We start from the raw sequence: 57,671 nt of genomic DNA, 5'->3' as shown, positions 1-57,671 counted from the left end.
AATCATCATTCCTGAAGCAATTAATCCCTTATACAACGCTTTTTCTAACGTCTTATCCCGTCCCATAACTTCCCCTGTTGATTTCATCTCAGGTCCTAATGTAATGTCGACGCGACGTAATTTTGCAAAAGAGAAGACAGGCACCTTCACTGATACTTCACTTGGTTCTGGATGATAACCTGTTTCATAGCCTAATTCCTTCAATGGCGTACCAAGCATCGCTTTTGTTGCAACATTTGCCATCGCCACACCTGTAATTTTACTTAAGAACGGAACCGTCCGGCTTGAACGAGGATTCACTTCTAACACGTACACCTCATCTTGATGCCAAACGAATTGGATATTCAAAAGGCCGATAATATTTAGTCCTCTTGCAATGGCCGCAGTCCGATCAATGACTTTTTGCTTAAGGTGCTCAGGTAGCGTTTGTGGAGGATAGACAGCAATCGAGTCACCTGAATGGACACCAGCGCGTTCAATATGCTCCATAATTCCAGGGATAAATACGTCCTTGCCGTCAGAAATGGCATCCACTTCTAATTCTTTCCCTGTCATGTAGCGATCGATTAAGACAGGGTGCTTCGGATTAATTTTAACAGCATTCGCCATGTAATTTAGCAATTCTTTTTCATGGTAGACAATTTCCATTGCACGTCCACCAAGAACATAGGAAGGACGAACAAGGACTGGATAGCCAATTTCAGCTGCGATCTTCACCGCTTCATCCACCGAGGTTGCCGTTTTCCCGAGAGGCTGAGGGATGGATAATTCCATTAAGGTTTGTTCGAATTTATCACGATCCTCAGCCCGGTCCATGTTTTCTAGAGACGTTCCAATAATCTTAACCCCACGAGCGACTAATTCTGATGCTAGATTAATCGCTGTTTGTCCGCCAAATTGGACGATGACGCCTTCTGGCTGCTCCAAATCAACGATGTGCATAACATCTTCAATTGTGAGCGGTTCAAAGTAAAGCTTATCAGATGTACTAAAGTCTGTAGACACTGTTTCAGGATTGTTGTTAATAATGATCGCTTCATACCCTGCTTCTTTTATCGCCCAAACGGTATGAACCGTTGCGTAATCAAACTCAATCCCTTGACCGATACGTATTGGTCCAGAGCCAAGGACGAGAATGCTCTTCTTATCGGAACACGTCGATTCATTTTCTTCCTCATAGGTTCCGTAGTAATATGGGGTCGCTGAAGCAAATTCAGCTGCACATGTATCGACCATCTTATAGACCGGAACAATTTGCTGCTCTTGGCGGAGCTCATAGACCTCTCGCTCTTCCATCTCCCACAGCTGCGCAATTTTTATATCAGAAAACCCTCGTTCCTTTGCTTCTCTTAACCATTCGAGGCTTTTGGGGTTACTTTCTAGTTGTTTTTCAAGCTCAACAATGCGCGCAAAAGAGTGTAAGAAAAAACGGTCGATTTTGCAGAGCTTCCAAAGCTGCTCAATCGTGTAGCCACGACGCAGCGCCTCACCAATCGCGAAAAGTCGTTCATCATCAGGCTTGATAATCTTTTTCTCTAGCTCTTCATTTTCAAGCTTCGAAACATCCTCTTGCTCTAAATGATAGACACCCGCCTCAAGGGAACGAATAGCTTTTAAAAGTGATTCTTCTAAATTGCGTCCAATCGCCATCACTTCACCGGTTGCCTTCATTTGTGTCCCAAGAGAACGATTCGCTGCTTCAAATTTATCAAACGGCCAGCGTGGAATCTTCGTTACGACATAATCAAGTGCTGGTTCAAAGCTTGCATAGGTCGTTTGCGTAATTGGGTTTAAAATTTCATCTAGTCCATAACCAACGGCAATCTTTGCCGCAATTTTTGCAATTGGGTAGCCTGTTGCTTTTGAAGCAAGGGCAGAAGAACGGCTTACCCTCGGATTTACCTCGATAATATAATATTGGAAGCTATTCGGGTCAAGGGCGAATTGAACGTTACATCCCCCTTCAATTCCAAGGGCACGAATAATTTTTAACGAGGAATTTCGTAGCATTTGGTATTCTCGATCCGAAAGTGTCTGGCTTGGCGCAACCACGATAGAGTCACCCGTATGGACACCGACAGGATCGATGTTTTCCATGTTACATACGACAATCGCTTGATCTTTGCCATCGCGCATCACTTCGTATTCGACCTCTTTAAAGCCTGCGATGCTTTTTTCCACTAGACATTGGGTCACGGGGCTATATTTCAAGCCACTTGAGACAATCTCAATGAGATCCTCTTCATTGTAGACAAGGCCTCCTCCTGTACCACCAAGGGTGTAGGCAGGACGAACAATAATCGGGTAGCCAACTTCCTCAACAAACGTATACGCCTCTTCTAAGGTGTGAATAATCGCACTATCAGGCACTGGTTCATTAAGCTCATGCATCAGTGAACGGAATAAGTCACGGTCTTCCGCTTTCTTTATCGCTTCAAGGTCTGTCCCAAGGAGCTCAACATGGTATTGAGCTAGAATTCCAGATGCCTCTAACTCTACAGCCATATTCAACCCCGTTTGTCCCCCGAGCGTTGCAAGCAATCCGTCTGGACGTTCCTTTCGAATAATGCGGCTAACAAATTCGTACGTTAGTGGCTCAATGTATACTTTGTCTGCCATCGTTGTATCCGTCATGATCGTTGCAGGGTTGGAATTGACGAGAATGACCTCATAGCCTTCCTCTTTTAGCGCTTGACAAGCTTGCGTTCCAGCATAATCAAACTCTGCCGCCTGCCCGATGACAATTGGCCCTGACCCGATAACGAGTATCTTTTTTACATTTGTTCGTTTTCCCATCTCTTTGTCTCTCCCCTTCTTTAAGCCAAAATATCTGTTTTTAAATTTGTGGCCATCATTGTCATAAAACGGTCAAATAGCTCGTTAGCATCTTCTGGTCCGGGCGATGCCTCTGGATGGTATTGGACGCTAAATGCTGGATAGGTTTTATGCTCCAGCCCTTCCACCGTACCATCATTTACAGCTTCATGCGTCACGTTTAGTTCTGTGTTCATGAGTGACTCTCGGTCAACTGTAAAGCCATGATTTTGGGCTGTAATATCAATTTTATTTGTCGCAATTTCTCGTACTGGGTGGTTTGATCCACGATGACCAAACGTTAATTTGCTTGTCGTTGCCCCACATGCTAGGGCGAAAAGCTGATGGCCTAGGCAAATTCCAAAAAGAGGGACACGACCTAGAAGGCCACGAATCATTTCAATTCCTTCTGGCACGTCTTCTGGATTACCTGGTCCATTGCTTAACAGAACACCATCAGGCCCTAGGCGAAGAACTTCCTCAGCTGTCGTGTTGTATGGAACGACAATCACATCACAGTTACGATGAATCAACTCCTGTAAAATCCCGTGCTTTGCTCCGTAATCGACGAGAACAACGCGCTTTCCTCTACCTGGTGCATGATACGGGTCCTTTGTCGATACCATAGCGACTTGATTTTTTGGTAGTTCACTCTGCTGAAGCTCTTGAACCGTTTGATTTACGTCTACTTCCATGCCGCAAAGTCTTCCCTTTAACGTTCCGTGCGTCCGAATCAGTCGTGTTAATTTTCGTGTATCAATCCCTGACATGCCAGGGATTCCTTTCGCTTCTAGTAAATCATGAAGGGACTCTTCACTTCTCCAGTTGCTTGCCACCTCCGCAAGCTCTTTAACGATCAGGCCGTGAATGGCGGGTGAAATCGATTCAAAATCATCACGATTAATCCCGTAATTCCCAATAAGAGGGTACGTTAATGTGACAATTTGTCCACAGTAGGATGGGTCTGAAAGAATTTCCTGATATCCTGTCATCCCTGTATTAAAGACGACTTCTCCTGTCGTTTCAGCTGCCGCTCCAAATGCTTTGCCTACAAATACTGTTCCGTCTTCTAAAATCAGTTGTCGTTTCATCAATTATCCCTCTTTTCTTTCCCATACGAGATTCCCACCCACAAAGGTTAGCGTTGGCCAACCTTGGCATTCCCAATTTGTGAATGGCGTGTTCTTTCCCTTTGATACAAAGCTTGTTGGGTCAATCTTTTCTTTTCTTTCAAGGTCAATGACTGTTACATCTGCTACTTGCCCTTCTTTTAATACTCCGTATGGAAGGCCAAATGCCTTTGCTGGTGCAGTTGTTAGCCAATCCAGTAACTGTGCGAGTGTGGCTGTGCCAGTTTGTACAAGGTGAGTATAAAGAAGAGGAAAAGCTGTTTCGAGTCCAACAATCCCGAACGGTGCTCGCTCCAATGATTGCTGCTTTTCTTCGTTCGTATGAGGTGCATGGTCCGTCGCAATAAAATCTATCGTTCCGTCGAGTAGCCCTTCAATTAAGGCTTTTTGGTCATCTTTGCCTCTGAGTGGCGGATTCATTTTATAATTTGGATCAAGGGACGGAATGTCTTCATCACAAAGTAGCAAGTGGTGAGGTGAAACTTCTGCTGTTACACGTATTCCAGCACGCTTTGCATCTCGGACGACACGAACCGATTCCTTCGTACTAATGTGGCAAACATGGTAATGTACGCCTGTAGCTTCCGCTAATAAGACGTCCCGCGCAATATGTACAGATTCACAAACCGAGGGGATACCAGCAATACCATGGCGTTCAGAAAAAACGCCTTCGTGAACCGTTCCGTTTTGAATCAATGTGTTGTCTTCACAATGGGCAACAATGGCCATATTCGCAGCTTTTGCTTTCTTCATCGCCGCAAGCATCATTCCAGCTGATTGAACGCCTACTCCATCATCCGTAAAGGCGAATGCACCTGCTTCTTTCAAGCCTTTAAAATCAGTAAGTTCTTCGCCAAGCTGTCTTGTCGTTATCGCTGCATATGGGAGTACACGTACCTGAGCTGTTTCAGCAATTCGATTCATCAACCATTTCATTTGCTCGACTGTATCTGGAACAGGTCTCGTATTCGGCATCGCTGCAACGGTCGTAAAACCACCCTTTGCCGCTGCCTTTGTACCTGTTTCGATTGTTTCTTTCTTCTCCCCACCTGGCTCACGTAGATGGATGTGTAGATCGACAAGCCCGGCACTAACAAGCTGTCCCTTTACGTCATAGGTTGTAGCCGCTTCGTCGTCAATCTTGTCTGCCATTTTCTCAATCAACCCATCATTGATTAAAAGATCTTGCTGGATTTTTACCCCTTCAGCTGTGATCATCGTTCCGTTTTTAAGCAATGTTTTCATGGTATTGCTCCTCTCGTTGGTTGGTTTATTTTTCCAATGACCTTTTTAAAACAGCCATTCTTACAGCTACACCATTTGCCATTTGTTTAAAAATTCTTGAGCGTTCACATTCAACAAGCTCGCTTGCAATTTCGACCCCTCGATTGACAGGAGCTGGATGCATGATGATGCTTCCTCGTCTCATGCTTCTCTCTCGCTCAATCGTTAACCCATGCTCCTTGTGATACGCTTCAACGGATGTTTTTTTCGATCCGTCATGTCGTTCATGCTGAATACGTAAGAGCATCATCACATCTGCCTTTCGAACTGCTTCATCCATAGGGACATACGGATACAACTCTTCATATCCATTCATCCAATCAAGCGGGCCAGAAATCATGACTTGGGCCCCTAGCCGCCTTAATGCTTCAGCATTTGAACGTGCGACACGGCTATGTCTTAAATCACCGACAATGGCAACCTGTAGGCCTGCAAACTGACCAAACTCCTGTTTCATCGTTAATAGGTCAAGTAATGATTGCGTTGGATGATGTCCGCATCCATCTCCAGCATTAATGACAGGAATGGAAAGCTTCCCCTTTAACTCATTAAAGTAATTGTCGAGTGAATGTCGAATCACTAATGCATTTGCACCGATAGACTCTAGCGTTTTGGCTGTATCGTAAAGGGTTTCACCTTTTTGAACACTTGACTTCTCGCCATCAAAGTTTAACACTTGCAATCCCAATTTTTTTTCTGCCACCTCGAAGCTGAAGCGAGTCCGTGTACTTGGTTCAAAAAATAGATTAGCGACAAAAGTGTCTCGATGCGGAAACCACTGTTCTCCTTCAATAAATCGTTCGGCTTGCTTGAGTATTTCTTTAATATCCTCAATCGATAGTGAAGGCATTGTCAGCAAGTCCCGTGCAACCATCGGTCCGTCTGCTAGTTGTGCTCCCATTTCATTCACCTCTTCATCTTTATTAAAAACGAGATTTTATTAGAAAAGCTTGGCTTCTCGCCAAGTCCTTAATGGCGAAAGCCCTAGTCTTTTTTTATTTGTTCAGAAAGTTATCATGATTTTTACACTTTCTGATTAGTCAAAAAAATCCCTGAGAGAGGCTCTCAGGGCATGGGAAAGTAAGAGGGGTCAATCATCACATCATGCCTCTTACTTTTATACAGCCTTTGAAGTCTCTCTGTCCTTCGTTAAAGGATGTTGCAAGTATGAATTTATGCAGCGGCGTCATTACCGTCTGAACTAGCCTTTTCTTCAAACAAGGAATGTTTTCCGTAGCTCACTTCTTTGTTTGGTAAAATCGCGTGCAACACGATACCTATTATTGTTGCTAGGGCCATTCCTGCAATTTGAACCGTATCTGACACTTGAATAAATGCTCCACCGATTCCAATGACAAGGATAACGGACGAAATGATTAAGTTGCGCTTTTCACCTAAGTTGATTTCATTATCAATCATCATCCGCAATCCTGAAGAAGCAATGATTCCGAATAAGAGAATGGAAACACCACCCATGACAGCTGTCGGAATTGTCGAAATGAGTGCGGAAAATTTCCCAATAAATCCGAAGAATATTGCCAACACTGCAGCTCCACCGATGACGAACACGCTAAATACTCGTGTAATCGCAAGAACTCCGATATTTTCTCCATATGTTGTATTGGGTGGACCTCCAATGAGTGAAGCAACGATTGTCGCGAGTCCATCTCCTAAAATAGAGCGATGCAAGCCTGGTTTTTTAATAAAATTTTTCCCAACAATTTTGCTAAGCACCATTTGGTCACCAATGTGTTCTGCAAGCGTCACGGCCGCCACAGGTACCATGATAAACAAAATCTCCCAAGAAAACTGTGGTGTATAGGAGACAAACGGGACGATAAAACCTGGTACTTCAAACCAGTTCGCTTCTCCGATTGGTGTCGTATCGATAAGTCCAACGGATAGAGCGACAAGATAACCTCCTATAATTCCAAACAAGATAGGTACAAGACCAAGAAATCCTTTTAGAAACATTGAGGCTAGAATTGTAATTCCTAATGTTACAAGGGCTACCATGAAGTGTGTGCTACTGTAAGCCTCAGTTGCTGGGTCATTCATCGCCATGTTAATCGCTACTGCTGCTAGCCCCAAACCGATAACCATAATAACAGGACCGACAACAATCGGTGGTAAAATCGCAAAAATCCATCTGACACCACTTGTTTTAATGAGAAGGGCAACAACCCCATAGACAAGTCCTGCAAAAAAGCTTCCTAACATCGCCCCTTCTGGCCCTCCAAGGGTTGTCGCTGCAATAACTGGTGCGATAAAGGCAAAGGATGAGCCTAAGTAAGCAGGGATTTGACCTTTTGTTACGAGTAAATAAGCAAGTGTTCCAAGTCCACTTGAAACGAGTGCCACCGCAGGACTCAATCCGACGAGAAAAGGAACCAAGATGGTTGCTCCAAACATCGCACATAGATGCTGCAAACTAAGAATGAACCATTTATCCCCTCGTGGAATTTCTTGAACGCCTACGTCTTTTTGTTGTGCTGCCATTTATACTCCTCCTAGCGTTGATTTCATCGTTGTCAAACAAAAAACCTCCTTGCCCTAGACAAAGAGGTTACACGTATTCTGTAGCAAATAGCACAGAAGGAGTGTACCTCTTAGCAGCCTCACGGGACTGGTTTAAAGAGGTAAGCTTATGAGGTTTTTTGCTGAATTGTTACTTCGTCCACATGATCGACTTCTTTTAGCTTTGCAACTATGATTTCACTTTTTGAAGTAGGAACATTTTTTCCTACGTAATCTGGTCGAATTGGTAGTTCCCGGTGTCCTCTGTCTATCAATACAGCCAATTGAATTTGCTCAGGTCGTCCCAAATCGATTAACGCATCCAATGCTGCCCGCACCGTTCTCCCTGTATAAAGGACATCGTCCACAAGAATGACCTTGCGATTTTTCACATCCACAGGTACATCGGTCCCTTGAATAATTGGCTCCTCTGTTTTTGACTTAACAGTTAAGTCATCACGGTAAAGAGTAATATCAATTTCACCGAAAGGAACCTTTTCTCCTTCAATTGCTTCAATTCGTTCCTGTAAGCGTTTGGCGAGATAAACTCCTCTTGTTTTAATGCCCACAAGTAAGCAATTATCGACACCTTTATTTCGTTCAATAATTTCATGGGCGATTCGTGTTGTTGCACGTCGTATAGCTTGTTCATCTAATATAATCCGTGACATGCGGTTTCACCTCCACAAGAAGATTGTCTCCTTTTACTCATTAAAAAACCCTTCTGTTTAGAGGCAGAAGGGTGAACATGCGCATAAGAAACCTACAATCACAAATAGGCGCTTCTATTCCTTCTCAGCCTCTCTGGACTGACGTTAAAGGAGAATCTCATATCTTGTTACTAGCAAGTATGACAAACTTCGCTACTCTTGTCAATCGTTTATTTTTTGAAGAGCCATAAGGAGCCCTTTCATATCTTCAGGCATCTCCACTTGAAACGCTAACTCTTCCCCTGTGCGTGGGTGGGTGAAGCCAAGTTCAGCGGCATGTAGGGCTTGACCACCAATTGGCAATGTTTTTCTCGGACCATATTTTGGATCGCCAGCTAGTGGAAAACCAATGTATTTCATATGCACGCGAATTTGGTGTGTTCGTCCCGTTTCCAAACGACATTCAACAAATGTGTATTCTTGAAAGCGCTCGAGCACAGAAAAGTGAGTAACAGCCTCGCGGCTATTTTCTTCTGTCACCGTCATACTTTGACGATCTTTCTTATCACGGCCAATTGGTGCGTCGATCGTTCCATGATCATGGGGAATGACTCCATGAACAATGGCTTGATAGACACGTTTCGTCGTTTTTGCTTTTAATTGATTGACAAGTGACTCATGGGCACGATCGTTTTTGGCAACCATCAAAAGCCCTGATGTGTCCTTATCAATGCGATGAACGATTCCTGGACGAATGACACCATTTATCCCTGATAAATCCTTACAATGATACATTAAACCATTAACAAGTGTACCTGACGAATGACCTGGTGCGGGATGAACGACCATTCCTCTTGGTTTGTTCACAACAATCACATCTTCATCCTCAAACACAATATCAAGAGGAATATTCTCGGGGACTACCTCGATTGGTTCTGGTTCCGGTATGATCAGCGTCAACAGGTCTCCTTCCTCAACTTTATAGTTGGACTTTACTGGCTTATGATTAACATGAAGATGACCTTCTTTTACCCATTGCTGGACTTGAGTCCGTGACCAGTTTTCATGTAACGATGTGACGAGCTTATCAATTCGTTCCTCTTTTTGGTCACTCGTAACGACCCATTCAAATTGCTGTTCCATTATTTTTTCTCCTTCTTTGCTTTCTCTTTCCGCTCATCAGAAAGAAGCTTCACAAATAATACTCCTACACCGATACAAAGTGCAGAATCCGCAACGTTAAAGATCGGAAAATTGTATGTAAAAATATACGTATTAATAAAATCGACGACTTCACCACGAAACACACGGTCAATAAAGTTCCCGATTGCACCACCCAAAACAAGTCCAAGTGCAGTACCAAAAAGACGATCGTATTTCGCTTCTTTTTCCATATAATAGACAATTCCGATGATCACAATAATGGTGACGATATAGAAAAACCACATTTGACCTTGTAAAATACCAAAAGCTGCCCCTTGATTACGATGGGATGTAATGTAAAGGAAATTTTCAATAATAGGGATTGATTCTGAAAGTTCCATATACGTTACGATGATCCACTTTGTTACTTGGTCAAGGATAATGATGATAACGGCTAAAAGGTAATACGGCAACGTTCTTCCTCCGATCTAAGCTTCTTTCCATACGTTAGCATTGTAGCATAAAAGTAGGGGGAGTGTCCCCCTACTTCGTGGCTGAATTATAACGAATCGTTTAAATAGTGGTCGTAATGAACATTGCGCTGGAAATCAACATGCTCCGCTCCGCGATATCCTTCAATCCCTGTGGACACAAAAGCTTCAAGTTCCTCAACATACCCTATTAGCTCGTCTTCATCATCAAGCGATGCATCCTCAAACGTCATATCATTTTCATTAAATCGAGCAACTGCTTGATACGCATCTTCGGCATCAAACTCTGTTTCTGCATCGTCATCATCATAGTGAAATTGCTCAAAGCCTGTAAGAACCTCTTCTTCCACAGGCCGGTGCTTCGGAAGGCGGCCATTTCCATATTCAACGATTGTACGCGCTGTCGGATTCGCCTCCAACCGTTCTAGAGGAATCGGCTTACCTGTCACTTCACACATTCCGTACGTTCCTTGCTCTATTTTTTCTAATGCGTAGGATACCTCTTCATACTCCCGCTCCATTTGCTCATACAAGGCAAGATCCTTTTCCCGTTCATATAGGTCTGTCGCTGTATCAGCTGGATGATTATCGTATTGTGAAAGCTCTCCCGTTGAAAAGGAAGCAGATGCTGACGGGGCTCGAACGTTTAATTCCCCCGCTTGCCTCATTCGATGTGCCAGTGCTTCTTTTCGATTTTGCAGCTGTTTTTGAATCTGATCATATTGACGCATCAAATCCCTCCCCCTTGAAAACACTACATTTGTGTAGTCTTTCCTCCTTAGTGTTTCCGAATCTCAAAGGCTTAGACAAAACAACATTTGTTAAATAAACGTAGATTACATTTCATTTCTTACCAAAAAAAAGAGGCCGTCGCATGACAGCCTCATGAAATGCTATGCATAATATTTAGTTACTGTTTCAGCACAATCTGCGCAAAGGGTTGGATGCTGTTCGTTTTTGCCAACCGTCGGGCTTACAACCCAACAGCGCTCACATGTCTCACCTTCTGCTTTTTTAACAACAATTGCAAGCTCATCAAATGTTTCCGCTGGCTCAGGGGCCTCTTGCTTGCTACCAGCAATGGTTACATTAGAGACGATAAATAGCTTTTCTAGACGGTCAACGCTTTCTAACAGCTCCCGAACCTTTCCATCTGGATAAAGAACAATCGCTGCTGTCAAGGATTTCCCAATTATCTTTTCATTCCGAGCATTTTCAAGAGCTTTCAGAACATCGTTACGAACGTTCATAAACGCATCCCATTTCTCTTCAAGAGACGTCACATCACCAAAGTTTTGTGCTTCCGGCATGTCAGTCAATTGGACGCTTTCTACTTCAATCCCAGGAATATAAGCCCATACTTCATCAGCTGTATGAGGGATAATCGGTGACAATAGCTTCGTTAAAGACACTAGCACGTCATACATGACCGTTTGAATTGCCCGACGATCAGGGTGGTCTGCATGCTCAATGTAAAGGGTGTCCTTGGCCAAATCCATATAAAAGGAACTTAATTCAATCGTGCAAAAGTTATGAATGGAGTGATAAACGCTTGAAAATTGATAAAGATTGTACGCTTCTTTTACATCATCAATTAAGCGGTTAAGCTTAACAAGCATGAATTTGTCCACACCAGATAAGGCATCTGTGGAAACACGATGAACACTTGGATCAAAATCATGTAGGTTCCCTAACAAGAAACGGAAGGTATTACGAATTTTACGGTACACTTCAGACACTTGCTTTAAAATTTTATCGGACACACGGACATCTGCTTGATAGTCAACAGAGGCCACCCATAAACGCAGAATATCTGCACCAAGCTGTTTCATCACATCATTTGGAATCACAACATTTCCAAGTGACTTACTCATTTTCCGCCCATCACCATCAAGAGCAAAGCCGTGACTTAACACCGCTTTATAAGGCGCCTTACCAGTCACAGCGACACTTGTTGATAAGGAGGAATTGAACCAGCCGCGATATTGATCTGATCCTTCTAAATACATATCTGCCGGACGCTGGAGCTCCTCTCGTTCCACTAACACAGATTGATGAGATGAACCTGAATCAAACCAGACATCCATAATGTCCATTTCACGGGTAAAAATACCATTAGGACTATGCTCAGATGTGAAGCCTTCAGGAAGCAAATCCTTCGTTTCACGCTCAAACCAGATGTTTGAACCATGCTCACGGAACAATTCAGACACATGATTAATCGTCTCATCCGTAATAATCGGTTCACCGTCTTCACCGTAGAAGACTGGAATCGGCACACCCCAGGCACGTTGACGAGAAATACACCAGTCACCTCGGTCACGAACCATATTGTACAAACGAGTCTCACCCCATGCTGGTAGCCACTCCACACTTTCTATTGCTGCGAGAAGCTCTTGACGGAAGTTTTCAATTGAAGCAAACCATTGAGCAGTAGCACGGTAAATCACTGGCTTTTTTGTCCGCCAATCATGAGCATAGGAGTGTGTAATAAAGGTTAATTTTAAGAGCGCCCCCACTTCATCTAGCTTTTCAGTGATTGGCTTATTAGCCTCATCATAAAACAGACCTTCAAAGCCTGGCGCCTCTTCTGTCATGTACCCTTTATCATCGACCGGACATAAAACATCGAGACCATATTTTTGACCAACAATGTAATCTTCTTCCCCATGACCAGGAGCTGTATGAACACATCCAGTACCAGCATCCAGCGTCACATGATCCCCTAACATCACAAGGGATTCCCGATCATAAAATGGATGCTTCGCCACAACATATTCGAGCTCTGACCCTTTTAACGTTTTGACAACTTCACCATTGTTCCATTCAAGCTCTGATTGTAGCTGTTCAAGCAATCCTGAAGCCACAACAAACGAATCATTATTTACTTTTACAACACTATACTCAAGATCAGGGTGCACCGCAATTCCTAAGTTTGCAGGAATGGTCCATGGGGTCGTTGTCCAAATGACAATTTTCACGCTTTCATCCAATACCCCTTTCCCATCTTTTACAGGAAAAGCAACATAAATGGATGGGGAGCGCTTATCATGATACTCAATTTCAGCTTCAGCTAAGGCAGACTCAGATGATGGAGACCAATAAACAGGCTTTTTCCCTTTGTAAATAAAACCTTTCTTTGCCATTTCTCCAAAGACTTTAATTTGCTGTGCTTCATATTCCTTATCAAGGGTCACATATGGATTCCACCAATCGCCTCGAACCCCTAAGCGCATAAATTGCTCTCGTTGTCTGTCAATTTGTTTACGCGCATACTCCTCACAAAGAACACGAAATTCAGCAACACTCATTGATTTGCGGTTGACTTTTCCAGATTTCGTTAATGCCGTTTCAATCGGCAATCCATGTGTATCCCAACCAGGAACATATGGAGCATGAAAACCGCTCATTGACTTGTAACGAACGATCATGTCTTTTAATACCTTATTCAAAGCATGACCAATATGGATGTCTCCGTTTGCATACGGGGGCCCGTCATGTAAAACAAATAGTGGCCTTCCTTCCGTTCTTTTTTGCACTTTTTCATAAATTTTTGACTCTTCCCATTTTGCTTGTATCTCTGGCTCGCGCTTCGGTAGGTTACCGCGCATTGGAAATTCAGTTTGCGGCATCAATAAGGTTTCTTTAAAGTCCATTTCTCAATATCCTCCTATATTTGTAATAAATGATAAGCACGTAAGTAAATAAAAAAGCCCTCTCTCCCTATAAAATAGGGACGAGAAGACTTACCCGTGGTACCACCCTAATGAATAATCGACATCCTATCGTTTATCCACTCCATCATTCGTTAACGTGAATGACACGTTGCAGTCTACTAGCAAAGCGTTCGGTGCAAAACTTAAGGGTGATCTTCTGCTTTTCGCTTCCAATCAGGCTCTCACCATCCCTGACTCGCTTTTGGAAGAGGTATAAAGCAGACTGTCCCTCTCAACGTCTTCATCATATTCCAAATTGTTTGTTGACATTATATGATAGGGGCAGAAAAAGCGCAAGTGTGTCCGTTTTAAACACGTTCTTCTTCTTGCTCTTCCATATCTTCTGTTACTTGATCCCAATCATCGCTTTGAAGCATTTCAAGCTGTGCTTCAATTAGCATTTTGAACCGCATTTTATAAACAGAGGCTTGTTTTTTTAGTTCCTCCATTTCAATCATGACCTTCCGGGATTTTGACAAGGCATCATTAATAATACGGTCAGCGTTCTTTTCCGCTTCTTTCACGATAAGCTGCGCTTCTTTTTGAGCATTCCGACGAACTTCTTCCGCTGTTTCTTGGGCGACTAAAATCGCTTTATGTAGCGTTTCTTCCATATTTTTGAAGTGTTCAAGCTTTTCATCTTGCTCCGTTACCTGTTCAAATAATTCCTTTTTTTCGCGAAGAACGGCTTCATAGTCTTTGATTACTTGATCAAGAAATTCATTGACCTCATCCTCATCATACCCACGAAAACCACGAGTAAATTCCTTATTATGAATATCTAATGGGGTTAAAGGCAACGCTGACACCTCCGTTATCATACTGTCATTTCCATTTTAATTATTATCGTTGTTTCGACATTGAAACAGAAAATCCTTCTTACACTATGTATCCATCGAAAACTAAAAAACCGCTATTGCATCCGTCCATACCGAATTCTTAGCTTATCTTTCTTCGTTATTCCTTCGATGGCAAGCAGCTTACTACGTCCATAGCCTCGAACAGAAAGATGGTCTCCTTCTTTCAACAAGAAAGAGCTATGTTCAATTAACTTCCAATTTACTTTAACAAGTCCTCTTTCAATGGCAAGCGTAGCTTTTGACCGAGAAAGCCTGTACACCTCGCTCATAACAGCATCTAAGCGAAGTGAAGAAACTGTAGACGTTTGTTCCTCCCAGTGCTCTTTTGACCGAATGATTGTATGAAATGGCTGCTTCATGAGCTTAACCTTCGCACGACCGACGGTATCTAGGTTCCATTCAACATAATCAGCAATTTCGCTAGCAACCACCAATTGAACGATTTCTTCGTCAATCATAATGTCACCAAATTTTTCTCTTTTCACGCCTAAATTCATGAGAGCTCCGAGAACGTCACGATGTTCGACCTTGACAAATTTACTCGGATATTCAAGCTGAAAGAGCGTCAAGCCAAAATCAGATTCTGCCGGTTCTACGTAAGGAGGAAAGAGACAGGCACGCTTTCGTTCGGATTCGGAATGCCCGCCCCAAAGAGAAAGGTGGACATTTTCATCCTCCCCAATCACACTTTGAACAATCTCCTGCTCTCGCGGGTCTAAAAAATCTGAACGCTTTAACTGATACTGTAATGCAACGTCTGCTTTCCATTCAAGCACCTGATCGATAAAGGGCCGTTCTTCTTCCCGAAAATGTTGATAAATACTCATGCAATGCTACCTTCCTCTTAAAAGAAAATGGCTGCTACACCCATCCGCGCAAAATACAGCGTAAAAATTGCCACAATTGGAGAAAGGTCAATCATCCCAAGTGGGGGAATCAATCGTCTGAATGGGGAAAGATAGGGTTCTACAACCGATCCTAAAAATTGACCAAAGCTTGATTCTCTTGCGTTCGGAAACCATGACATCAAAATATATGCGATAATCATGTACGAATAAACTGTAATCGCTAGTAAAATAAGGTTACCAATCATTGCCATAAACATGTCACCACCTTCAACTGAATCCTATGAATCATACGACTCCTGCATCACCACACTAATCGTCCCTGATACATCAACATTGTCAGGAGTACAAAGGAAAATATTAACACCTAGCTTTTGAATATCTCCTCCTATAGCATACACTGTTCCACTTAAAAAATCGACCACACGTTTTGCTTGTTCATTTGAAATCCGTTGCAAATTAATAATCACCGCTTTTCGATTTTTTAAATGGTCAGCAATATCCTGCGCTTCATCATACGTACGCGGTTCAAGCAAAATAACCTTTGCACTCTTTTGTACACTTTGTAAACTAACGATATTTTGGTTTTGCTGCTTAGCATCGCTCCTTGAGCGGCGTTTTGGTTCGTCCGCTCCCTCTACCGTTTGATCATCAACGATTTCTTCAAATTCTTGAACTTCATCCTCTAGTTCAAAAAAACGCTTAAATCTTGATTTCATCCCCATTTTTTCTTACCTCCTTTTAACTAAAAACTACAATTCTCTCCCAACAAGTGAGGAACCGATTCGTACAAACGTTGCACCCTCTTCTACGGCCACAACGAAATCATTTGACATCCCCATTGAAAGCTCATGACATGGGGCATGAGAAAACTGATGTTGTTGAATCTCATCTCGAAGCTCACGAAGCTTTCGAAAAAAAGGTCTCGTTTCTTCAGGATCCTCAACGAAGGGCGCCATCGTCATTAAGCCAACGACTTCAATAGCTGGAAATTTTGCCAACTCCCGAACAAAGGATTCTACTTCAGCCGGCTCCAATCCCGATTTAGACTCCTCCCCTGAAACATTTACTTGAATAAAACAACGAACAGCTTGTCCACCCGCCCGTTTATTCAGTTCCTCTGCTAAGGAAAGGCGGTCGAGAGAATGAATATAATCAAAAGAACCAATCATTTTCTTCACTTTCTTTGATTGCAATGACCCGATAAAATGCCAAATTCCCTCTGTGCCAAAAGCATTTCGCTTTTCTACGCCACCTTCAACACGATTTTCTCCGAAATGCTGAACACCAGCTGCTAATGCTTCCCTTGTTCTTTCTTCTGTTACATATTTCGTTACAGCAACAATGCGAACGTCTTTCGGATCACGCCCTACCCGTTCACACGCTTCTGTAATTTGTTGTTCAATGTTAGCTAAATTCTCTTTCACACTCAAAAAGATTGCCCCTTTCTCGGAACCAGTCCAATAAAACTCATCATTCGACCGGTTTTTCCACCCTCATACCGATGGGAAAAAAATGATTCATGTGAGGCAGTACAATAGCTAGAAACAAGGATATGCTCTTTTCGTACTCCAGCTGCCTCAAGTAACTGAGCATTCAATGTTTTTAAGTCAAGCTGGTAACGACCACGTTCATTTTTTAAATAAGGCTGCTCTCCTAAAGAGCTCGACCATACCTTTTCTACTTCTTCAATCACACGCTCATCAACTTCATATGCTGCCTGACTGATCGAGGGGCCGATTGCCACTCGAACAGATTCAGGGTTCACCTTCTCTTGTTTGTACCAAGTCCTAATAACCGTTCCACCGATGTCAGCGACCGTCCCTTTCCAACCAGCGTGGGCCAATCCGATAAGAGAATGGTCTGGCGCATAAAAATAGAGAGGGACACAATCAGCGTAGAGACTTCCAAGAAGTAGGCCTGTTTCATGAGTATAAATTCCATCCTTCCCTTGGATGGCCGAATCAAGTTCCCTTGCACCTGCTCCTTTATCCTTTTCCGAAACAGATTCAATCTCGCCTCCATGTATTTGTTCTGCAACAATCCAATGGTTTAATGGGATTGTAAGTTCATCAGCAAGACGCTCACGGTTTTTTATGACATCTTCCTTCTTATCCCCGACGTGTAAGCCAAGATTCAGGGAATCAAAAGGTGCATGACTGACGCCACCAAACCTTGTTGAGAACCCAACAACAATGGACGGGTGTAGCTTTTTCCATGGTGAAAGCTCATAATAACGGGTAGAAACTTGCTCAAAAGGCTCCTTCACTTCAATCACGTCCTTCTGTCTACAAAAATCCACTTTAGCCACCGGACATAATTCTTACGGTTTCGTTGGATATCAGCAAGATTTTACTCCATTTTAACATATTTTTCACATCGTAAGAAACGACTTTATTCCCATTACATCCTCCTTCTTCCCATTCCAATTGCCCCCTTATATCTCCAAAGACATTTCACCTTTGTCGTTTTTCTTTAATGGCGGTTATTGTCGTCATTTTGATGAAATGAAGCCCTTCTTGGCTGCATCGTATCGGGAACTTCCACCAGTATGACATCAGAACCAATTTTCACAATGTTTTTCCACGGAATCACCACTTCCTCATCTTTTCCAAATAACCCCATTACTCGTCCGGTCCCGCCAATGACAAGCGCTCCTATTTTTCCGGTTGTTAACTGTATATCTAAATCTGTGATTGTTCCAAGTCGTTTGCCATTCTCCATATTCACAATATCCTTTGCTTGTAAATCAGAAATTTTCATCATTGCACATGCCACCTTCCTCTTAAGGGACTTCCCTTCATTATATGAGCAAGATGGTTCCATTTATGAATCGATTACAAGGACAGGAAACTTGTACGGATGTCAGCTGTGAAAAATCCTTCTTTTTTTATACAGCAAAAAGCTGCCCACAAAGGACAGCTTATCTTTTTATTAATGATGGGCCCGCTTATTCATTTGCTGAATCGCTGCTTTTTCTAAACGTGACACTTGAGCTTGGGAAATCCCGATTTCGTCAGCCACTTCCATTTGTGTTTTTCCTTGAAAAAAACGCATGTTTAAAATTAACTTCTCACGGTCATTTAAACGAATCATCGCTTCTTTGAGCGCAATCTCTTCAACCCAGTGGACGTCTTTATTCCGATCATCGCTAATTTGGTCCATGACATAAATCGGGTCTCCCCCATCGTTATAAATCGGTTCAAAAAGGGAAACAGGATCTTGAATTGCGTCAAGAGCAAACACGACATCCTCTTTTGGAACTTCTAGCACCTTGGCGATCTCCTGAACAGTCGGTTCATGCTCTCGATTTTTCTCTGACATCAGTTGATCCCGTACTTGAAGGGCTTTGTATGCAATGTCTCGCAGGGATCTAGAGACACGGATCGGATTATTATCGCGTAAATACCGACGGATTTCACCGATAATCATTGGCACGGCATATGTGGAAAATTTTACATTTTGACCTAAATCAAAGTTATCAATGGACTTCATTAATCCAATACATCCTACTTGAAATAAATCATCAACGTACTCTCCACGATTATTAAAACGTTGAATGACACTCAATACGAGACGGAGATTCCCATTGACAAGCGTTTCTCTTGCACTTAAATCTCCACTTTGAAGCTTTGTAAACAGCTCACGCATTTCTTGATTTTTTAACACAGGAAGCTTTGATGTATCCACACCGCAAATCTCTACCTTATTTCGTGTCAACGCTTTCCCTCCTAACACCGGAGATAATGTCAAGTAAAGTATCTCCTTAGGTGGGGAAAATATGCACAAGTTAAGAGGTGTGTTATTCCTTTTAATCCTGAACCTTTTCGTGCCAACGTTTCCACAATTAAAGATTAAGTTTTCACGCTTTTTACACCATTTTATTAAATTCTTTCTGGAGACGTTTAATGATTCGCTTTTCCAAGCGTGAAATATACGACTGAGAAATACCAAGGAGATCAGCAACATCCTTTTGAGTTTTCTCTTCGCCTCCAGCAAGTCCAAAACGCAATTCCATGATTTGTTTTTCCCGATCATTTAATGTATGTAGCGCTTTGACGAGTAACTTTCGATCAACTTTTTTCTCAATGCCTTTCGTAATAATGTCTTCCTCTGTCCCTAACACATCTGAAAGAAGCAGCTCGTTCCCATCCCAATCAATGTTTAGTGGCTCGTCAAACGAAACCTCTGAACGAATTTTGTTGTTCCGTCTTAAGTACATTAAAATTTCATTTTCAATGCATCGTGACGCATAGGTTGCCAGTTTTATTTTTTTTTCAGGGTTAAATGTGTTGACTGCTTTTATGAGTCCAATTGTTCCAATACTAATTAAATCTTCAATGTTAATCCCTGTATTTTCAAATTTCCTAGCGATATAGACGACAAGTCGGAGGTTCCGTTCGATCAACATTGAACGGACAGCTTTATCACCACTAGGAAGCTTTTTCAACAGGTGAGCTTCCTCTTCTTTCGAAAGAGGCGGAGGCAAGGCTTCACTTCCCCCTATATAATAAATTTCATCTGCTTTCATGCCTAGTCGATACATGATCCGGTACCAAAATAACGTTGCTTTTAATTTTAACATCGTCTTCCTCCTTACATCTCATAAGATTACGCTAATTTCACTTTTTTCGATTGCAGGAGCATCTTAGGATGGATGATGCAGTCATACACGCCTTCTGGAGAGAGTTCTTTTTCATTTAAACCAACAAGCACCTTCTGTATTTCGTGTACTTCGTCCTTATATGTGATTTTTACATAGTCAGGCTTGATTGCGGATAGGAAACGCTGACTTTGACCTACGACACGATAAGGAACGAGCTTCAAACGATGAAGTAACCTCTCATCAAGCACTTGCTCCATTCCAAATGACTCAACATTAAGAATTTGGATGATATCCTTTTCTGAAAAAATGGGGTTTAACAACTGAACATTCACGATCATCACAGGAGTTTTCGTTAATGGATCTTGAAGTTGATTCCCACTATCTATCAAACCGTTAACTTGAACGGTCATTCCATCAATCCCAATTTCCACCTTGACGATTTGTTCATATTGAATTTGTTTATACTCAATTGTTTCAAATCGTTTTTTTGAAAAATACCATACAAGAGGAAAACCAATCATGACAAAAATCCAGCTAACCCCAGTGCCGAAGCTTACTGAATGTGAAAAAGGGAGCGCATGATAAAAAGGGAGTTCAGTCTGCCAAAAAAAGTGCATCGCGAACAAGCCTCCACCTGTCATAAAGGTAACGAAGTAAAACATGAAGAGACCTTGAAAAAAATACGATGTCCGTTTAAAACCAAAGGCAATCCACACAATGATTGCTGAATAAAGAGCCTTCAACCAAATTTGCGAAAATAAATACGCATACGGAGTGAACATAAAAACAATAATCATCGAAGCGAATAACGCCGCCCCAATGAAGCGAAAATGATGAAATGGCCTTTTTAATACAATAGCTGTCAAGGCAATTAATAAATAGTCAATGCATAGGTTCAAAAACCATATGACGTCAACGTATAATGTCATTCCAACCCTCTCATTTGATTTGATTGAAACAAGTATAGAACAGTTTTTACTAGAAAGTCTGTCAGTTTTTGACGACAATCTAGCAGTTATTTTGAAAGAATTTCACATTTCTTGTCTAGCTAATTGAGCGGGAAATAGGAAGGAAGAATAATAAATTAATTGAGGGAAGCTGTAAAAGACAACAGACAACCGAGCTAGATAAAGCACAAGGCGCTATTTAACAGTAAAAAGTGCTGAAGCCAAACATCATCGAATGGATTATTTTTTATTCTCATAAAATAAAACCTACCAAATAAATGGTAGGTTTAAAGAAACGCTTCTTATGTCCGTCTACGACGGTTACGTAAAAACGTTGGAATATCTAGTGTATCTTCATTGCTTTGCTGAGGCTGCTGCGGAGCAAACCGTGATTCCTTTGCAGGCTCTTCTTTCTCAGGCTGCTGCAGCTTATTTATTTTTGTTGCTGCAGGTCTTTGGGTTTGTTGCTCTCGCGCATTTTCATTATCATCAAAGCCTGTTGCAATGACTGTGACAACAATTTCATCCTTGAAATCCTCGTTAATAACAGAACCAAAAATCATGTTTACTTCAGCATCAGAAGCTGCTGAAACAATTTCTGCTGCTTCATGGACTTCATACAAACTTAAATTTGTCCCACCTGTAATGTTCATTAAGACACCTTGCGCACCATCGACAGACGTTTCAAGCAATGGACTCGAAATTGCTTTTTTTGCCGCTTCCGTTGCACGATTTTCACCAGTGGCAATACCAATTCCCATAAGTGCCGAGCCCTTGTCCTTCATAATCGTTTTTACATCAGCAAAGTCAAGATTAATCAGCCCTGGGACAGCGATTAAATCAGAGATACCTTGAACACCTTGACGTAGTACGTTATCTGCTTCCCGGAACGCTTCTAGCATCGGTGTGTTTTTATCAACAATTTCAAGTAAACGATCGTTTGGAATAACGATTAACGTATCGACTTTCTCTTTTAAAGCGCCAATTCCTGCAATTGCCTGAGTCTGACGCTTACGTCCTTCAAAAGTAAACGGACGTGTCACAACACCTACAGTTAATGCGCCGATTTCCTTAGCTACTTCTGCAATGACTGGAGCGGCACCCGTACCTGTTCCGCCTCCCATTCCTGCTGTGATAAAAACCATGTCAGCGCCACGTAACACCTCTTCAATTTGTTCACGACTTTCTTCTGCCGCCTTCTTACCGATATCAGGATTTGCTCCTGCTCCAAGCCCTCTCGTTAGTTTGCCACCTAGCTGAAGCTTTGCTTCTGCTTTTGAAAGATGCAACGCTTGGGCATCTGTATTAACTGCGATAAAATCGACGCCTTGCAACCCATTTTCAATCATCCGATTTACCGCATTACTTCCGCCACCACCAACACCGATGACTTTAATTTGTGCCAATTGATCCATATCCATTTCGAACTCTAACATGTCAGGTCCCCCTAATCAAACGTATATGCCGAATCTCCATCATTCAAAGAAAACTTTAAACCAATTTTTAACCTTTGATTTCATTCCCGGGCCTTCCTTCGGCTTTGCCGGTGCTTTTTCCTTTTTCTTACTTTGAGCTGTTTGCTCGTGATCCATGGCTCCAACTGACGCAGCAACTTCCTTGCCTTGAATCTTTACATTTTTATAAGCAAATTGGATAAGTCCAATTCCTGTCGTGTACTGCGGTTCACGAACCCCGATATAATCTGGAATTGCGACACGGACATTCGTATTTAGCATTTCTTTCGCAAGCTCTAGTACACCTGGCATCATAGCCGTGCCACCAGTTAGAACAAACCCACCTGGAAAATCCTTAAAGCCAAGACGCTGTGCTTCTTTTGCGATCAATTCAAACATTTCTTCCATGCGGGGCTCAATAATATGGGCAAGCTCAAATTGAGAGAACGAATCTCTTTCATTACTACCGATTGCAGTCACCTCAAATTGTTCTTCTTCAGAAGCTTCATCAATATATGCATGACCATACTTTATTTTCAGCAGTTCCGCTTCTTCCGTTGAAATGCGGAGACCAACTGCAATGTCATTTGAAATGTGATCCCCTCCTACAGGGATGACGGAAGTCGATTGCAATGTGCCTTGTTCAAATGCAGAAAGGGTGATTGAACCGCCTCCAATATCAACGAGACAGACACCTAAACTTTTTTCATCTTTTGACACAGCGACTTCACCAGACGCTAGTGGCTGTAGACAAATATCGGCAATTTGCAGCCCTGCACGCTCCACACAACGAAGTAAGTTATGTAAAATCGTTTTTGAACCAGTGATAATGGTTCCTTCCATTTCTAAACGAACACCGATCATTCCTCTCGGATCGTTAATTTCATCAAGGCCATCCACAATAAATTGCTTTGGTATGACGTCAATGATTTCCCGCTCAGGTGGAATCGAAACGACTTGCGCAGCGTCAATCACACGTGCAATGTCCTCATCTCCAATTTCACGGTCTGGACTTGAAACAGCAACAACTCCATGGCAAGGTTGAAGTTGAACGTGATTTCCATTGACTCCAACAATGACCTGTTTGATCGAAAGACCGACCATTCGCTCAGCTTGCTCCACTGCTCGACGAATCGACTGAACAGTTTCATCAATGTCAACAATCGAGCCTTTTTTGATTCCTCTTGACTTCGCATTTCCCACACCAATGATATTTATCGTTCCATTTGTGATTTCTCCAATGATAATACGAACATTGGATGTACCGATGTCAAGACTAACATAAATTTCACTGCTGTTCATTCTACGGCACCTCCCCCTAGTTTCATTCGCGCTTCGATTTTTTGTCATTTATCCTTGTACGAATTGTGCGATGCTTTCGTGATATCGTTTTTCCTTCTTTTCATTTAACTACTTACACTTATTTCAACAAAAAACACGCTATTCCTCTTCAAAACCGAAGATTCCTCTTTTTTTACACGTTTTATTGCAATTATGCCGGCAACTTCTCTATTAGCTTTGTGCTTTGCTCTCGTCTCTTTTTTCTTGCCACTTAGACAACAACATTCGGCGGATCACTGCTATATTGTTAAAAAGACGAACGCCAAATGCAAAGATTGCTGCTAGGTATAAGTCTACACCAAGATGCACGCCTAGAAAAGCCAAACCTGCTGCTAACAAAATGTTAAAAAAGAAGCCCGATAAAAACACATTTGAGTCAAACGTCTCTTGAAGTTGTGCACGAATCCCACCAAATAGCGTATCAAGCGCTGCTAAAACGGCAATTGATAAGTAGTTTGTATACTCATTTGGTACGCGAAATTCGGTAAATAGACCTAGAATAATCCCGATTAGTAACCCAAGCAACGGCAACCACATAAACGCTTTAGTCCTCCTTTACTTCCTCCATAAAACGCACCCGAGGCGTTTGATCATACGCTGGTAGCGTCAACTCTTCTACTGTTTCAATCGTAAGCTGTAATCCTTCAATTTCAGCATACTCAACTGATTCAGAGACGACCATATAATCACGAAGACGTTCTGGATCATCACTGAGTACTTTCACTTCTATTGGCAGCGGTGGTAGCCTTCGGGTATTGACTTGGGTTCCGCCATTCACTTCACGAAAAGTTGATGTGGCAACAATACGCTCATTCCCTATGGCAATTTCTTTCGCTTTATAAATATTTAATTCATTTATTAACAACCGTAACAAGATTGGCGAAACCACTTGTCTTGATTGTCCAAAAAATTGATCGTTTAAAAGGGGTTTGATGGTAATGATTATCCCTTCCCCTGTCTTTTCAGTTAAACCAGCCTCTTCGCGGAGCTGGTCGATTTGCTGCTCAAGAACATGCTCGACCTCTCTCCGATCTTCAAGAGAAGATTGATATTGATAAAGAAGGGATTTTGTTTTTTCAATTTCATCTGCAAGCTGTTGGGTTCTTTCTTGTTCTTGACGAAGCTCTTGACGAAGCTCTCTAACATCACGCGTATCTCGAATCACCGGCTCGTTCGTTGTTTGAAATTGAATCGCTAGCATAAATCCAATCACAAATGTCACGCAAGTAAAAATCCAAATCCGATTCATCGCCTCACCCTCTCTCTGCTAAATAAGGGGCAAGCTCAATCGATTCCTTCGTATCCAATTTCACAACAATTTCATCGTTAATCAGTTGATCATGGACACCACCAGGAAACGTGATTGATTTTCCTAATATGTCAGGGTCGCCGATAGCAGAGATGGTAAACGGTGCGTAGGATTGATTTCCGTCCACCATAATGACTGGTCCGATACACTGAATATAGGATTGATGCGAAATTCGATAGCCATTAATGGCAATGGCTTCAGCCCCTGCTACTAATAGCTCGTCCACTACTTTTTGAACATGCTGTTCATGTACGATGTAATTGTTTGGATTCTCGCCTTCTGGGATATAGGAACTATCGGATAAAGAAATTTCAATTCCGGGACCTTTTACCTGTACTGCTCCGACGATTTTACGAAGACGTTCCACATCATCTAATAAATTGGTTGTTCGCAATTCTGTCAGTTCATCGACTTCTGCAATTTTCTCTTCCATCTCTCTCACCTGTGTTTGATAGCCACGCAACTCTTCTTCAAGCGACCGATTAACCGTCTGTTCTAAAATGATTTTATTACGAAGCTCATCTTCATAATGCCATTGACGGTCGTCACCAGGCGATGACTGAACAATTTGCTCTCTCGCTAATTCATAGCTTAAGGCAAGTATAAATCCTGTAACTAATAAGACAAGTGATAAGAGAACGTGTTTACTGCTCACCTTCAACGTCCACATCCCCTTCGCTGTCATTTTCCTCAAGTGCCTCGAAGTAAGGCGTCATTTTCAGATGCAATACGCCTTTCACTGTTGGATCCAACTCTCGGACGATTGTTGGATAAGGCGCGATATTTTCAGCAAAATCCCGAATCGTTGACTGTACTTCAAAACCATCATTCATATACAATGTGATCATGAGTGGATCAAAATCCGTTGGTGTATGATAGATTTCTGAAATCCGTTGAATCATCCGATCAGACAGCTTAGTGAGCTCAGCTGCAAGCTCCGCCACAGGTGCTCCTTGCTCCCAATTCATCAAAATCGGTGCATCGGCTGGCACATGGTGTCGTGGGAGCTCCGCTAAAAATTGACCCGTTTCTAAGATAGGAAAATATTTACTATCTTGAAATAAATAAGCGACCCTGCTATGCTCTTCGACATGAATAATGATTGTTGTTGGCAAGCTTCGCTCAATCTCAACGGATGCGATTTCATCCAAATTGAGGATGTTTTCCGCAAATTGCTCCTTTTGAAGGTTCCAGATGCTTGTCCCTTTGTCAATCTGACTCGCTTCGATCACCCGTTCATCTGCAACAAAGTGATTTCCCCTCACTTGGATTTCTTGTATTTGGCTAAAAGGCGATTGAAAGTAAATGACCATAACAAGCAAGATAAAAAAGAATGATAAAAAGAAGATGAGCCTGCGATTTGCCCTCTGTTTCCGTTGTTCCTTCAACGAAGGAATTCGCTCATTTATTGTAACTACTTTCTCATCTCCCATGATCTTTCCTCCACCTTGTATCATTTACATGTAATAGCTCTTGTTTGACCCACTTTATACTGTTCGACGAAAGGGTCAAAATCCTATCTCCGTTTTTACTTTTGCATCATACAAACGTTATCCGTTAATGATTTATCCTTTCATTGCCTACCAATGATCTCAACTTCCGTTTCCATCTGAACGTGAAATGCTTCATAAATCGTTGCCTTTACGTGATTAATTAAAGCTAGAACATCTTGTGCTTTTGCGTTTCCTACGTTAACGATAAAGTTTGCATGCATATCAGAGATTTGCGCTCCTCCAATTCGATGTCCTTTCAATCCCGCTTTCTCAATAAGTTGTCCAGCATAATGAGGGAGCGGATTCCGAAAAACACTTCCACATGTAGGGTAATTCCATGGTTGTGACTGACGTCGATAGTCTTTGTTTTTTTGCAATTCCTGTTTGATCACTTCTTGATCCCCACGCTCCAACTGAAAGACTGCTTCCACACAAATTCCTTTTTCCGTTTGTAAACGAGACGTGCGATATGAAAACTCAAGCTCTTCGTTTGTCAGCCACTCAAGTCTCCCATTTTGAAAAAGGATTTTTGCTTTTGTTAAGATTTTTGATATATCCGATCCATGAGCACCCGCATTCATGAAAACGGCTCCTCCAACCGAACCAGGAATCCCACCTGCAAATTCAAGCCCTGATAACCCCTCGCGGCTTATGACTGTCGCAAGCTTAATTAACGGATATCCTCCACCAACACGTATTTCTTCTCCATCGATCTCAAGCTCATCAAGACCTTTGTCAAGCTTAATAACAGCACCTTCAATTCCACCATCAGCAACAAGCAAATTCGAACCTCGACCAATGGCCCTCCATGGAATCTTATTTGCATCCAACACATTCATTGACTCGACAAGCCCTTCAATATTTTTTGGTACGATAAAGAGATCGGCAGGTCCTCCGATTTTCCACGTCGTATGATTTGAAAGTGGCTCATTTAAACGTACGTCGCCGACATTGGCTTCTCTTAATGCTTCTATCACTTGTTTCACAATAATCGACCTCTTTTCTCTTGTGCACAATCTAGGCTGCTAATTTTTATCTTATGCGCCCTTTAGACGAATGTGATACATCTTGCAAAAGAGCATAGAGTCTCTTTGCAGCATCTGGGACACCGAGCTTTTTCGAAGCCTCGCGCATCGCTTCCCATTTCTTTTCATCAATGAGGATTTCATCAATATCGCTCAAAAGCCTTTGACCAGTTAGCTCTGATTCAAGTCGTACTACCGCTGCTTGATTTGAACTCAAGGCACGTGCGTTTTTTTCTTGATGGTTGTTTGTCACATATGGACTAGGGATGAGAATACTCGGTAATCCTAATGCAGTAATTTCCGCCAATGTTGTAGCACCAGCACGACATACAATCAAATCGACTGCAGCAAGAACTTCAGGCATGTTATGAACAAAAGGCAGGATCGTCACATTTTCAGGGCTTCCATGCTTCTTTACCTTATCCATTACCGTATCATAATGGACATTTCCCGTTACATAAATAAATTGATAGGAACGCTTGCTAACATCCTCTAATGTTTCTAAGAACGCATCATTTATCGGCTTTGCCCCTCTACTTCCACCAACAATCAAAACGGTTTTTCTATCTTTATCTAGACGCAAAGCTCGTCTTCCTTCTTCCCGATCAACACCAACCACTTCAGAAGCTCGAGGGTTCCCTGTAAAGACAACCTTATTTTTCGGAAAAAAGGCCTCTGCTTCTTTAAAACAGATCGCCACCTTATCCACATACCGGCTTAAGAACTTATTGGTTAATCCAGGAACACTGTTTTGTTCATGAATAACAGTCGGAATGTTTAGCTTTGCCGCCGCATAGACAACAGGCCCGCATACATACCCTCCTGTTCCAATCACGATGTCTGGCTGAAAGGAGCGGAGAAGCTTTTTTGTTTTCGCTACCCCTTTCATAAAACGGAAAATCGTTTTCGCATTCTCTATTGACAGTTTTCTTCTGAATCCCGTAATATGTATCGTTTCAAATTCGATGTTCTCTCTCGGGACGAGATCATGCTCAAGTCCTCGCTCTGTACCAATATAAAGAACCTCTACATCCGGGTTGTTTTTCTTCATTTTTTTAATTAACGCTAAGGCAGGGTAAATATGTCCACCTGTTCCGCCACCACTAACTACGACCTTCATTGTTAAATCCACCTTCTCTCCCTATTATTTTACCATGTTCACCGCTTCGTTTATAGACATAGAGCAGATATGCTAGTGTAAAAATGTGAAATGCTAAAGCTTTCCTAAAAGAAAATGTATGTTTTTGAGTAACGCACTCTTTATTACAGAAACCTACATGATTGAATAGCTCTTCCCACTTGGAAAATTGGTTTCATCAACTGAACGGAAGCTTCGCCCCTTTTCACAGAAAAATAAGGCCGGATGAGCATAACTCATTCGACCTTGTCCATGTCAGTACGAACAGCTAGCCAATTCGGCTATAACGGCTAATGTTCAAAAGCACACCGAGTGAGACGAGCATTAATGTTAAGCTTGAACCTCCATAACTTAATAGGGGAAGAGTGATGCCCGTTATAGGCATAAGCCCTGTTACTACCCCTATATTAATCATCACCTGAATCGCAACCATAGCAATGATTCCCACTGCAAGAAAGCTGCCGAACAAGTCAGGAGCACAAAGTGCAATGCGTACCCCTCTCCAAAGGAGGATACTAAAAAGAATCAAAACAAGGGACCCTCCAATAAACCCAAGCTCCTCTGACAAAATAGCAAAAATGAAGTCCGTTTGTGGTTCAGGTAAGTAAAAATACTTTTGCCGACTTTCTCCTAAACCAAGGCCCATTAATCCACCTGGACCGATCGCATAAAGAGATTGAATGATTTGAAAACCACTACCAAGAGGATCAGACCAAGGGTCTAAAAAAGAGGTAATACGTTTGATTCGATATGGTGCTGATGCAATCAGTCCAATGAATCCAGCGACTCCAATTAATGCCAAGCCCATAAAATGACTGATTCTTGCGCCTGCCACGAAGAGCATAGCCACACATGTTCCGACCATTACCGCCCCTGTTCCAAGGTCTGGCTGTAGCATGATCATGCCAAACGCCAGCATAACGAGGGATAAAGATGGCATTAATCCTTTTTTGAAAGAACTAATTTTTTTTTGGTTCTCTGAAAGATATTTTGCTAAAAAAAAGATCATGGCCATTTTCATAAATTCAGATGGTTGAATGGAAAACGCACCAACGCCTAGCCAGCTTTGCGCCCCTCCTCGTACGAGACCTACACCTGGAATCAAGACAATCACAAGTAAAATAAAACAAATGATTAAAATCACTTTCGCCCACGCACGCCATACCCAATAATCTACGTTCATAATCAAAAGCATGGCTACAACACCCATTCCTGCAAAAAAAAGCTGACGTTTCGCAAAGAAAAAGGCATCATCAAAGCGATAAGCTGCCCATGCTGCGCTTGCACTATAGACCATGACCATTCCTACAATCAAAAGCATGATTGTAGCAGTCAACAATAGATAATCCGGTGCAATTTTTGTTTTTGGCACGTAGAACACCTCTTTTGTTACGAAGTGAATTGCTTCGTTATACCTAAACGTATGCACCGGACGAACAAAACATGTCCTTATTCGCTTCTTGCAAGCTTTTCAATTGCGTGAATAAATGAGTCGCCCCGTTCTTCAAATGTTCGATATTGATCCCAGCTCGCACATGCTGGCGAGAGTAAAATCACATCGCTTTGTTCGGAAAGCTTGTAAGCCTCTAGCACCCCATCCTCAACTCTTTCAGCAAATTGGATAGCTTTGACACCTGCTTCTTTTGCTGCCTGGGCAATCTTATGCTTTGTTTCTCCAAACGCCACAACCGCCTTCACACCTCTTAGGGAAGGAATTAGTTCATCAAACTCATTCCCACGGTCGAGACCACCAGCTAACAAAATAACTGGTTGTTCAAACGCTGAAAGGGCTTTTTGTGATGCTAAAATATTTGTCGCCTTCGAATCATTGTACCACCGTCTTTCAAGCTTCGTCCCAACAAATTGAAGACGGTGCTTAACACCTGAAAACGTCTTTAACACATGCTGAATTTGCTCAGTTGCGGCCCCCATTAACTTGGTTGCTGCAATGGCTGCTAGGATGTTTTCAAGGTTATGACTCCCAGGAAGCACAATATCGTCCACATGAATAATCGGTTCTTCTTTAAAGAAGAGTTGCCCATGCTTCAAATAAGCTCCTTCCAAATGGCTATTCGTCGTTGAAAATGGAACAAGCTGAGCCTTTGCCTCACGAGCAAGCTCACGTACGATCGGATCATCCGCATTATAGACAAAATAGTCGTCTTTCCCAAGGTTTTCGAAGATTTTCTTCTTCGCCTTAATATAATGTTCCTTCGTCCCATGATAATCGAGATGGGCATCAAATAAATTGAGAAGCACTGCTACTTTCGGGTGAAAATGGATCGTCCCCATCAGTTGAAAGCTCGATACTTCCATCACAATTAATTGCTCAGCAGTCGCCTTCTCTGCAACTGCACAAGCGACTGTACCAATGTTCCCAGCGACTAACGGATCCCTTTTACTCCCTTTTAGCATGTCCACTGCTAATGTTGTCGTCGTTGTTTTTCCATTTGAACCCGTTATGGCAACGATCTCCGCTTCGCTAATTCTAGAAGCAATTTCAATTTCTGTGACGATTGGAATGCTCCTCTTTTCCGCTTCAACAATAAGAGGGTTATGATATGGGATACCAGGATTTTTAACAATCAGGTTAAAGCCTTGTTCGAGTAGTGATAATGGGTGCCCACCACAAACAACTGAAATCCCCTCTTTTTCAAGGGCTTGAGCTTGTTCATTTTCTTCATATGGCTTTTGATCATTGACTGTGACGCTTGCTCCGAGTCTAGCTAAAAGTCTTGCTGCCGCTTCCCCGCTCTTTGCTAACCCCAATACAAGAATTTTTTTTCCTTTAAATTGTTGTTCAGCTTTCATCTACATCCACACCTCTAAATAAATGGCAAGTACGGAAAATGCCATCCCGATTGCCCAAAATGTTACAACGACGCGCCACTCTGACCATCCCGATAATTCGTAATGATGATGTAGCGGGCTCATTTTAAAAATTCGCTTCCCTCTCGTTTTAAATGAAATGACCTGAATAATCACCGAAAGTGTTTCAATAACAAAAACTCCACCGATTAAAACGAGTAATATTTCAAGCTTTGCGATGATCGCTACAGCTGCAATCGCCCCCCCGAGAGCAAGGGAGCCAGTATCACCCATGAAAACTTTGGCAGGATGGGCGTTAAAAACGAGAAAACCAAGTACTGCCCCCACAACTGCCGCACAAAAAATCGCTACCTCGATCATCTCTGCATTCCAAGCAAGGATCGCAAATGTACCAAAGGCAATGGCACCTGTCCCTGCCACGAGACCATCCAAGCCATCGGTTAAATTGACAGCATTGGAGGCACCGACAAGCATGACGATCACTAGCGGTAAATAAAGCCAGCCAATATCAATGGATAGAGATGTCGCTGGAATCGTGATTTCTGTGGAAAAACCCATTTGGATAAGTCCGAAATAAAAAATAATCGCTATCACGAGCTGCCCCGCCAGCTTTTGCTTCGACGTTAATCCTAAGTTTCGTTTCATGACAACTTTTATAAAATCATCAAGGAAGCCAAGAACTCCATAACCAACGGTAACAAGGAGGAGTAGAAGCATTTCTTGAGAAAGTGTCAAAAATTGCATGGAAATAAAAAGAGAGGTGACGAGGATGGAAAGAATGATGACAATTCCACCCATTGTCGGCGTACCGCTCTTTTTTTGATGTGATTGTGGACCCTCTTCACGAATGCTTTGCCCAAATTTTAACCGGCGTAAAAATGGGATAATTAACGGCGAGAAAACAACAGCGATGAGAAATGAAACAATTAAGCTTAACAAAAGAACACGTTCTAACATGAATCACTCCCCCTCCTTTCTGGTCAGTGAATGAATGCATGTTTCAAGTGACATTCCTCTTGAAGCTTTAAATAAGACAACCGTGTTTACGTCGACTTGTGCTTTTAAAACAGGTAAAAGCTCATCTTTTTCAGAAAAAGATCGGATTTCCCCTAAGAAATCCCCTTGCTTTATGGCTTCATCAGCAATCCAAAACCCTTTTTCACCAACGGTATACAAGTGCGTAACAGGTGATGCAATGACTTCCGCCACCGAGCGATGCATCGCCTCCTCCTCTTCACCTAATTCATACATGTCACCAAGGACCGCAATTCGTTTTTCGAAGCCCGGTATTGACTTCAATGCTTGTACAGCCGCCTTCATAGATGTTGGACTCGCATTGTATGCATCATTTAAAATAAGTTCACCACAAGATCCCTTGAGCTGTTCAAGGCGCATAGCAGAAAGCCGAGTCTTTTCTAACCCCTTTTTCGCATCAGACATGTCAAGGCCTAAATAAAAAGCAACCGCCAGCGCATACGCAGCATTTTTTACATTATGCTCACCGAGAAGAGGCACCGTGAAAATTTCTTGCTTTGTAGAAAGGCTAAATTGATACCCACTAACAGTTGAAACAATGTCTTTTATCTGGATATGATTTGCTGCTCCGAACCCAACACGTTGAACATCCTTTCCTTTGTAAGACGCGAGTAAAGGTTCGTCACCATCTAGAATGATCAGTCCATTTTCTTTCAAACCCGCTATAATCTCCATTTTTGCTTTGGCAATCCCTTCCCGACTACCAAGCTGCTCCAAGTGGGATTCTCCTATATTCGTTACAATTGCAACATCTGGTGTCGCAATCTCGCTTAATCGCTTAATTTCTCCAAACCCACTCATGCCCATTTCCAAGATTAATACTTCACAGTCTTCTGGCATCGCTAAAACGGTTAAAGGGAGACCAATATGATTATTAAAATTACCTTGTGTTTTAAACGTTTTGAAAACAGGCGAGAGTACACTGTACAGCAAATCCTTCGTCGTTGTCTTCCCATTGCTTCCTGTAACGGCAATCACTTTCGGGGCAATTGTATTTAAATACACGGTTGCCAGTTCTTGCAGCGCTTCAAGTGTATCTTCAACGAAAAAAAACGAAATCTTTTCTGTAGCCAATTCTGGAATCGGTTTATTTTTATCCCAAAGCGTAGCAGCCGCACCTTTTTCAATTGCTTGCAAAATGTATTCATGTCCGTCAAAACGTTCACCAACAAGCGGTACAAACAACATCCCTGCTTTGATCGTTCTTGTATCAGTAGAGACACCTGTATAAGCTTGAATGGTTTCATCATGATACGGCTCACTAATTTTTTTTAAGAGTTCCGATGTAACCGTCATATTCCTCGCTCCTCAATCGCTTGCCGTGCAACAGCACGGTCGTCAAAATCGATGGTTCGATCTTTTAATATTTGATAGGTCTCATGACCCTTACCAGCAATAACAATAACATCTTCTTCTTTTGCCTCTTGGATCGCGTGATAAATGGCTTGCTTTCGATCCTCAATGATCACATAATTATCTCCTTCAATCCCTTTTTTCATATCTGAAAGAATTTGTGAAGGATCCTCACTTCTAGGATTATCTGATGTAAAAATGGCATAATCCGCTAATTGACAGGCGATTTTTGCCATTACTGGCCTTTTCGTTCGATCACGGTCTCCACCGCAGCCTACAACGACACATACCTTTCCTTTTGCCAGCTCATTCACTGTTTTCAACACATTTTCTAAGCTGTCTGGGGTATGAGCGTAATCTACGATAACGGTGAATGGTTGATTTGCATTGACCGTCTCAAAGCGACCAGCTACTCCTTTTACAGCTTCTAGGCTTTTTTTCACTTGTTGTAGGGACACGCCACTCACAAGGGCTGCTGCCGCTGCCGCTAATGCGTTATAAACACTAAACATGCCGATTAATTGCAAGGAAATAGGAATTTCTTCTTGAAAGGCAACAAGGGTGAAGGTCGTTTTAGAAGCAGCGATTTTCACGTCTTTTGCATACACATCAGCACGATCTGTTAACCCATACGTGACAACTTGTGCCGTCGTCATTTTATCATACGTCAAGGACGCAGGATCATCTTGATTAAGAATCGCAATCTTTCCATTATATGTATTTCCTAATTGGGCAAAGAGAAGACCTTTTGCATATTTATATTCTTCCATCGTTTTATGGTAATCTAAATGGTCTGGAGTTAAATTCGTAAAAATGGCCACATCAAAATCACAGCCACGAACGCGACCATCATACAGAGCATGGGATGAGACCTCCATCACTGCTGTATCAACACCAGCTTCTTTCATTTCAAAAAAGCGCTTTTGAAGCTGCAAAGACTCCGGTGTCGTGTTTTTCGTTTCATACGTCTTATCTTTGACTTTTGTGTACATCGTCCCAATTAATCCTGTTTGCTGACCAGCATCTTGCATCATTTTCTCAAGGAGGTGAGTGATCGTCGTTTTCCCATTTGTTCCAGTAACACCAATAAGACGGAACGCTTTTGAAGGCTCACCATAAAAACGGCTAGCTAATTGAGCCATGACACGTTTTGGATCACCGACGATCACAGTAGGTACCTCTAGGCCCAGATCACGCTCTGCTACAATGGCAACAGCGCCGTGGGCAACAGCCTGTTTTGCAAAATCATGACCATCAACCGTATAACCTTTAATACAAAAAAACAAGCTGCCTTCCCTGATTTGACGAGAATCCATTTCAAGGGATTGAATCAGAGGGTCCCCTTCATTAGACAATTGATAGACAACTAACGGTTCAATTAACGTTTTTAAATTCATCTTCTTACAACCTCTCAATCAAGCTTTTCCATTCAGTATTGGATGATTATCTCATTTTACTACTCTTATTAGGATAAATTAATTTTAAATATTAAAACCGCATTTATTTATCTGAAGAAAAAATCAACCCTTTACTTTCGATGGAAGGAAGCGAATATGAGCCAAACCTATCTGTAGGTAAACAGCTCAAAAATGTGTTCATCGCTCTTCTTTTAAAAAAAGGGGATTGATTCCCCTTTTTAGACACACAGACTTATTCTAGTCGGATATTTGCGATTTGTCACCCATATAAAGACGGATTGTTGAACCAACTGCAACTTTTATTCCTGGCTCTGGGGATTGAGCAACGACTTTTTCCCCATTACCGTCAGCATCAACGGATAAATCATAATACGATTCATGAATTTCTCGTCTCGTCCGCCCAATTAAATCAGGAACCACTACTAGCCTCTCGTCATTCCATGCTAGTTCTTTTTCAATTTGTTCGCTTCTTTTTTCTACCCCAAGAGCGCGCAAGCTATCACCGATAATATTTCCAACAATTGGCGCTGCCACAATTCCTCCAAATTGTAATGTATCCTTTGGATTATCAACTGCAACATAGACAACGATTTGCGGGTCATCGGCAGGAGCAAATCCGATAAAGGAAACAATATGATTGTTTTCAAGATAACGACCATCTTTCGCTTTTTGCGCCGTTCCTGTTTTTCCACCCACGCGATAGCCATCAACAAACGCACCTCTTCCAGTGCCTTTTGCAACCACACTCTCTAATGCGTGCCGCACTTTTTTTGATGACTCCTCTGAGATCACTTGTCGCTTCATGATCGGTGCTTGTCGGTCCACCACTTCTCCTGTTAATGGATCAACCCATTCCTTTGCAACAAAAGGCTGGTACAAATACCCTCCATTAATCGCTGCCGAAACAGCTGCTACCTGTTGAAGCGGCGTGACAGCAACACCTTGACCGAAAGCAGTTGTCGCAAGCTCTAAGGGGCCAACTCGTTCACGATTAAAAATAATCCCCTTTGCCTCTCCTTGAAGGTCAATCCCCGTCTTTTCCCCGAAGCCAAAGTTTTGAATGTAATCAAATAGCCGGTCTTTTCCTAAACGTTCCCCTAATACGACAAAGCCAGGGTTACACGAATTTTGCACAACTTCTAAAAAGGTTTGATGACCATGGCCTCCTTTTTTCCAACAGCGCAGCCGGTGACCAGACACTTCAATGTAACCAGGATCCGTAAACGTATCCCTTTCTAAGTTCACTTCTCCTTCTTCTAAAGCAGCAGCAAGGGTAATAATTTTAAACGTGGACCCAGGCTCATACTGCATCCAAATCGGCTTATTTTGATTGTAAATTTCAGCTGGTACATCTCGGAAATTTTCTGGATTATAATGGGGACGACTACTCATCCCTAAAATTTCACCTGTATTTGGATTCATAGCAATGGCAATGGCTCCATCTGGATTGTAGGTAGCCTCGGCAATGTCTAGCTCTCGCTCAATGATCGTTTGGACATGACTGTCTATGGTGAGGCGTAGATTTAATCCGTTGACAGGGGACGTATACTCGTCTGCTAAATTCGGCATTCGCTTTCCTTTTGCATCAGAGAAAAAGGAAACATGTCCCTTCGTTCCACTTAATTGCTCATCATAATACAGCTCAAGGCCCGTTAATCCCTGATTATCAATTCCGGCAAAGCCTAATACATGAGATAAATAGCTTCCAAAGGGATAATGACGCTTACTATCTTCAGCAATATACACTCCTGGAAGGCGTAAGGCACGGACCTCACTTGCTTTTTCCTTGGTAATTTTTCGCCCTTCAGGATTTATCCGAACAATGTGTTCGGATTTTGTCACAAAATCATAGGCTTTTTGCCTGTCCATATTCAAAGCGGCAGCTAATTTTTCAGCCGTTTCCACTGGATTCTGCACTTGTCTCGGAACGACTAATATCGAAGGAGCACTCACATTTGTTGCTAGAACAACATCATTTCGGTCCGTAATTTCTCCTCGCTTCGCTTCAAACGGGATATCACGGCTCCATGAATCCTCTGCTCGCTCAGTTAACCATCCACCGAGGGCAAATTGGACATAGCCAAGCCTAAGAGCGATGATAAAAAACACAGCTAAGCCGACAAACATGACGAAAACGAGACGTTTACGGACGGTAACATTTGAAACACGCACGCGATTGTACCTCCCATGTCCTTCGAATCAGAAGGCCAACCCCTCATTAGGGTCAGCCCCTTGCTTTACTGTATTCAAAAGCATAGACAATTAGAACAGCGTGTCCTTTTCCTGTCCGTCATTCATTACTTAACTGAGCATCGTTCTCAGCGGATTCTTCCGTCTCCTCATTCCCGTCTGTTTCAGCCATTTCTTCCGCCTCTAAAGCCTCAGAAGGAGTTAAGAGTTCAACCACAAGATGCTCGCCAATTTGAATTGGCGTTCCTTCACTTACACTTTGTGTGGAGACAAAGCCATGACCAAACAGATTAGCATTTAATTCAAGAACGGTAGAAAGCTTATGAACATCTCGCATCGACCACCCGACTATATTCGGCATCGCAAATTGATTATCCGTTGTCCGCAGCATCACCTTCTCCCCTGGCAAAAGTCCTGTGCCTGGAAGTGGCTGCTGCGCTTCTACGGTTTCCCCATTTCCTAAAATATAGACGTCCATTCCAGCCTCCTCCAATTCAGCCTGAACATCATCGACTACCTCTCCTTCATAATCTGATACAGTAAATCCCTCTTCGATCGTTTTTGTGATCTCTTCATAGCTTGGCGTAATATTTAAATACTGGAGACTGTGCTTCATAATATGATTAAAGATCATTGCCACAGGCTCTGATCCTGATTCGTGAGCTTCAAGAGATGGCCGGTCAACCGCAACATAGACAACGAGACGAGGGTCTTCCTTCGGTGCCATGCCAAGAAATGAGAAGATGTTTTGACCATGCCCGTAAATATAGCCCCCTGTTGGTTTCGGAATTTGTGCGGTACCCGTTTTCCCTGCTACATCAAATCCTTCTAAATAAAACGAGCGCCCTGTTCCAGCTGAAGACGTTACGACCGTTTCAAGAATATCCCGAACCTCCTTTGCTGTTTCTTTTGAAATTGGCTCGCCAGCAACCTCTGGTTCATGCGCTTCAACAACCTCTCCTGTTTCCGAATTAACAATTCGATCAATGACATATGGCTTCATCATCTTTCCATCATTAGCAATCGCTGTTGCTGCTTGGATTTGTTGAATCGGCGTAACGGCCGTCCCTTGTCCAAATGCTGTGGCAGCAGCATCACGCAAGGAGGTATTATTTATCAAGCTTGTTGCTTCGTTTGGTAAATCAATGCCTGTTGTAGTATAAAACCCAAACTTATCCAAATACTCATACACTTTATCCCTTCCAAGCTGCTCTATGGCGATTTTCGAAAAAGCAACATTGGAGGAACGCTGTACCCCTTCAAGATAAGAAATCGTTCCCCATCCACGACCTTGGTTATGGTCACGAATTGGACGAGGATCATTCGGGATGACATATTGGCCAGATTGAAATTGCTCGTTTGCATTGAACCGACCTTCTTCAATCGCCGCAGCCAACGTAAATACCTTCATTGTTGAACCAGGCTCGAACCGCTCCGAGACGGCATAATTTAAGTAGTTCGTAATGTTTTCATACTCATTTGGATTGAAGCTTGGCCGATTGCTCATTGCTAATATTTGACCTGTTTTTGGATCAGCAACAATGGCAATTATTTTTTCGGGAGTATATTCATCTTCTACCTTAGACATCACTTGCTCTAGAGCCGTTTGAATGTTCGAGTCAAGGGTTAAATAGACGTCTTTTCCATTCTTTGCCGGCGTCACTTGTTCACTTGGATCTGGCAGTGGTGTTCCTCTTCTGTCTGTTTGATAGGAGATGAGGCCATCCTCCGCTCTTAACCACTCATCAAGACGTAATTCCAACCCCATTCTTGACGTTTCCATATCCTTTTCGGTGTAACCAATGACGTGGGAAGCATATGTATGTTTCGGGTAATAGCGCCTTGGCTCTTGACGAAAGTAAATCCCTTCTAAATCTAGTTCTTTAATTGCTGTCATTTGTTCATGACTCATATTTTTCGCCCCGGCACCAAGCTCCACTTGAAAGCGATCTGATGACAGCAACGCTTCTAGACGTTCAACAGGCATAAAAATTTTATCGGCAAGGGCTTCAGCAGTCCCCCTCGGATCTGTCACATGCCCAGGATAGTCTTCATCGAGAATCGCATAGGCTGTATATGAAGTAATTTCTTGAGCTAGAGCTCCACCGTTTCGATCATAGATGGTTCCCCGTTTTCCATCAATCACTTGCGTTTTTGACCATCTCTCTTCAGCCATTGCTTGTAAACTAAAACCATCTAACTCTTTTGTGACTTGAATAAACACAATTCTTCCTAACAGAACAGAAAACAAGAATAAAAAAATAACTAGCAGCCATACAGCCCGCTTGTTCGTTGTCGCTCGTTTTATCTCCATTGTTTTTCACACCTCCTATGTTCAAGAGCATTTATTCTATTTTTCATAGATAGTATTGTGTAAAAAGGGAAAAAACTAGCTCTGTTATGAACTAGTTTTGAATGACTTTTACCTTCTCATCGTCTAAGGTCATACCAAGCTTTTCAGTTGCAATATGTAAAATCCGTTCAGGTCGACTTAATTCCACAACTTGTAGAGAAAGGCCATCGTTTACTTGCGTTTGTTGAGCAATGGATGATTCAAGCTGATGAATGTCATTATTGACAGTATAAATGGACGCGTAATTATGAATGATTAACCCGAAAATGAAAAATGCTGCAACAATCATTGAACCAATGATCAACTGCTCACCTCTTGTAATGCTTTTCCTAATATGGCGAACCGATTTACGTCTTACCTGTTTCGCTTCCTGCTCTTGCCCTATTTGACGTGCTACATTCATTGTAAACCTCCTTATCTTTTCTCTGCAATTCGAAGTTTTGCCGAACGCGCTCGATTATTTTCACTTAATTCTTTATCTGATGGCAGAATGGGCTTTTTTGTTACAAGGACTAACTCAGGCTCATAGCCTTCTGGAATAACGGGTAAACCATGTGGTAAATCAGGTCCCTTACTTGCCTTTTTAAAAATATCCTTACAAATACGATCTTCCAATGAGTGGAAGGTAATCACACAAATGCGCGCTTTTGAAGCCGAAATGTCAATGGCAGCTTCTAGCGCTTCTTCAAAAGCACCTAACTCGTCATTCACAGCGATACGAATTGCTTGAAAGGTTCGTTTTGCAGGATGCCCCCCTGCCCGTCTTGCTGGAGCAGGAATCGCCTCCTTGATAATATCAACTAATTGACCTGTCGTTTCAATTCGTTGCTTTTCCCTGTGCTGTTCAATCTTTCTAGCAATTTGCTTTGCAAAACGCTCTTCGCCATATTTAGATATGATTGAAACCAATCGGTGAAACTCCCACTCATTAACAATTTGATGAGCGGTAAGCATTGACGTTTGGTCCATTCGCATATCTAGAGGGGCATCTTGATGATAGCTAAAACCTCGCTCTGCCTCATCTAATTGTGGAGAAGAAACACCTAAGTCAAATAGAATGCCATCTGCTTTTTCTACGCCATGTTTTGCTAATTCCCGTTTCAGATAACGAAAATTGCTTCGAATCAGTGTGAACTTCCCCTCGTAAGGAGACAGCTTTTCTCTCGCATGTGAAAGAGCAACGTCGTCTTGGTCAAACGCATACAAATGACCGCGCTCTGACAATTGTTTAAGGATCAGCTCCGAATGACCAGCTCCACCTAACGTACAATCGACGTAGATTCCATCTGGTTTTATATTCAATCCTTTAACGGATTCTTCCCTCAAAACTGTCACATGTTCAAACATGTTTTCACCGACTCCTTAAAACACAACGAATGTTGCTGCTTATTCTCTAAAAGGTTGTACAAAACGCTCGTGAAAGATGAGTATGACAGTTTCTGTTCACATGCCCAAGTGTACTTAAAAACCTATCAAGCAAATGGGTTGAGCTTTCGTAGAAATACGCCTTTTGTTACCGCCTGAGCCTGCTTTACAGCTCAAAATCTACGATATTTTCAGCAATCTCACTAAATGATTCCTCCGAAGAAGCAAAATATTCTTCCCATATCGCCTTACTCCAAATTTCTGCTCGATTTGATACGCCAATAATGACACATTCTTTTTCAAGCTGTGCGTATTCACGTAAAGGAGAGGCAATATTTACTCTTCCCTGCTTATCAAGCTCACATTCAGTGGCCCCTGAAAAAAAGAAGCGAGTAAACGCACGAGCGTCTTTTTTTGTAAAAGGTAACGTTTTTAGTTTCTCTTCAAGTTTTTTCCATTCATTAAGTGGATAGACAAAGAGGCATCGATCAAGCCCACGGGTCAAAACAAAGGAAGTCCCAAGTTCATCTCGAAACTTTGCGGGAATTATCATTCTTCCTTTCTCATCAACATTGTGACGATATTCTCCCATGAACATCGATTTCCAACTCCCCCCCACTTTCTAACTTTAATCTACCACATCCCTCCACTTTGTACCACAACAATTTCTGCTTCTTTTTCAAAAGAAAAAACCCTGCTAAAATGCAGGGTTTTGGTCGTCTGACTTTCGACTGTCAAGATCGTCATTCATTTACAATTTAATCAAATATTTCGCATCAACGCGCTTAATTTCTGAGTCTAAAATCCTAGTAAAAAAGTCATCACCTGTTAAATTTAATAAAATCATGACATGATGAAATCGTTCCTGTGGCTGACCTTGAGGTCGCAACCAATGGTTTGCATAGTCAAATTTCCGAAGTTCGTTGTCATATTTGCTTCGAACTTGCCTCTCCAAACGGCGCTCCAAAAAAGCAATTTGCTCTTCAATAATGAATGCATTTTTTTCAGCTAGTTTGGTCATCGTCGGATCAATTTCCTCAGCCAGCTCTCTTAAAGGACGATGGACCTCGCGCATTTTTTGAATGACGTCCTTTGTCACATCCCCAATTGGCCAAGTTTTCTGCTTTTGATACCAAGCTTCTCGTAATTCATTCGTTCCGTTTGTAATGATTTCTTCATAACTATAGTTGTTTTCTTCTACCCATTTTTGAACATCTCTCGGAACAAAAGTAACTGACATTCGTAAAATGACTGGCGGCACACTTAACCCAAAATGATGAAACACTCCTTTTAATGTTGCCCAGTAGGCTAGCTCCCCTGGTCCAGCAACAAAGGCTAGAACAGGTAACAAAAATTCTTGCATTAAGGGTCTTGTAACAACATTATTGCTAAAACGTTCTGGGTGCTGCTCCGCCAACTTTATTAATTGTTCTTTTGTTAATGTTTTGTCTGTTCCTCTGAGTGTAAACCGTCCATTTTCAAAATCGATCCTTCTACGGATTTCTCCATCCACGTAAAACAAATGTGCATTTGACTCCTCTGTTTCAATGGGGCGACCGTATCCAGCTACCTCGAATGCTTTTGCACCGTCCATAAACAAACGTTGAATGTCTTCAACTTCACTTATCATTCGTGCAAAATAATGCCCCTCCAGTTGCCGGAAAAGCGGGTCTCCTGAATCAAGTAAGACAAGCCCTTCATCCTTAAACAGCCAGCTGATGATTTCCCCAAAAAAATCAACATACGTATTTGAGCGTTCCATACAGGCTAATACACCATGAAGCAAATGTTGAGTATGCTCCGTTTCAGGTAAGGAAGAAAAAACATCATCAATCCAATTCTGCAATTCCTCTTTTTTTAACGCGACATCTGTAGCGGCTTTTCTCTCATCCTGGTAAAGTCGATGGGAAACCCAGCGCCCTTCTTTTTCAATCGATACAAAATTAATTTCATCCAAGTCATGGTCTTCTCCAGCAATCCAAAAAAGCGGAATAACTGGTACACCCAGCTTCTTTTCTTGTTCTCTTGCTAGCAAAATGACCGAAACGGCTTTATAAACGGTATAGAGGGGTCCTGTTAGAAGACCAGCTTGCTGACCTCCGACGACCATAACGCTTCTCTCATCCTTCAACTTCTCAATTTGTTGTAAAGCTTGTTCTTTGTATGTAAAACGTTGCTGATACATTGTCAACGCTTCCATCAACGCTTTTCTCTGAAACGTTTGATTGGACAGTTCCATTAAGCGGTTAGAATAGGCTGAAGCATCCTTATAGTTATAATCAAAAAAAGAGAGCAATTTTTGCTCTTGATTTACATAATCACGGTTAACCGTGGATTTAGGTAAAAGGAAAAGTTCCTTCACATTCATGGTTAGACGCCCTTTCTTCCGAGGATACGCATTGAATTATAGCAAACTCCGTTAAGTCCTCCAAATAAGTTGCCTGTTATCATAAAGCGAGGATTCGCGCAAATAGACCATACCCACTTAAAATAATATGTAAAAAAAAGAATAATAAGAAATTCACGCGCCAAATACCTCGAAATAATTTACGTACGTAGATATCGTTTGCAACCTTCCAATGAAGCCATGTAAAAAGGATCGCTACCAAAAAAAAGATCGTTAAAATCATCCACAGAAAGGATTTGGACCAAATTTCCTGCATGAGAAAATATACAGCAACCATAAAAAGAAGGGTTGTGCTATCAGCAGCAAGACGAACAGCCTTCCGTTTGTTACGAGAGATTTTCACAGTAATAATATAGACAAGGTACCACCCCAGTAACGGGATCGTTACTAGCGTCGCCACAAACCAAGCAATTGCATGAGTCAAGTTATTCCCTCCCCTTCGAGCCCGCATATGCTTTTGTATACAAACCTTGTATAAGGAAGCATCAAACCTCTTTTTTCTGCCTCCTTTAAAATAAAACCACTAATGCTATCAATTTCAGTTTTTCGTCCATTTCGTACATCTTCTCTCATCGAAGACGAATTAGACGCCGTTTGTTCACAAATCTGTTTTGCGTTTTTTAGCATGTCATCTATATCTTTTCGTCCTAGAGCTAGGGAGGCTTCCTTCACAAGCATCGTTAAACACTCTTTGAAATGTTCATTTTCAATCAGCCGTCCATTTCTAATTTGATACATCGCTGTTAGGGGATTAATCGCCGCATTTGCAATGAGCTTCGCTTCCATTACTTTCCGCCATTCACTCGTAGGTGTCAGCGAAAACCCAATTTGTTCAAGACTCGCCCACTCTGCTTGCAGACTAGAGCAATCTCCCTTTACAAGACCAAGTCGAATGGTCCCTAACCCTGTATGTCGAACCTTCGCGTCCCCGTCACGCCTTGCCCCATGCTCTACCATTCCACAACTTACGATTTTGCTTGGCGCATTACTCATGATCGAAAGATGACCCATTCCATTTTGAAAAAAAACAAGTTCTTCCCATTTTGCCTTCCGTTTATGTAGAAGTTTCATCACAGCCTCTAATTGGTATGATTTCACGGTGATTATGCAGGCCTCAGCTTCATTCGGATCAAAAGAGGCAAAAGGAATCGCTTGAACAGCAACCTTCTCGCTCGATCCATCATTAAATACGATGGTCAACCCGCTCTCATTTAATTTCTTTGCTTGCTCGCTTCGATGGGTAACGACCATCGTTTGTACACCTGCTTTGGTTAAGTATGCTGTCATTAATAACCCAATGGCTCCTGCTCCAATGACGGCTAAACTCATTGCTTGTCACATCCATTCTAAACAAAATCAGCATCCTAAAAAAGATTCCTTGATGAGTGAATGATTTCTTGGATGACGTTTTGCTTATGCAAATTGTAACATAATTGTAACGTTACTCTAAGTAGTATTTAATCGTTCGAATAATCAAACTTTTTTAAAATTCGTTGTAAAAATAAAGATTTCTATCCGCCTTTTCTTTATTTTATAGTAAAATAAGAATATTGTATGTAGATTATTTGTTGCTAAAGGAGGATGTCTTAATGGATGTACCTGAAGTGAAGCGCTTGCTTGTGAACTATAAAACATTGGAGGAATTTCGTAATTTTCGTGAATACGGAGCAGCGGAGCTTTCAATGAAGGAAGACCTTCAAGCTAATATCATTGAGAATGATAGTGAGTCTCCATTTTACGGCATTTATTACGGTAATAAACTTGTTGCACGAATGAGCCTCTATCGAATTGACGGAAAGTTTGATCGCTATTTTGAACCACCTCAAGATTACCTAGAATTATGGAAGCTGGAAGTTTTGGAACCCTATCGAGGCAAGGGCTACGGTCGAGCTCTCGTTCATTTTGCCAAAGGTTTTAAGCTACCAATTAAAACGAATGCAAGACAACGCTCGAATGAATTTTGGGAGAAGATGGGCTTTGAAGCCGTTACGTATGATCCTGAACGAGATCGTGGTGAAAACCCATTTGTATGGTATCCTGAAGGGGTTCGAGAACAGCAAACACTAACAGAAGAAACGAATTAAAAAATTTTTAAAAAGCGAGGCTCCCACGGCACCTCGCTTTTTTTTTTAGAAAAACTTAACTCCCGCCAGATCATCTTAAAAGAGAGCACCCTTTATCATAATATCCGCTCCATCTATAAGCGAAGATAGCAGGTCTGCGAGTGTTTTTAGTTTTTCACACACAACCCTCTCTCACCTTTAGAAAAGAGAGAAACGAAGCTTCAGCACAAAGTAAGACAGCTAAAAATCCCTTTCACACAACCACTCTTGATGAAACGCTGTTCGGTCGTTACGAATTCATGCGATGTACATGTTTCTATTATTCATCTGCTGTATTCACACTATCACGCTCAAGACTCGATAGCTTTCTTGCTCGTTCCATAATGGAAATTAATGTCTGATAATCCTCACGAATCAGTTCTTTTTCTTCTTTTAAAATGGACAGTTCTTTTTCTAACGTTTGATTCTTCTCTCTTAGCCAGTCATTCTCACGTTCTAACTTCTCTTTTTCTTTTATTTGCTCTCGTTCATTCCCAAGTTTTTCTTGCTGTGTTTTTAAAAATGCGATGACATCACTCATTGTAAGGGGCGTTCGTTGTGAAGCTCGCTCAGTTTGAGACAGCGATTCCTCTTTTTCTACTTTTTCAGGCTCCGCTTCGAAAAAAACAGGATTTTCTCCAGCTGCCTCTTTCAAAATGATTGGCTCCTCTTCAGAGATTAGCTTTGCTCCTTTTTTACGTTGCTTTTTTGCAAGGGAAATGGCAGCTTCATATTTTTTCCGAATCGTTGAATTCCAGCGAAACCCACATGCTGCTGATGTACGAGACAATCTCTCCCCTACCTCTTCAAACGCCGAGAGTTGCGTGCTCCCCTCTCGAATGTGCCGTAAAACCACCTCTGCTAAAATTAAATCTTCATCACTACTCCATGCATCTTGCCGAATCGTAGACATGACATCCCTCCTCAGTTAAGTCCCTTTTTAATACGTATGCATATACTAGATAAGATAGACTTTCTTCTAGTAGAGGATTATATCCTGATTCCAACAACTCTATTCACTCATTTAAGAATCTCTTTGAAGCAGCGGTTATAAGCAGTAGCATCCAAAGGAGCTTCTCCCTTTTCACCTATGTACTTTATATTTTTTCAAGACCGGCCACGATCACTTCATTTCTTTCATGTTTCATTTATTTTTGCAAAAAACGATCGACTGCCTGATGGTGTTCCTCTCTCTCCCACAGAACTGCACATTCTGCAATTTCGTTTGCGACTCGACGCTCCATACAATTTCTCGGAATTCGGTCCAAGCTTCGACGTTTGTATGCTTTTAATACTTCTAAGTCTTTATTTGTATACGGCTTTAGCCATTCCACAATACCTGCTTTAAAGGTCTTGTCATCAGCAATAATTTCCTGCAAAAAACCTTTGGCTTTTGCATCTTCACTTTTGTACATTTGACCACTCATCAACATCTCTTGACTTAACGGTGTGCCAATACGTTCATGTAAAAAAGAGGCACCACCCCATCCTGTTGTAATTCCAAGCCCCCCTTGTAAAAATCCAAGCTTTGCATGGGAGGCTGCCAGGCGAAAATCACAAGCCGTAGCGATTTCTGCCCCTCCTCCAACCGCAGTGCCATTTAACGCTGCAACGGTTAGCTTCGGCAAATAAAATAAATCAAGTAAGACACGCCCCATTTTTTCAAGCATTTCCTTCGCTTGTGCCTCTGTTCGTAATCGATGAAACACTGACAAGTCACCACCTGAACAAAACGCTTCGCTGCCAGAACCAGTAACAACAACAACCTTACTTTCATCGTTCGTCACTATTTCTAAAGCCACAAGGAGTTCAGAAATAACCTCTTCATCAATGGCGTTACGTTTTTCTGGACGATTGAGCTGAATCCAAGAAAGTTCACCCTCTTGTTTTACAAGTACTTTGTTTGTCATCGTACTCCCCCCTTCTTCCATTACGTATACGACATTTCCTTTGTTTTTACCTTTATCCCTTTCTTAACGTACAAAGAGCCTACCGATTTCTCGGCAGACTCTTCATTTTCCAATATCAAAGCATTATTTGCTCATCACGTCTTGGCCTTTGTATGAGCCACACGCTTTACATACACGGTGAGCTAATTTTAATTCTCCACACTCAGAGCATTTCACCATACCAGGCACAGCTAGCTTATAGTGAGTACGACGCTTATTTTTACGAGTTTTAGATGTTCTTCTAAAAGGTACTGCCATCATTCCCACCTCCTTACAGGATCTAAAATCATCAGGTCAGCTTATGTTCGCTGATAATATGAAATGAAGTCATGGGCAAAAAACCCTTCCTTCGAGTTTCTTTCTTTCCCACTCATTCAGTTCTTATCAAAAAATTTTGCAAGTTCAGCTAAACGAGGGTCGATTCGGTCCTGCTTATCTTCTTCCGAAATAAGCTCCCAGCCTTTTCCTTCTGGTGGCGCCTGACCATTTTCATCATCGTCACTAAAAATTTGCATTGGAATTTCTAACAAAATCCGTTCCTTAATATAAGGGGTTAAATCAATCACATCACCTACAACAGGGTGGATGTCTTCATCCTCCATGCTAACAGGTGTTGTATCATTGACTCGGAACTGCTCTGATACATGTAAATCAAATGGAAAGCTTACGTCCGCTAATGTTCGCGAACATGGTAAGGTTAAGCTTCCTTTAATATGAAGTGGAAACGTGATCATGTCACCAGAAAATACCGCTTCCCCTTTTACATGTACAGATGAAACCGCACGGATATCACGGTTTTGTTCTTTTAAACTGTCTAAGTTTAATACCTCGTCAAATGAAAAGCCTCGATGCTTAGCAGCACGAAGCTGATGTACCGTCCATTTCATATGATCACCTCAAGGCAACAAGAGTAATTATAGACCTAGCTTTTTTGTTTGTCAACCTTTTTTCTTTACAGAGACTTGTCTATAATTAAGAAGACACAACAAGCATTTACAAAGAAAAAGGAGCGTTCTCCGTTGTCCTCTGTTACGATTTTATGTTTATGCGAAAAAGGGGACGGAGCTCATACCACCTTCATCCAGTGGTGCTCAGTAGTTACGTTAAGATCTACTTTTACCATTGATATTTTCCATTTAAAGGACATTGTAGCATGTCAGATAACAAGAGTAAAGCGAGCGATCCTTTCATCGGTACAAATTAAGGCTACCTCTATATTAAAGGAGGAATAATGGTTGAAATCAGTAGGCGTCGTCGTCGAATATAATCCCTTTCATAACGGACACTTTTATCATCTTAACGAAGCAAGAAATAAGGAGCAAGCAGATGTGGTCATTGCCGTCATGAGCGGCTACTTTTTGCAGCGGGGAGAACCAGCGCTTGTTCCTAAGTGGCAACGTGCGAAAATGGCCCTTCTTGGTGGAGCTGACCTTGTTATCGAATTGCCTTATGCCTATTCTACGCAAAAAGCGGAATTCTTTGCGAAAGGGGCGATTCAGGCTTTAGCCATCCTTGGTGTAGATTCCGTCTGTTTCGGAAGTGAAGCTGGAGACATTACTCCCTTTATGGAGCTTGTTAGGTTTATGGAACAGCATCGAAGTAGTTGGAATATCAAAGTTAAAAGAAACATGAAAGAAGGAATGAGCTACCCAACCGCAGCGTCGAAAGCCTTTTTCGATCTCCAAGGTTCGCAGGACATGCTTGATCTATCGGCTCCAAACAATATTTTAGGCTTTCATTATGTAAAAGCGATTCGCGATCAAGCCATTTCGATGAATGCCTCCACCATCCTTCGAAAAAGTGCGCAATACCATGATGAATCGTTCGCCACAAAAACGATTGCTAGTGCCACAAGCATTCGAAAAAAACTATCCAATCCCGTTGATTTGCCAACAATCCAGACCGTTGTCCCAAATTTCACTTTTGTAGAACTGCAGGCGTATTGGAGAGAAGCTGGCATGCTTCATCGTTGGGAGCATTATTTCCCATTGTTAAAATATCGTTTGCAAACCTCAAAGCCAATAGAACTTCAAGCGATTTATGAAGGAGAGGAAGGGCTTGAAAACAGGTTTTATGAAACGATCCAGCAAGCTACCTCTTTTCAGGATTGGATGAGTCGACTCAAAACAAAACGATATACATGGGTTCGTTTGCAACGTTACGCCACTCACCTGCTTACAAATACAAAAAAATCCGACATGAACTTTATTCATGAACGGGCTCAGCTCCCCTACGTTCGTTTGCTAGGGATGACAGAGGTCGGTCGGGAGTATTTAAAAAAGAACAAAAAGCATTTTCCTTCTCCAGTTGTTACAAGACCCGTTGCAACCGACGATCCAATGATGGAGATGGATTTAAGGGCAGCGCGAAGCTATTATTCGATCCTCCCTGCTCAGCTTCAGCAAACATTCCAGCATGGGGAGTTTTCCACTCCACCCATCTTTGTTAAACAGAAACAATCATGAATGGGCTCTCTTCCCATATGGGGAATAACGGTTCATGAGTGGAATTTGGTGCGCCACTCAATGAAAATGCTGCGGGAGAAGCACTTCTTTTCCTTCTCTCCCTGTGCTGATGCTCTGTCCTCTTTTTACACGATATAAAAGCAAAAAAGGTAAGTTCCCCCATCATTTTTGAGGGAAACTCACCTTTTTTTACGGTTATGAACTTTTTCTATGGACAAGGGGACGAAGCTTCAATTTAAGTTGATGAAACAATGAAGCCCTTCCGCCGCTCACACCACCTTCATTGAAGGGCTGCTCAGCGTTACTTAACGGACTCACTTCCATCCAAGTAGGAAGAGTGAGCCGCTCATGAACTTTTTTGTGGCAAGCTTTCTAAAAAGGCGATGGCATCCTCAAATGTATCAACTGGGATGATTTCCATATCAATATTCAGCTTCTTTGCTGTTGCTAGTGCTTCTTGATAATTTGAATCAGGATTCCCTTGTTCATTCGGGACGAAAAAGTAGTCAGCTCCGGCATTGTTCGCAGCAACTACCTTTTGTTTTGCACCACCAATTCTTCCAACACGTCCTTCATCATCGATTGTTCCTGTACCAGCAATCTGATAACCTTTTGTAATGTCTTCCTTTAAAAGCTGATTGTAGATTTCAAGAGAGAACATAAGCCCGGCTGACGGTCCGCCGATTTCACTTGTATCTACAGTCACATCAGGATGAAACGTCACCTCTCGATCCGTGACTGGGTAACTAATGCCGAGACCGACTCGTTCAGCGTCTACACCCATTTCTTTAGGAAACGGCGCAAACCCAACGGTGACCTCAAGTGTCTCTTCTTCACGGCTTATCGTAAGCACTACTTCGTCCTCCGCTCCTTTTCCTTCTATCGCTTCAAAAAACTCTTCCACTTTTAAGACACGTTCCCCATCTACAGCTACAATATGATCTCCAGGTTCTAGTACTTCAGAAGCAGGCATACCTTCAATAAGCTGGGTTACGAGGACACCAAAATAATCGTAGTCCACTTCTTTCCCTGCATGCTCATAGGCAACAATCGCTGCGGTTTCTTGGGAGCTTGACATAAGCATCAGCTGACGATGCTGGTAATCAGCCTCTGATTCACCTTGATATCGAATTTGTTCTTCAGGATAAAGCTCTCGAAACTCGCTAAATTGAGACCATATGTAAAAGAAGAGATTTGCCTTGCCCATTTTAATCGTTGTCAGCATAAAGCTTCCATCATCTTGATCCTCATATCCATCCTTCACATCAATGACAGCGGCTAGTACTTTGGCATCCCCTGGTTCGGAATAATAATAAGGGAGCTGAAAGAAATGGACAAAGAGTAAAGCAACGATAAGAGCAAGCCAACGCTTCGGGAACTTTTTTTTCTTTTCAATCACCATGGTGTGTCTCCTTCCAACGCTGAATTTCATGTTTAATCATATCAATTTTTTGATAAGCTGCCTCTTCTCCTTGCTCGATCAGACGCTCCACGGCAACGAAATCAAGGGTTTTTGATTGTTCAACGATAGGGCGTATCATGACAGAGCAATCTATTTCTTGATTGCGAATCAATTCCCTTGCCATAATATCCATACTCTGAATCATGACATCATAAATCGTCGTTATGATGGGCTCTTCACGAAAAAAGGAAACATCAACCGCAATCGTAAGATCGGCACCCATCTCCTTTACAACCGAAACAGGTACACGATCAATCACGCCGCCATCAACGAGTAGGCGCCCATTCCATTTTTCAGGAACAAACACTCCTGGAATGGCGATACTTGCCCGAACGGCCGTTGCAAGATCCCCTTCTCGAAAGATGACCCTCTCCCCTTTTAACAAATCGGTTGCAACAATCGCAACAGGTGGGCGTAGTTCATCGATGGACTTCCCTTTTCCTAATGCACGAATTAACTCCTTTACCCGCTTGCCAGCTACAAACCCCATTTTCGGAACTGTAAAATCAATATAATATTTCCGCTTAAATTTTTTTGTAAATTGGATAAGGTTTTGAACCGAATGACCGGCCCCGTAAAGCGCAGCAACGAGAGCCCCCATACTACTTCCAGCCATGTAATCAATCGGTATACCTTCTGATTCTAGCACTCGAAGCACACCAAGATGGGCATATCCTCTTGCGCCGCCAGAACCTAACGCAAGACCAATTTTAGGTTGTTGAGACAAAAAATCATCTCCTATCTGACGAATTGCCGTACTGTGTTCAATCTTATGGTCTAATTAACGCTCGTATACGTATATTTATCTTAGAGGAACGAGGTTTCTACAACCCGATATTCATAACGATAGATCTTTCAATGTTCATTGAATAGAGGAGGCAGCTATGCACTTGCCCTTTCCCATATTGAAAACCTTACTTTTTGCCAGCTTTGCTTCTTTTTTAGCTGTATCACTGATGATATTCCCAAAAGAATCATTAGAAGCCTCAACCCTTGGTTTACAAATGTGGTGGAACGTTGTCTTCCCTTCATTACTACCCTTTTTTATTGTTTCAGAACTGCTAATCGGCTTTGGTGTCGTTTCTTTTTTAGGGATGATCCTTGAACCGCTTATGCGTCCACTGTTTCGTGTCCCGGGGGTTGGTGGCTTTGTTTGGGCAATGGGACTGGCTTCTGGTTATCCAGCTGGTGCAAAGCTTACCGCAAGGATGCGTCAAGAAAAAAAGCTCTCTAGAATTGAAGCCGAACGACTTGTTTCTTTCACCAATTCATCCAATCCGTTGTTTATTTTTGGCGCAATTTCCATCGGTTTTTTTCAAAATGCGGCTTTAGGAATTCTTCTCGCCTTGTCTCATTACTTCGGTAATATCTGTGTTGGACTGATGATGCGCTTTCATGGTAGGAGGGAGGAGAGCGTTTTACCTCCATCTCCAGTAAAAAGAATGTCTATTAAGAAAGCCATACAGTTAATGCACAATGAACGGCTAAAAGATGGACGGCCCTTAGGTCAACTGTTAGGTGATGCTGTCCGCTCATCGATCCAAACATTACTAATGGTCGGTGGCTTTATTATTTTATTTTCTGTCCTAAATCGAATTCTTAGTCTTGTTGGTCTGACCGAACTCTTAGCTGCCTTTTTTTCTATTATACTCGCTTTTTTTCAATTACCAAACGAATTAAGCACCCCTTTACTTTCAGGATTATTTGAAATTACCCTTGGGGCCCAGATGACAAGCCAGGTTGAAAGTGCCTCGCTCCTGCAACAAGTCATTGTTACAAGCTTCTTTTTAGCCTTTTGCGGCTTTTCGGTTCAAGCACAAGTTGCAAGCATTCTTGCAGAGACAGACATACGCTTCAAGCCTTTTTTTGTCGCACGGCTTATGCACGGCTTTTTTGCCGCTGGACTAACGATTATTTTATGGAAACCTCTCTATGAAGCTCAGCAAGGTACAGAAAGCTCCATCCATTCGATCCCGACCTTTTTTCATCATCAAGCAAGTCCATGGTTTAACGGCATATGGGATGCCCTTTTGAACTACGGATCGTATTTTACACTTTTCATGGTTTTGCTCTTTGTTTTCTTAAGAGCACATCACACACTTAAAAAGTGAAGCGCGAATGAGCGACACCCTCCTTATAACGTCATGATAAGGAGGGTGTTTTCTAGTTTTTATGACAACCATTAGCTTTGACTAAACTTTTTTCGCAATGCCTTTTCAACTGTTTCAGGAACAATATCGGACACATCTGCTTCATATTTTGCCACTTCTTTTACGATGCTAGAGCTTAAGTATGAATACTGATTGTTTGTCATCATGAAAAACGTCTCGATCTCTGGTCCGAGCTTTTTATTAATTGAAGCCGCTTGCATTTCATATTCAAAATCAGACACTGCTCGAAGTCCGCGAATGATGGTCTTTGCTTGCTTTTGCTTCACGTAATCAATTAAAAGACCATTAAAAGAGTCGACTTCCACATTCGGAAGATGCCCCGTCACATCTTTCAGTAATTCAATTCGTTCTGCAACAGAAAACATCGGTTGTTTGTTTCGATTATGTAAGACAGCAACAATGACTTTATCAAACACATTTGCACCTCTTGTAATAATATCGAGATGGCCATATGTTACAGGATCAAAGCTTCCTGGACAAACAGCGATACCTGCCATTAAACATCTCCCCCTTTCAAATCATCTACGACATGATAAATTGAGATTCTGATTGCTCCATAAGTTTCACTTCTTATACGTGTTGCAGCTCCAATTTGTTCGGGTAATTCCACATCCGTACCATGCTCACAAACAATGACCCCACCATGTTCTACTAATCGAAAATTGACTAAAATCGCAATTTCACTCGCTAGTTTTTGCTTTGCATACGGAGGATCTAAAAAAACATGGGTGAACGAAAGCTGGCGTTTTAATAGAGCTTTAAGCGCACGGCTTGCATCATTTCGATAGACCTCGGCTCGGTCCATTAGTTGACATTGACGTAGATTGTCCTTAATGGTCTCAACTGCTTTACGATTTTGATCAACAAAAATGACTTTCTCTACGCCTCGACTAAGTGCTTCAATCCCGAGTCCACCGCTACCGCCATATAAGTCTAACCCTAATCCTCCATCAAAATAAGGACCAATGATATTAAAAATCGCTTCCTTAACCTTATCTGTTGTTGGTCGTGTTGACGAACCAGCAACTGCTTTTAACGGAATTCCCCGTTTTTCACCTGAAATCACTCTCATGGCTCAACCCTTCTTTCCAAGCCTTATGACAAAAGTTCCTTCTAATCCTACCACAAAATAATAAAAAGCTTAATCGTTCCAATCCGTACTTTTCATTTTTAACGAATCACGTATAAACAATAACGATAGGGTCATACTAGAGATAGCAACATTTTATTAATGTTGCAATAACCGCGGAGAAGGCTTACGTTTCCCCATAAGTTCTTCCTCCGGTTTCTCCTCTCCCATAGCCTCGTACATACGGAATGTATGATTTCGGGCACCTCGTAAGGGCGATCCTTACGGGGATTTTTTTATTTCCATCACTTTAATATGTCCTTACTCGACATGAAAAATAATTAGTGCTACAGTTAATCGGAGAATAAACGAAGGAGCGTCTAAAATGATTCAACGATTTATCGAATTAGGTGAAGGATACTCTGACCTATTTGAACTACTAGAATTAGCAAAAACGAACCAACATCGATTACATATGCTGTTAAGACTCGATACAACGATTAACAACCGAAAGATGACCTCCCTTGCAGTCATTTTAAAACCGGCTGAATCTGGAAAGCTCATGCCTCTCTATCTTTGCCGCGAAGGAATCCCTAACCCGGATGAGACACCCAATCAACGTTATGAACTGTTCGACTCTTTCGCAAAAGAACTCAAGCATGAGGTTCATACACTTGTCGTTAAATCATCTAATGATTTTAATGAACCTGCCCTTTATTATCAATATTTAATTGGTGTCCTTCGCATGAACCGTTACATTCCTCCTTTGTCTTAAAAGCAACATACTTCCTGCTTTATCATCCTGCAAGCTCCGTCCCCTTATCCACAACAAAAGCTGCTTCCCTCTTAGTGTGAAGCAGCTTTTTCTTGAAGATGCTGTCGTTTAAAACGTTGTTCAGCAATTGGTAAAATTTTAAACTTAACAAGCGCCACATTTAGGAGGAGAACGACGCTTGAGGTAAGGAATAGTCCACGAATTCCCATATTTGCCACAATCCAGCCACCGAGCACTGGCCCAATCATCGTCCCAAGATACATCGCACTATTGGAGAACCCGTATGTTCGACTCTCCATTCCTTCAGGCGCATGGATACGAATGAGAGAATTCGCAGCAGGTAATAGCCCCCCTAAGCAAAGACCGACAAAGAATCGTAAAACAATCAGCTGCCATAGCTCCTGAACAAAGGCTTGGGGAATCGTAAAAATAGCAAGCCCAAGCAAGCTATAGATCAATACATGATGTGCTCCTTTTTTATCGCTAAGCTTTCCTAGTTGAGGAGAGGCTAACATATTCGCAAAGCCCATGACCGAAATAGCTAGCCCTGCATAAAAGGCTACATTGACTCCACCGCTTAGCTCATCAACATAGAGAGATAGAAGTGGGTTAATGCCCATGATCGCAAGCTGAATGAAAAAGATGACCGCATAAAGAGATAAGACGGGTTTCTTTGATGTCACAAAGGCAAAATCTTGCCTCGTACTTGTTTTCTCTTTTTCAGGTGCCGCTGTAAAGTCTTCCTTTACAAATTTTAAAACAACAAAAGCAGCAACAAGAATACACATTCCAGTTACAAAGAAAATCATTCGAAAGCCGAATGCTTGCGCCATAGCGCCCCCTATAAGTGGACCACATATTCCTCCTGCTACTGCACCTGATTGTAATATACCAAGGGCATAACCAACCTTTTCCTTAGGAGTATTTGTTGCGACAAGTCCAATAGATGCAGGAATAAATCCAGAAATGACTCCGTTTAACAACCGTAACAGCAATAAGGAGAGAGGACCTGTTGCAAAACCAGTTAAGCTGATGACAAGCGCCATACCAAAACCTGAGCGGAGGATCATCATTTTTCGTCCATGATGATCAGCAAGTCTCCCCCAAAAAGGTGAAAACAAAAAAGCAGTTAGAAAATTCGCCCCAAAAATCAACCCTGCCCATAGACTTAGCTGCCTTGGATCCGTAACACCAAGCTCTTGTAAATAAAGAGGCAGAAATGGAATGATCATGGTCATTGAACCCAAAACTAAAAACTGGCAGACGACGAGAATTCGTAAATTCCGTCTCCAATTTTCCATATCCGTATCACATCCTTCTCCCCTATTATATATTTCGCTAACCGAAACAATCAACTAATAGGCTCGGATGATGGAAAAAATATCAAATCTCCCCCTATTGTAAGTCTGTAGACCACTTATTTAAAACAATGCAGCCATGCTTTTTTTCTCACCTATTCTATACCTGAAGTCCGTTCCTTTTTCAGCATTCTTCAAATGAATCAAAAGTAAATATCCGCCGGTAGAACCGGCGGTTTTAATTTCGCCCTATAAGGGCACTTTACCGACAACCCCCTAAAGGGGACTCGAAATTGACCGTCAACCGTTCACTTCTATTACTTATCTTTAAATGGATCGACGTACTCTCTCTTCGTCATTTGGTCGCGTAATCGATCCTCCGCTTCCTGATTACGTATATAATTCTCTATCGTTTTTTGATTCAATCCTACAGTACTCACATAATATCCTTTTGCCCAAAACGTACGATTCCCATGGTTATACTTTAAATTGGCATGCCGGTCGTGGATCATTAACGAACTTTTTCCTTTTAAATAGCCCATAAAATGTGACACAGACAATTTAGGTGGGATTTTCACTAACATATGAATATGATCCTTCATCGCATGTGCTTCAATGATTTCGACATCTTTCATTTCACATAACCTTCTGAGAATAGCACCTATAT

General features: G+C 42.0%; 55 protein-coding genes and 1 other annotated feature (1 of these 56 running past the window's edge). Of the genes, 4 read left to right on the top strand and 51 right to left on the bottom strand.

Annotated features, from left to right (window positions below):
- The 41 genes from carB to BLT_RS0107650 all read right to left on the bottom strand — a co-directional run.
- Positions 1 to 2,796: the 5' portion of a carbamoyl-phosphate synthase large subunit gene (carB, locus tag BLT_RS0107850; protein ID WP_017727236.1), read on the bottom strand. The gene continues 393 nt to the left of window position 1, outside the view; the window shows 2,796 of its 3,189 coding nt (coding positions 1-2,796); its start codon is at positions 2,794 to 2,796; the stop codon falls past the left edge of the window.
- Between the two features lie 20 nt (positions 2,797 to 2,816).
- Positions 2,817 to 3,905 carry a carbamoyl phosphate synthase small subunit gene (locus tag BLT_RS0107845; RefSeq protein ID WP_017727235.1) on the bottom strand — a complete coding sequence of 363 codons (1,089 nt, stop codon included), beginning with the start codon at positions 3,903 to 3,905 and terminating at the stop codon, positions 2,817 to 2,819.
- Positions 3,906 to 3,908: 3 nt separating this feature from the next.
- Entirely contained in the window at positions 3,909 to 5,189 is a 1,281-nt protein-coding gene (locus BLT_RS0107840; protein ID WP_017727234.1) for a dihydroorotase, read from the bottom strand.
- Positions 5,190 to 5,214: 25 nt separating this feature from the next.
- Positions 5,215 to 6,129: an aspartate carbamoyltransferase catalytic subunit gene (locus tag BLT_RS0107835; RefSeq protein WP_017727233.1), complete on the bottom strand. Its 915-nt coding sequence runs from the start codon at positions 6,127 to 6,129 to the stop codon at positions 5,215 to 5,217.
- A 272-nt stretch (positions 6,130 to 6,401) separates the two neighbouring features.
- Positions 6,402 to 7,727 (bottom strand): solute carrier family 23 protein, encoded by a 1,326-nt coding sequence (locus tag BLT_RS0107830; RefSeq protein WP_017727232.1) that lies wholly within the window; start codon positions 7,725 to 7,727, stop codon positions 6,402 to 6,404.
- Between the two features lie 146 nt (positions 7,728 to 7,873).
- Complete coding sequence (pyrR, locus tag BLT_RS0107825) at positions 7,874 to 8,416, bottom strand: bifunctional pyr operon transcriptional regulator/uracil phosphoribosyltransferase PyrR (RefSeq protein ID WP_017727231.1); 543 nt, start codon at positions 8,414 to 8,416, stop codon at positions 7,874 to 7,876.
- Between the two features lie 201 nt (positions 8,417 to 8,617).
- Positions 8,618 to 9,538 carry an RluA family pseudouridine synthase gene (locus tag BLT_RS0107820; RefSeq protein WP_017727230.1) on the bottom strand — a complete coding sequence of 307 codons (921 nt, stop codon included), beginning with the start codon at positions 9,536 to 9,538 and terminating at the stop codon, positions 8,618 to 8,620.
- Entirely contained in the window at positions 9,538 to 10,011 is a 474-nt protein-coding gene (lspA, locus tag BLT_RS0107815) for a signal peptidase II (protein WP_017727229.1), read from the bottom strand. Before lspA ends, BLT_RS0107820 begins: the two co-directional genes overlap by 1 nt.
- 86 nt (positions 10,012 to 10,097) lie before the next feature.
- Complete coding sequence (locus tag BLT_RS21625; RefSeq protein WP_017727228.1) at positions 10,098 to 10,760, bottom strand: TraR/DksA C4-type zinc finger protein; 663 nt, start codon at positions 10,758 to 10,760, stop codon at positions 10,098 to 10,100.
- Positions 10,761 to 10,922: 162 nt separating this feature from the next.
- Positions 10,923 to 13,685 (bottom strand): isoleucine--tRNA ligase, encoded by a 2,763-nt coding sequence (gene ileS, locus BLT_RS0107805; RefSeq protein ID WP_017727227.1) that lies wholly within the window; start codon positions 13,683 to 13,685, stop codon positions 10,923 to 10,925.
- Positions 13,686 to 13,758: 73 nt separating this feature from the next.
- Positions 13,759 to 13,990 (bottom strand) — a binding site (T-box leader).
- Between the two features lie 63 nt (positions 13,991 to 14,053).
- Positions 14,054 to 14,545, bottom strand: coding sequence for a DivIVA domain-containing protein (locus BLT_RS0107800; protein ID WP_017727226.1), 492 nt, complete (start codon positions 14,543 to 14,545; stop codon positions 14,054 to 14,056).
- A gap of 113 nt (positions 14,546 to 14,658) precedes the next feature.
- Complete coding sequence (locus tag BLT_RS0107795) at positions 14,659 to 15,432, bottom strand: YlmH family RNA-binding protein (RefSeq protein ID WP_017727225.1); 774 nt, start codon at positions 15,430 to 15,432, stop codon at positions 14,659 to 14,661.
- A 17-nt stretch (positions 15,433 to 15,449) separates the two neighbouring features.
- Positions 15,450 to 15,704 (bottom strand): YggT family protein, encoded by a 255-nt coding sequence (locus BLT_RS0107790; RefSeq protein WP_017727224.1) that lies wholly within the window; start codon positions 15,702 to 15,704, stop codon positions 15,450 to 15,452.
- Between the two features lie 27 nt (positions 15,705 to 15,731).
- Positions 15,732 to 16,175, bottom strand: a complete 444-nt coding sequence (locus BLT_RS0107785) for a cell division protein SepF (protein ID WP_017727223.1) — start codon at positions 16,173 to 16,175, stop codon at positions 15,732 to 15,734.
- 27 nt (positions 16,176 to 16,202) lie between these two features.
- Positions 16,203 to 16,883, bottom strand: a complete 681-nt coding sequence (locus tag BLT_RS0107780; protein ID WP_017727222.1) for a YggS family pyridoxal phosphate-dependent enzyme — start codon at positions 16,881 to 16,883, stop codon at positions 16,203 to 16,205.
- Complete coding sequence (gene pgeF / locus BLT_RS0107775; RefSeq protein WP_026105031.1) at positions 16,880 to 17,719, bottom strand: peptidoglycan editing factor PgeF; 840 nt, start codon at positions 17,717 to 17,719, stop codon at positions 16,880 to 16,882. The genes BLT_RS0107780 and pgeF overlap by 4 nt, the downstream gene beginning before the upstream one ends.
- Positions 17,720 to 17,925: 206 nt before the next feature.
- Positions 17,926 to 18,216 (bottom strand): YlmC/YmxH family sporulation protein, encoded by a 291-nt coding sequence (locus BLT_RS21620; protein ID WP_017727220.1) that lies wholly within the window; start codon positions 18,214 to 18,216, stop codon positions 17,926 to 17,928.
- 168 nt (positions 18,217 to 18,384) lie between these two features.
- The gene (gene sigG / locus BLT_RS0107765) at positions 18,385 to 19,203 is read right to left on the bottom strand and encodes an RNA polymerase sporulation sigma factor SigG (RefSeq protein WP_017727219.1); all 819 of its coding nucleotides are present in this window, start codon (positions 19,201 to 19,203) and stop codon (positions 18,385 to 18,387) included.
- A 118-nt stretch (positions 19,204 to 19,321) separates the two neighbouring features.
- Entirely contained in the window at positions 19,322 to 20,035 is a 714-nt protein-coding gene (sigE, locus tag BLT_RS0107760; protein ID WP_017727218.1) for an RNA polymerase sporulation sigma factor SigE, read from the bottom strand.
- A gap of 26 nt (positions 20,036 to 20,061) precedes the next feature.
- Entirely contained in the window at positions 20,062 to 20,985 is a 924-nt protein-coding gene (gene spoIIGA / locus BLT_RS0107755) for a sigma-E processing peptidase SpoIIGA (protein ID WP_017727217.1), read from the bottom strand.
- Positions 20,986 to 21,305: 320 nt separating this feature from the next.
- Positions 21,306 to 22,439, bottom strand: coding sequence for a cell division protein FtsZ (gene ftsZ, locus BLT_RS0107750; protein WP_017727216.1), 1,134 nt, complete (start codon positions 22,437 to 22,439; stop codon positions 21,306 to 21,308).
- A gap of 39 nt (positions 22,440 to 22,478) precedes the next feature.
- On the bottom strand, positions 22,479 to 23,759 hold the full coding sequence (ftsA, locus tag BLT_RS0107745; RefSeq protein WP_017727215.1) for a cell division protein FtsA: 1,281 nt from the start codon (positions 23,757 to 23,759) through the stop codon (positions 22,479 to 22,481).
- A 210-nt stretch (positions 23,760 to 23,969) separates the two neighbouring features.
- A complete protein-coding gene (locus BLT_RS0107740) occupies positions 23,970 to 24,335 on the bottom strand; it encodes a small basic family protein (RefSeq protein ID WP_017727214.1) in 366 nt (121 codons plus the stop codon).
- 7 nt (positions 24,336 to 24,342) lie between these two features.
- On the bottom strand, positions 24,343 to 25,047 hold the full coding sequence (locus tag BLT_RS0107735; protein ID WP_017727213.1) for a DUF881 domain-containing protein: 705 nt from the start codon (positions 25,045 to 25,047) through the stop codon (positions 24,343 to 24,345).
- 4 nt (positions 25,048 to 25,051) lie between these two features.
- The gene (locus BLT_RS0107730; RefSeq protein WP_017727212.1) at positions 25,052 to 25,768 is read right to left on the bottom strand and encodes a DUF881 domain-containing protein; all 717 of its coding nucleotides are present in this window, start codon (positions 25,766 to 25,768) and stop codon (positions 25,052 to 25,054) included.
- Positions 25,752 to 26,540 (bottom strand): cell division protein FtsQ/DivIB, encoded by a 789-nt coding sequence (locus BLT_RS0107725; protein ID WP_017727211.1) that lies wholly within the window; start codon positions 26,538 to 26,540, stop codon positions 25,752 to 25,754. Before BLT_RS0107725 ends, BLT_RS0107730 begins: the two co-directional genes overlap by 17 nt.
- Before the next feature lie 140 nt (positions 26,541 to 26,680).
- Positions 26,681 to 27,586 (bottom strand): UDP-N-acetylmuramate dehydrogenase, encoded by a 906-nt coding sequence (gene murB, locus BLT_RS0107720; protein ID WP_017727210.1) that lies wholly within the window; start codon positions 27,584 to 27,586, stop codon positions 26,681 to 26,683.
- Positions 27,587 to 27,632: 46 nt separating this feature from the next.
- A complete protein-coding gene (gene murG, locus BLT_RS0107715; protein ID WP_017727209.1) occupies positions 27,633 to 28,745 on the bottom strand; it encodes an undecaprenyldiphospho-muramoylpentapeptide beta-N-acetylglucosaminyltransferase in 1,113 nt (370 codons plus the stop codon).
- 286 nt (positions 28,746 to 29,031) lie between these two features.
- On the bottom strand, positions 29,032 to 30,135 hold the full coding sequence (gene spoVE / locus BLT_RS0107710; protein WP_017727208.1) for a stage V sporulation protein E: 1,104 nt from the start codon (positions 30,133 to 30,135) through the stop codon (positions 29,032 to 29,034).
- Positions 30,136 to 30,212: 77 nt separating this feature from the next.
- Positions 30,213 to 31,574, bottom strand: coding sequence for a UDP-N-acetylmuramoyl-L-alanine--D-glutamate ligase (murD, locus tag BLT_RS0107705; protein WP_017727207.1), 1,362 nt, complete (start codon positions 31,572 to 31,574; stop codon positions 30,213 to 30,215).
- The gene (gene mraY, locus BLT_RS0107700; protein WP_017727206.1) at positions 31,575 to 32,549 is read right to left on the bottom strand and encodes a phospho-N-acetylmuramoyl-pentapeptide-transferase; all 975 of its coding nucleotides are present in this window, start codon (positions 32,547 to 32,549) and stop codon (positions 31,575 to 31,577) included.
- A gap of 3 nt (positions 32,550 to 32,552) precedes the next feature.
- On the bottom strand, positions 32,553 to 33,923 hold the full coding sequence (locus BLT_RS0107695) for a UDP-N-acetylmuramoyl-tripeptide--D-alanyl-D-alanine ligase (RefSeq protein WP_017727205.1): 1,371 nt from the start codon (positions 33,921 to 33,923) through the stop codon (positions 32,553 to 32,555).
- Positions 33,920 to 35,377 carry a UDP-N-acetylmuramoyl-L-alanyl-D-glutamate--2,6-diaminopimelate ligase gene (locus BLT_RS0107690; RefSeq protein ID WP_017727204.1) on the bottom strand — a complete coding sequence of 486 codons (1,458 nt, stop codon included), beginning with the start codon at positions 35,375 to 35,377 and terminating at the stop codon, positions 33,920 to 33,922. The genes BLT_RS0107695 and BLT_RS0107690 overlap by 4 nt, the downstream gene beginning before the upstream one ends.
- Positions 35,378 to 35,635: 258 nt before the next feature.
- The gene (locus tag BLT_RS0107685) at positions 35,636 to 37,570 is read right to left on the bottom strand and encodes a stage V sporulation protein D (protein ID WP_017727203.1); all 1,935 of its coding nucleotides are present in this window, start codon (positions 37,568 to 37,570) and stop codon (positions 35,636 to 35,638) included.
- A 118-nt stretch (positions 37,571 to 37,688) separates the two neighbouring features.
- Entirely contained in the window at positions 37,689 to 39,902 is a 2,214-nt protein-coding gene (locus tag BLT_RS0107680; protein WP_017727202.1) for a penicillin-binding protein, read from the bottom strand.
- Between the two features lie 91 nt (positions 39,903 to 39,993).
- Positions 39,994 to 40,344, bottom strand: a complete 351-nt coding sequence (ftsL, locus tag BLT_RS0107675; protein WP_017727201.1) for a cell division protein FtsL — start codon at positions 40,342 to 40,344, stop codon at positions 39,994 to 39,996.
- Between the two features lie 11 nt (positions 40,345 to 40,355).
- On the bottom strand, positions 40,356 to 41,288 hold the full coding sequence (gene rsmH / locus BLT_RS0107670) for a 16S rRNA (cytosine(1402)-N(4))-methyltransferase RsmH (protein ID WP_017727200.1): 933 nt from the start codon (positions 41,286 to 41,288) through the stop codon (positions 40,356 to 40,358).
- Between the two features lie 184 nt (positions 41,289 to 41,472).
- Positions 41,473 to 41,904, bottom strand: a complete 432-nt coding sequence (gene mraZ, locus BLT_RS0107665) for a division/cell wall cluster transcriptional repressor MraZ (protein WP_017727199.1) — start codon at positions 41,902 to 41,904, stop codon at positions 41,473 to 41,475.
- Positions 41,905 to 42,057: 153 nt separating this feature from the next.
- Positions 42,058 to 43,674: a bacillithiol biosynthesis cysteine-adding enzyme BshC gene (gene bshC, locus BLT_RS0107660; protein ID WP_017727198.1), complete on the bottom strand. Its 1,617-nt coding sequence runs from the start codon at positions 43,672 to 43,674 to the stop codon at positions 42,058 to 42,060.
- A 79-nt stretch (positions 43,675 to 43,753) separates the two neighbouring features.
- Positions 43,754 to 44,137 (bottom strand): DUF3397 domain-containing protein, encoded by a 384-nt coding sequence (locus BLT_RS0107655; protein WP_017727197.1) that lies wholly within the window; start codon positions 44,135 to 44,137, stop codon positions 43,754 to 43,756.
- Positions 44,134 to 45,042 (bottom strand): 2-dehydropantoate 2-reductase, encoded by a 909-nt coding sequence (locus BLT_RS0107650; RefSeq protein WP_017727196.1) that lies wholly within the window; start codon positions 45,040 to 45,042, stop codon positions 44,134 to 44,136. Before BLT_RS0107650 ends, BLT_RS0107655 begins: the two co-directional genes overlap by 4 nt.
- A 260-nt stretch (positions 45,043 to 45,302) precedes the next feature.
- On the opposite strand from BLT_RS0107650, the gene BLT_RS0107645 reads away from it, so the two are divergent.
- Positions 45,303 to 45,797, top strand: a complete 495-nt coding sequence (locus BLT_RS0107645) for an N-acetyltransferase (RefSeq protein WP_017727195.1) — start codon at positions 45,303 to 45,305, stop codon at positions 45,795 to 45,797.
- A gap of 298 nt (positions 45,798 to 46,095) precedes the next feature.
- On the opposite strand, the gene BLT_RS0107640 is transcribed toward BLT_RS0107645, so the two are convergent.
- The 4 genes from BLT_RS0107640 to BLT_RS0107625 all read right to left on the bottom strand — a co-directional run bounded on the left by BLT_RS0107640 (position 46,096) and on the right by BLT_RS0107625 (position 48,651).
- The gene (locus BLT_RS0107640) at positions 46,096 to 46,728 is read right to left on the bottom strand and encodes an RsfA family transcriptional regulator (RefSeq protein ID WP_017727194.1); all 633 of its coding nucleotides are present in this window, start codon (positions 46,726 to 46,728) and stop codon (positions 46,096 to 46,098) included.
- A gap of 235 nt (positions 46,729 to 46,963) precedes the next feature.
- Complete coding sequence (locus BLT_RS0107635) at positions 46,964 to 47,725, bottom strand: enoyl-CoA hydratase/isomerase family protein (protein ID WP_017727193.1); 762 nt, start codon at positions 47,723 to 47,725, stop codon at positions 46,964 to 46,966.
- A 123-nt stretch (positions 47,726 to 47,848) separates the two neighbouring features.
- Entirely contained in the window at positions 47,849 to 48,022 is a 174-nt protein-coding gene (gene rpmF, locus BLT_RS0107630) for a 50S ribosomal protein L32 (RefSeq protein WP_017727192.1), read from the bottom strand.
- A gap of 116 nt (positions 48,023 to 48,138) precedes the next feature.
- The gene (locus tag BLT_RS0107625; protein ID WP_017727191.1) at positions 48,139 to 48,651 is read right to left on the bottom strand and encodes a YceD family protein; all 513 of its coding nucleotides are present in this window, start codon (positions 48,649 to 48,651) and stop codon (positions 48,139 to 48,141) included.
- 348 nt (positions 48,652 to 48,999) lie between these two features.
- Between BLT_RS0107625 and BLT_RS0107620 the strand changes: the two genes are divergently transcribed.
- Positions 49,000 to 50,229 carry a nucleotidyltransferase gene (locus BLT_RS0107620; RefSeq protein ID WP_017727190.1) on the top strand — a complete coding sequence of 410 codons (1,230 nt, stop codon included), beginning with the start codon at positions 49,000 to 49,002 and terminating at the stop codon, positions 50,227 to 50,229.
- A 346-nt stretch (positions 50,230 to 50,575) separates the two neighbouring features.
- Here the strand turns inward: BLT_RS0107620 and BLT_RS0107615 are convergent, their stop codons facing one another.
- Together BLT_RS0107615 and BLT_RS0107610 are read right to left on the bottom strand one after the other, a co-directional pair.
- The gene (locus BLT_RS0107615) at positions 50,576 to 51,631 is read right to left on the bottom strand and encodes a SepM family pheromone-processing serine protease (RefSeq protein WP_017727189.1); all 1,056 of its coding nucleotides are present in this window, start codon (positions 51,629 to 51,631) and stop codon (positions 50,576 to 50,578) included.
- Complete coding sequence (locus BLT_RS0107610) at positions 51,621 to 52,418, bottom strand: patatin-like phospholipase family protein (RefSeq protein WP_017727188.1); 798 nt, start codon at positions 52,416 to 52,418, stop codon at positions 51,621 to 51,623. The genes BLT_RS0107615 and BLT_RS0107610 overlap by 11 nt, the downstream gene beginning before the upstream one ends.
- 157 nt (positions 52,419 to 52,575) lie before the next feature.
- Between BLT_RS0107610 and ylbJ the strand changes: the two genes are divergently transcribed.
- A complete protein-coding gene (ylbJ, locus tag BLT_RS0107605) occupies positions 52,576 to 53,802 on the top strand; it encodes a sporulation integral membrane protein YlbJ (protein ID WP_017727187.1) in 1,227 nt (408 codons plus the stop codon).
- Positions 53,803 to 53,873: 71 nt separating this feature from the next.
- On the opposite strand, the gene coaD is transcribed toward ylbJ, so the two are convergent.
- Both coaD and rsmD read right to left on the bottom strand, forming a co-directional pair.
- Complete coding sequence (coaD, locus tag BLT_RS0107600) at positions 53,874 to 54,359, bottom strand: pantetheine-phosphate adenylyltransferase (RefSeq protein WP_017727186.1); 486 nt, start codon at positions 54,357 to 54,359, stop codon at positions 53,874 to 53,876.
- Positions 54,359 to 54,934: a 16S rRNA (guanine(966)-N(2))-methyltransferase RsmD gene (gene rsmD, locus BLT_RS0107595; protein WP_017727185.1), complete on the bottom strand. Its 576-nt coding sequence runs from the start codon at positions 54,932 to 54,934 to the stop codon at positions 54,359 to 54,361. Before rsmD ends, coaD begins: the two co-directional genes overlap by 1 nt.
- 382 nt (positions 54,935 to 55,316) lie before the next feature.
- On the opposite strand from rsmD, the gene BLT_RS0107590 reads away from it, so the two are divergent.
- On the top strand, positions 55,317 to 55,706 hold the full coding sequence (locus tag BLT_RS0107590; RefSeq protein ID WP_017727184.1) for a DUF7147 family protein: 390 nt from the start codon (positions 55,317 to 55,319) through the stop codon (positions 55,704 to 55,706).
- A 71-nt stretch (positions 55,707 to 55,777) separates the two neighbouring features.
- Here BLT_RS0107590 and BLT_RS0107585 read toward each other — a convergent pair whose 3' ends face one another.
- Both BLT_RS0107585 and tnpA read right to left on the bottom strand, forming a co-directional pair.
- Positions 55,778 to 57,007: an MFS transporter gene (locus BLT_RS0107585; RefSeq protein ID WP_017727183.1), complete on the bottom strand. Its 1,230-nt coding sequence runs from the start codon at positions 57,005 to 57,007 to the stop codon at positions 55,778 to 55,780.
- Between the two features lie 314 nt (positions 57,008 to 57,321).
- Positions 57,322 to 57,671: IS200/IS605 family transposase (gene tnpA / locus BLT_RS0107580; RefSeq protein WP_017727182.1), on the bottom strand; the 350-nt coding region annotated here is incomplete at its 5' end.

Source organism: Halalkalibacterium ligniniphilum (assembly GCF_000334155.1).
In the GTDB taxonomy this organism is placed as follows: Bacteria; Bacillota; Bacilli; order Bacillales; family Bacillaceae_D; genus Halalkalibacterium; species Halalkalibacterium ligniniphilum.
This window is presented reverse-complemented; position numbering and strand designations above follow the sequence as displayed.

Bases quoted from the DNA above. Each gene is read 5' to 3' on its own strand.
- BLT_RS0107845 (WP_017727235.1), bottom strand. From the start codon at position 3,905: ATGAAACGACAACTGATTTTAGAAGACGGAACAGTATTTGTAGGCAAA.
- BLT_RS0107840 (WP_017727234.1), bottom strand. From the start codon at position 5,189: ATGAAAACATTGCTTAAAAACGGAACGATGATCACAGCTGAAGGGGTA.
- BLT_RS0107835 (WP_017727233.1), bottom strand. From the start codon at position 6,129: ATGGGAGCACAACTAGCAGACGGACCGATGGTTGCACGGGACTTGCTG.
- BLT_RS0107830 (WP_017727232.1), bottom strand. From the start codon at position 7,727: ATGGCAGCACAACAAAAAGACGTAGGCGTTCAAGAAATTCCACGAGGG.
- pyrR (WP_017727231.1), bottom strand. From the start codon at position 8,416: ATGTCACGGATTATATTAGATGAACAAGCTATACGACGTGCAACAACA.
- BLT_RS0107820 (WP_017727230.1), bottom strand. From the start codon at position 9,538: ATGGAACAGCAATTTGAATGGGTCGTTACGAGTGACCAAAAAGAGGAA.
- BLT_RS21625 (WP_017727228.1), bottom strand. From the start codon at position 10,760: ATGCGTCAATATGATCAGATTCAAAAACAGCTGCAAAATCGAAAAGAA.
- ileS (WP_017727227.1), bottom strand. From the start codon at position 13,685: ATGGACTTTAAAGAAACCTTATTGATGCCGCAAACTGAATTTCCAATG.
- BLT_RS0107795 (WP_017727225.1), bottom strand. From the start codon at position 15,432: ATGAGTATTTATCAACATTTTCGGGAAGAAGAACGGCCCTTTATCGAT.
- BLT_RS0107790 (WP_017727224.1), bottom strand. From the start codon at position 15,704: ATGGCAATGATTGGTAACCTTATTTTACTAGCGATTACAGTTTATTCG.
- BLT_RS0107785 (WP_017727223.1), bottom strand. From the start codon at position 16,175: ATGGGGATGAAATCAAGATTTAAGCGTTTTTTTGAACTAGAGGATGAA.
- BLT_RS21620 (WP_017727220.1), bottom strand. From the start codon at position 18,216: ATGATGAAAATTTCTGATTTACAAGCAAAGGATATTGTGAATATGGAG.
- sigE (WP_017727218.1), bottom strand. From the start codon at position 20,035: ATGTTAAAATTAAAAGCAACGTTATTTTGGTACCGGATCATGTATCGA.
- spoIIGA (WP_017727217.1), bottom strand. From the start codon at position 20,985: ATGACATTATACGTTGACGTCATATGGTTTTTGAACCTATGCATTGAC.
- ftsZ (WP_017727216.1), bottom strand. From the start codon at position 22,439: ATGTTAGAGTTCGAAATGGATATGGATCAATTGGCACAAATTAAAGTC.
- ftsA (WP_017727215.1), bottom strand. From the start codon at position 23,759: ATGAACAGCAGTGAAATTTATGTTAGTCTTGACATCGGTACATCCAAT.
- BLT_RS0107740 (WP_017727214.1), bottom strand. From the start codon at position 24,335: ATGTGGTTGCCGTTGCTTGGGTTACTAATCGGGATTATTCTAGGTCTA.
- BLT_RS0107735 (WP_017727213.1), bottom strand. From the start codon at position 25,047: ATGAATCGGATTTGGATTTTTACTTGCGTGACATTTGTGATTGGATTT.
- BLT_RS0107725 (WP_017727211.1), bottom strand. From the start codon at position 26,540: ATGGGAGATGAGAAAGTAGTTACAATAAATGAGCGAATTCCTTCGTTG.
- murG (WP_017727209.1), bottom strand. From the start codon at position 28,745: ATGAAGGTCGTAGTTAGTGGTGGCGGAACAGGTGGACATATTTACCCT.
- murD (WP_017727207.1), bottom strand. From the start codon at position 31,574: ATGAAAGCTGAACAACAATTTAAAGGAAAAAAAATTCTTGTATTGGGG.
- mraY (WP_017727206.1), bottom strand. From the start codon at position 32,549: ATGTTAGAACGTGTTCTTTTGTTAAGCTTAATTGTTTCATTTCTCATC.
- BLT_RS0107695 (WP_017727205.1), bottom strand. From the start codon at position 33,923: ATGACGGTTACATCGGAACTCTTAAAAAAAATTAGTGAGCCGTATCAT.
- BLT_RS0107690 (WP_017727204.1), bottom strand. From the start codon at position 35,377: ATGAATTTAAAAACGTTAATTGAACCGTTAGTTGTCTATCAATTGTCT.
- BLT_RS0107680 (WP_017727202.1), bottom strand. From the start codon at position 39,902: ATGGAGATAAAACGAGCGACAACGAACAAGCGGGCTGTATGGCTGCTA.
- ftsL (WP_017727201.1), bottom strand. From the start codon at position 40,344: ATGAATGTAGCACGTCAAATAGGGCAAGAGCAGGAAGCGAAACAGGTA.
- rsmH (WP_017727200.1), bottom strand. From the start codon at position 41,288: ATGTTTGAACATGTGACAGTTTTGAGGGAAGAATCCGTTAAAGGATTG.
- mraZ (WP_017727199.1), bottom strand. From the start codon at position 41,904: ATGTTCATGGGAGAATATCGTCACAATGTTGATGAGAAAGGAAGAATG.
- bshC (WP_017727198.1), bottom strand. From the start codon at position 43,674: ATGAATGTGAAGGAACTTTTCCTTTTACCTAAATCCACGGTTAACCGT.
- BLT_RS0107650 (WP_017727196.1), bottom strand. From the start codon at position 45,042: ATGAGTTTAGCCGTCATTGGAGCAGGAGCCATTGGGTTATTAATGACA.
- BLT_RS0107645 (WP_017727195.1), top strand. From the start codon at position 45,303: ATGGATGTACCTGAAGTGAAGCGCTTGCTTGTGAACTATAAAACATTG.
- BLT_RS0107640 (WP_017727194.1), bottom strand. From the start codon at position 46,728: ATGTCTACGATTCGGCAAGATGCATGGAGTAGTGATGAAGATTTAATT.
- BLT_RS0107635 (WP_017727193.1), bottom strand. From the start codon at position 47,725: ATGACAAACAAAGTACTTGTAAAACAAGAGGGTGAACTTTCTTGGATT.
- rpmF (WP_017727192.1), bottom strand. From the start codon at position 48,022: ATGGCAGTACCTTTTAGAAGAACATCTAAAACTCGTAAAAATAAGCGT.
- BLT_RS0107625 (WP_017727191.1), bottom strand. From the start codon at position 48,651: ATGAAATGGACGGTACATCAGCTTCGTGCTGCTAAGCATCGAGGCTTT.
- BLT_RS0107615 (WP_017727189.1), bottom strand. From the start codon at position 51,631: ATGGTGATTGAAAAGAAAAAAAAGTTCCCGAAGCGTTGGCTTGCTCTT.
- ylbJ (WP_017727187.1), top strand. From the start codon at position 52,576: ATGCACTTGCCCTTTCCCATATTGAAAACCTTACTTTTTGCCAGCTTT.
- coaD (WP_017727186.1), bottom strand. From the start codon at position 54,359: ATGGCAGGTATCGCTGTTTGTCCAGGAAGCTTTGATCCTGTAACATAT.
- rsmD (WP_017727185.1), bottom strand. From the start codon at position 54,934: ATGAGAGTGATTTCAGGTGAAAAACGGGGAATTCCGTTAAAAGCAGTT.
- BLT_RS0107590 (WP_017727184.1), top strand. From the start codon at position 55,317: ATGATTCAACGATTTATCGAATTAGGTGAAGGATACTCTGACCTATTT.
- BLT_RS0107585 (WP_017727183.1), bottom strand. From the start codon at position 57,007: ATGGAAAATTGGAGACGGAATTTACGAATTCTCGTCGTCTGCCAGTTT.